This is a genomic window from Novosphingobium sp. TK71 (assembly GCF_055361505.1).
Genome location: NZ_JBSZKA010000001.1, coordinates 62648 through 120318 on the forward strand (window position 1 = coordinate 62648; position 57671 = coordinate 120318).

The 57671-nt window shown below is 61.8% G+C and carries 46 protein-coding genes and 3 pseudogenes (2 of these 49 running past the window's edge); 33 read left to right on the forward strand and 16 right to left on the reverse strand.

What is annotated here, in order from left to right; genetic code table 11:
- From ACXJ16_RS16640 to ACXJ16_RS16665, 6 genes are all read right to left on the reverse strand, one after another.
- Positions 1-909: the 5' portion of a phospholipase A gene (locus ACXJ16_RS16640; RefSeq protein WP_463922647.1), read on the reverse strand. 204 nt of this gene lie to the left of the window's left edge; 909 of the gene's 1113 nt are visible here — the first part of the coding sequence; it begins with the start codon at positions 907-909; its stop codon lies beyond the left edge, outside the window.
- A gap of 88 nt (positions 910-997) precedes the next feature.
- Entirely contained in the window at positions 998-1771 is a 774-nt protein-coding gene (fabI, locus tag ACXJ16_RS16645) for an enoyl-ACP reductase FabI (RefSeq protein ID WP_463922649.1), read from the reverse strand.
- Complete coding sequence (locus ACXJ16_RS16650) at positions 1768-2961, reverse strand: acetate/propionate family kinase (protein WP_463922651.1); 1194 nt, start codon at positions 2959-2961, stop codon at positions 1768-1770. The genes fabI and ACXJ16_RS16650 overlap by 4 nt, the downstream gene beginning before the upstream one ends.
- Positions 2958-4382, reverse strand: a complete 1425-nt coding sequence (locus tag ACXJ16_RS16655; RefSeq protein WP_463922652.1) for a bifunctional enoyl-CoA hydratase/phosphate acetyltransferase — start codon at positions 4380-4382, stop codon at positions 2958-2960. The genes ACXJ16_RS16650 and ACXJ16_RS16655 overlap by 4 nt, the downstream gene beginning before the upstream one ends.
- A 5-nt stretch (positions 4383-4387) precedes the next feature.
- Positions 4388-6145, reverse strand: a complete 1758-nt coding sequence (locus tag ACXJ16_RS16660) for a PHA/PHB synthase family protein (protein WP_463922654.1) — start codon at positions 6143-6145, stop codon at positions 4388-4390.
- Positions 6142-6897, reverse strand: coding sequence for a TetR/AcrR family transcriptional regulator (locus tag ACXJ16_RS16665; protein ID WP_463922655.1), 756 nt, complete (start codon positions 6895-6897; stop codon positions 6142-6144). Before ACXJ16_RS16665 ends, ACXJ16_RS16660 begins: the two co-directional genes overlap by 4 nt.
- A 101-nt stretch (positions 6898-6998) precedes the next feature.
- On the opposite strand from ACXJ16_RS16665, the gene phbB reads away from it, so the two are divergent.
- From phbB to ACXJ16_RS16710, 9 genes are all read left to right on the forward strand, one after another.
- On the forward strand, positions 6999-7727 hold the full coding sequence (phbB, locus tag ACXJ16_RS16670) for an acetoacetyl-CoA reductase (protein ID WP_463922656.1): 729 nt from the start codon (positions 6999-7001) through the stop codon (positions 7725-7727).
- Between the two features lie 171 nt (positions 7728-7898).
- Complete coding sequence (locus tag ACXJ16_RS16675) at positions 7899-8294, forward strand: hypothetical protein (protein ID WP_463922657.1); 396 nt, start codon at positions 7899-7901, stop codon at positions 8292-8294.
- A gap of 53 nt (positions 8295-8347) precedes the next feature.
- Positions 8348-9796: an efflux transporter outer membrane subunit gene (locus tag ACXJ16_RS16680; protein ID WP_463922658.1), complete on the forward strand. Its 1449-nt coding sequence runs from the start codon at positions 8348-8350 to the stop codon at positions 9794-9796.
- Complete coding sequence (locus tag ACXJ16_RS16685) at positions 9796-10890, forward strand: HlyD family secretion protein (RefSeq protein ID WP_463922659.1); 1095 nt, start codon at positions 9796-9798, stop codon at positions 10888-10890. The genes ACXJ16_RS16680 and ACXJ16_RS16685 overlap by 1 nt, the downstream gene beginning before the upstream one ends.
- A gap of 14 nt (positions 10891-10904) precedes the next feature.
- On the forward strand, positions 10905-13661 hold the full coding sequence (gene rbbA / locus ACXJ16_RS16690; protein WP_463922660.1) for a ribosome-associated ATPase/putative transporter RbbA: 2757 nt from the start codon (positions 10905-10907) through the stop codon (positions 13659-13661).
- 2 nt (positions 13662-13663) lie between these two features.
- Positions 13664-14791 (forward strand): ABC transporter permease, encoded by a 1128-nt coding sequence (locus tag ACXJ16_RS16695; protein ID WP_463922661.1) that lies wholly within the window; start codon positions 13664-13666, stop codon positions 14789-14791.
- Between the two features lie 126 nt (positions 14792-14917).
- On the forward strand, positions 14918-15271 hold the full coding sequence (locus ACXJ16_RS16700; RefSeq protein ID WP_463923284.1) for a glycine zipper 2TM domain-containing protein: 354 nt from the start codon (positions 14918-14920) through the stop codon (positions 15269-15271).
- A gap of 320 nt (positions 15272-15591) precedes the next feature.
- Positions 15592-16875: a GGDEF domain-containing protein gene (locus tag ACXJ16_RS16705; RefSeq protein ID WP_463922662.1), complete on the forward strand. Its 1284-nt coding sequence runs from the start codon at positions 15592-15594 to the stop codon at positions 16873-16875.
- 481 nt (positions 16876-17356) lie between these two features.
- Complete coding sequence (locus ACXJ16_RS16710; RefSeq protein ID WP_463922663.1) at positions 17357-17713, forward strand: antibiotic biosynthesis monooxygenase; 357 nt, start codon at positions 17357-17359, stop codon at positions 17711-17713.
- On the opposite strand, the gene ACXJ16_RS16715 is transcribed toward ACXJ16_RS16710, so the two are convergent.
- Entirely contained in the window at positions 17601-17855 is a 255-nt protein-coding gene (locus ACXJ16_RS16715) for a zinc-binding dehydrogenase (RefSeq protein WP_463923285.1), read from the reverse strand. The genes ACXJ16_RS16710 and ACXJ16_RS16715 overlap by 113 nt on opposite strands.
- Before the next feature lie 370 nt (positions 17856-18225).
- Positions 18226-18541, reverse strand: a pseudogene (locus ACXJ16_RS16720) (DUF2218 domain-containing protein).
- A 145-nt stretch (positions 18542-18686) separates the two neighbouring features.
- Between ACXJ16_RS16720 and ACXJ16_RS16725 the strand changes: the two are divergent.
- Positions 18687-20906 (forward strand): TonB-dependent siderophore receptor, encoded by a 2220-nt coding sequence (locus ACXJ16_RS16725; RefSeq protein ID WP_463922664.1) that lies wholly within the window; start codon positions 18687-18689, stop codon positions 20904-20906.
- A 21-nt stretch (positions 20907-20927) separates the two neighbouring features.
- Here the strand turns inward: ACXJ16_RS16725 and ACXJ16_RS16730 are convergent, their stop codons facing one another.
- Positions 20928-21920, reverse strand: coding sequence for a helix-turn-helix transcriptional regulator (locus ACXJ16_RS16730; RefSeq protein ID WP_463922665.1), 993 nt, complete (start codon positions 21918-21920; stop codon positions 20928-20930).
- A 207-nt stretch (positions 21921-22127) separates the two neighbouring features.
- Between ACXJ16_RS16730 and fepB the strand changes: the two genes are divergently transcribed.
- The 7 genes and pseudogenes from fepB to ACXJ16_RS16765 all read left to right on the forward strand — a co-directional run.
- The gene (gene fepB, locus ACXJ16_RS16735) at positions 22128-23093 is read left to right on the forward strand and encodes a Fe2+-enterobactin ABC transporter substrate-binding protein (RefSeq protein ID WP_463922666.1); all 966 of its coding nucleotides are present in this window, start codon (positions 22128-22130) and stop codon (positions 23091-23093) included.
- A complete protein-coding gene (locus ACXJ16_RS16740) occupies positions 23090-24124 on the forward strand; it encodes a FecCD family ABC transporter permease (protein WP_463922667.1) in 1035 nt (344 codons plus the stop codon). Before fepB ends, ACXJ16_RS16740 begins: the two co-directional genes overlap by 4 nt.
- Positions 24121-25176 carry a FecCD family ABC transporter permease gene (locus tag ACXJ16_RS16745; protein WP_463922668.1) on the forward strand — a complete coding sequence of 352 codons (1056 nt, stop codon included), beginning with the start codon at positions 24121-24123 and terminating at the stop codon, positions 25174-25176. The genes ACXJ16_RS16740 and ACXJ16_RS16745 overlap by 4 nt, the downstream gene beginning before the upstream one ends.
- Positions 25176-25994, forward strand: a complete 819-nt coding sequence (locus ACXJ16_RS16750) for an ABC transporter ATP-binding protein (RefSeq protein WP_463922669.1) — start codon at positions 25176-25178, stop codon at positions 25992-25994. The genes ACXJ16_RS16745 and ACXJ16_RS16750 overlap by 1 nt, the downstream gene beginning before the upstream one ends.
- Positions 25991-27265, forward strand: a complete 1275-nt coding sequence (locus ACXJ16_RS16755; RefSeq protein WP_463922670.1) for an NtaA/DmoA family FMN-dependent monooxygenase — start codon at positions 25991-25993, stop codon at positions 27263-27265. The genes ACXJ16_RS16750 and ACXJ16_RS16755 overlap by 4 nt, the downstream gene beginning before the upstream one ends.
- A gap of 449 nt (positions 27266-27714) precedes the next feature.
- A pseudogene (locus tag ACXJ16_RS16760) lies at positions 27715-27902 on the forward strand (IS256 family transposase); the annotation flags it as partial.
- A 3-nt stretch (positions 27903-27905) separates the two neighbouring features.
- A pseudogene (locus ACXJ16_RS16765) lies at positions 27906-28913 on the forward strand (PLP-dependent cysteine synthase family protein); the annotation flags it as partial.
- Between the two features lie 193 nt (positions 28914-29106).
- Here the strand turns inward: ACXJ16_RS16765 and ACXJ16_RS16770 are convergent.
- The gene (locus tag ACXJ16_RS16770; protein WP_463922672.1) at positions 29107-29796 is read right to left on the reverse strand and encodes a DUF3313 domain-containing protein; all 690 of its coding nucleotides are present in this window, start codon (positions 29794-29796) and stop codon (positions 29107-29109) included.
- 212 nt (positions 29797-30008) lie between these two features.
- Here ACXJ16_RS16770 and ACXJ16_RS16775 point away from each other — a divergent pair, with 212 nt between their 5' ends.
- The 3 genes from ACXJ16_RS16775 to ACXJ16_RS16785 are packed head-to-tail and all read left to right on the forward strand — an operon-like array spanning position 30009 to position 35802.
- Entirely contained in the window at positions 30009-31193 is a 1185-nt protein-coding gene (locus tag ACXJ16_RS16775) for an efflux RND transporter periplasmic adaptor subunit (protein ID WP_463922673.1), read from the forward strand.
- 3 nt (positions 31194-31196) lie between these two features.
- Positions 31197-34388, forward strand: coding sequence for a multidrug efflux RND transporter permease subunit (locus tag ACXJ16_RS16780; RefSeq protein WP_463922674.1), 3192 nt, complete (start codon positions 31197-31199; stop codon positions 34386-34388).
- Complete coding sequence (locus ACXJ16_RS16785; protein WP_463922675.1) at positions 34381-35802, forward strand: efflux transporter outer membrane subunit; 1422 nt, start codon at positions 34381-34383, stop codon at positions 35800-35802. The genes ACXJ16_RS16780 and ACXJ16_RS16785 overlap by 8 nt, the downstream gene beginning before the upstream one ends.
- Before the next feature lie 34 nt (positions 35803-35836).
- On the opposite strand, the gene ACXJ16_RS16790 is transcribed toward ACXJ16_RS16785, so the two are convergent.
- Positions 35837-36832 carry an LLM class flavin-dependent oxidoreductase gene (locus ACXJ16_RS16790; protein ID WP_463922676.1) on the reverse strand — a complete coding sequence of 332 codons (996 nt, stop codon included), beginning with the start codon at positions 36830-36832 and terminating at the stop codon, positions 35837-35839.
- Between the two features lie 77 nt (positions 36833-36909).
- A complete protein-coding gene (locus ACXJ16_RS16795; protein WP_463922677.1) occupies positions 36910-37437 on the reverse strand; it encodes a MarR family winged helix-turn-helix transcriptional regulator in 528 nt (175 codons plus the stop codon).
- Between the two features lie 403 nt (positions 37438-37840).
- Here ACXJ16_RS16795 and ACXJ16_RS16800 point away from each other — a divergent pair, with 403 nt between their 5' ends.
- The 3 genes from ACXJ16_RS16800 to ACXJ16_RS16810 all read left to right on the forward strand — a co-directional run bounded on the left by ACXJ16_RS16800 (position 37841) and on the right by ACXJ16_RS16810 (position 39649).
- Positions 37841-38713: a hypothetical protein gene (locus ACXJ16_RS16800; protein ID WP_463922678.1), complete on the forward strand. Its 873-nt coding sequence runs from the start codon at positions 37841-37843 to the stop codon at positions 38711-38713.
- Positions 38714-38804: 91 nt separating this feature from the next.
- Complete coding sequence (locus ACXJ16_RS16805; protein ID WP_463922679.1) at positions 38805-39110, forward strand: hypothetical protein; 306 nt, start codon at positions 38805-38807, stop codon at positions 39108-39110.
- Positions 39111-39145: 35 nt separating this feature from the next.
- Positions 39146-39649, forward strand: coding sequence for a DUF2059 domain-containing protein (locus ACXJ16_RS16810; RefSeq protein WP_463922680.1), 504 nt, complete (start codon positions 39146-39148; stop codon positions 39647-39649).
- A 443-nt stretch (positions 39650-40092) separates the two neighbouring features.
- On the opposite strand, the gene ACXJ16_RS16815 is transcribed toward ACXJ16_RS16810, so the two are convergent.
- On the reverse strand, positions 40093-40536 hold the full coding sequence (locus tag ACXJ16_RS16815) for an Lrp/AsnC family transcriptional regulator (RefSeq protein ID WP_463922681.1): 444 nt from the start codon (positions 40534-40536) through the stop codon (positions 40093-40095).
- A gap of 125 nt (positions 40537-40661) precedes the next feature.
- Here ACXJ16_RS16815 and putA point away from each other — a divergent pair, with 125 nt between their 5' ends.
- Positions 40662-44288, forward strand: a complete 3627-nt coding sequence (putA, locus tag ACXJ16_RS16820; protein WP_463922682.1) for a trifunctional transcriptional regulator/proline dehydrogenase/L-glutamate gamma-semialdehyde dehydrogenase — start codon at positions 40662-40664, stop codon at positions 44286-44288.
- Positions 44289-44315: 27 nt separating this feature from the next.
- Here the strand turns inward: putA and ACXJ16_RS16825 are convergent, their stop codons facing one another.
- Positions 44316-46067, reverse strand: a complete 1752-nt coding sequence (locus ACXJ16_RS16825) for a chloride channel protein (RefSeq protein ID WP_463922683.1) — start codon at positions 46065-46067, stop codon at positions 44316-44318.
- A gap of 151 nt (positions 46068-46218) precedes the next feature.
- Here ACXJ16_RS16825 and ACXJ16_RS16830 point away from each other — a divergent pair, with 151 nt between their 5' ends.
- The 6 genes from ACXJ16_RS16830 (at position 46219) to ACXJ16_RS16855 (ending at position 50891) form a co-directional block, all read left to right on the forward strand.
- Positions 46219-46884, forward strand: a complete 666-nt coding sequence (locus ACXJ16_RS16830) for an amino acid ABC transporter permease (protein ID WP_463922684.1) — start codon at positions 46219-46221, stop codon at positions 46882-46884.
- Positions 46881-47552, forward strand: coding sequence for an amino acid ABC transporter permease (locus tag ACXJ16_RS16835; RefSeq protein WP_463922685.1), 672 nt, complete (start codon positions 46881-46883; stop codon positions 47550-47552). The genes ACXJ16_RS16830 and ACXJ16_RS16835 overlap by 4 nt, the downstream gene beginning before the upstream one ends.
- Entirely contained in the window at positions 47545-48318 is a 774-nt protein-coding gene (locus ACXJ16_RS16840; protein ID WP_463922686.1) for an amino acid ABC transporter ATP-binding protein, read from the forward strand. Before ACXJ16_RS16835 ends, ACXJ16_RS16840 begins: the two co-directional genes overlap by 8 nt.
- Positions 48319-48328: 10 nt before the next feature.
- The gene (locus ACXJ16_RS16845) at positions 48329-49252 is read left to right on the forward strand and encodes an aminotransferase class IV (RefSeq protein ID WP_463922687.1); all 924 of its coding nucleotides are present in this window, start codon (positions 48329-48331) and stop codon (positions 49250-49252) included.
- Positions 49253-49332: 80 nt separating this feature from the next.
- Complete coding sequence (locus ACXJ16_RS16850) at positions 49333-50100, forward strand: transporter substrate-binding domain-containing protein (RefSeq protein WP_463922688.1); 768 nt, start codon at positions 49333-49335, stop codon at positions 50098-50100.
- Complete coding sequence (locus ACXJ16_RS16855; protein ID WP_463922689.1) at positions 50097-50891, forward strand: pyrroline-5-carboxylate reductase family protein; 795 nt, start codon at positions 50097-50099, stop codon at positions 50889-50891. The genes ACXJ16_RS16850 and ACXJ16_RS16855 overlap by 4 nt, the downstream gene beginning before the upstream one ends.
- A 23-nt stretch (positions 50892-50914) precedes the next feature.
- On the opposite strand, the gene ACXJ16_RS16860 is transcribed toward ACXJ16_RS16855, so the two are convergent.
- Together ACXJ16_RS16860 and ACXJ16_RS16865 are read right to left on the reverse strand one after the other, a co-directional pair.
- Positions 50915-51592, reverse strand: coding sequence for a GntR family transcriptional regulator (locus tag ACXJ16_RS16860; protein ID WP_463922690.1), 678 nt, complete (start codon positions 51590-51592; stop codon positions 50915-50917).
- A gap of 123 nt (positions 51593-51715) precedes the next feature.
- Positions 51716-53470 (reverse strand): amidohydrolase family protein, encoded by a 1755-nt coding sequence (locus ACXJ16_RS16865; RefSeq protein WP_463922691.1) that lies wholly within the window; start codon positions 53468-53470, stop codon positions 51716-51718.
- Positions 53471-53506: 36 nt separating this feature from the next.
- Here ACXJ16_RS16865 and ACXJ16_RS16870 point away from each other — a divergent pair, with 36 nt between their 5' ends.
- The 3 genes from ACXJ16_RS16870 to ACXJ16_RS16880 form a co-directional block, all read left to right on the forward strand.
- Positions 53507-54376, forward strand: coding sequence for an alpha/beta fold hydrolase (locus ACXJ16_RS16870; protein ID WP_463922692.1), 870 nt, complete (start codon positions 53507-53509; stop codon positions 54374-54376).
- A gap of 49 nt (positions 54377-54425) precedes the next feature.
- Positions 54426-56654 carry a TonB-dependent receptor gene (locus tag ACXJ16_RS16875; RefSeq protein WP_463922693.1) on the forward strand — a complete coding sequence of 743 codons (2229 nt, stop codon included), beginning with the start codon at positions 54426-54428 and terminating at the stop codon, positions 56652-56654.
- 629 nt (positions 56655-57283) lie between these two features.
- Positions 57284-57671 carry the 5' portion of a TonB-dependent siderophore receptor gene (locus ACXJ16_RS16880; protein WP_463922694.1) on the forward strand. The gene runs 1667 nt beyond the window's last position, so the window shows 388 of its 2055 coding nt (coding positions 1-388); the start codon lies at positions 57284-57286; its stop codon lies off the right edge, out of view.

Below are 57671 nucleotides of genomic sequence, written 5' to 3' on the forward strand. Positions count from 1 at the left end.
CAGTCCGTCTTCCTTCCCCACTTCCATGAACAGGGACGTGGCGCCCCGGTATCGCAGGATATCGGGATTGTCGGATTTTTCGCCGATCAGGAACGAAAGTCGGGGTCCGAGCAGCAGGCGGTAGCCCCCGCCAAGAGCCGCCGATGCCATCGGCGCGACATAGATGGAATTGAGGCTTCGAGACTGCGGACCCGCGCGGCCGTTGGATTCGTGCCGCACGCCAATCTGCCCGCTGACGGCGAGACCGTCTTTTAGCGCGAAGGGCGGCGCAAGATAGAAGAGTTCGGGGAGATAGTCGATATTGCGGAACGGTGATGACTCCGCGCCCACGTCCCAGAACATGCGCTGCGTGAAGGCAAAATGCAGCCCGTCGCGCCACGAAGGCGCGAGGCCATGCCCGCGGCGTGAGCCGAACAGGCGATATTTGAAGCTGATCTGGATGCGGGCCTCCGTGTTGGTGCCCGGGCCGTAGACGGCATAGATCGGCTCATAGGGACCCAGATTGTCGATGAACGCATTACCGACCTTGCGATCACCCGGCGCCGGGTTCGTCACACCAGTCGATAGAGGCGCAGGGGCAGTGGCTGCTTCGGCGAGCGCTTGCGAAGTCGGTTCGTTGGGCGCGCCGACCCGGACTTCCGCCGACTTCCACTCGGGGATGGACAGCGCCATGCCCACCAGCGCGGATGTGCCGGCGAGGAAGTAGCGTGCCTTGACGAATGTATGCGGCGCGACCGTGACGCTCTGCGCCGCTCCCGCCTCATGCGTCAGCACGAGGATCTGCGCAGAATCCCTGTTCTCCGCTCTCGCGGTCAACTTCTCGGGAAACGTAAACGCGGCGGCGTGATCGCCATCGTTCAATATCCGCACATCGACCACCAGCTTTCCGGATCCCGGCTCGGTACTCACCTGACTGATCACGGCCTCAAGCGATGGATCGATGCCTGATGCTGAAGCAGATGCGGCGAGAAGCAGAAGGGCAAAAGCGTTCACCGGATTAGGCCAAAAGGTGCTGCCCGCCATCGACCGGGATCACGGTTCCCGTGATGTGGCGCGCTGCGGGACTTACGAGAAATGCGGCAAGCGCGCCGACATCTTCGATCGTGGCGAGTGTACGCGCCGGCGCTACGGCTGCGGCACGTTCCAGCAGTTCGTCGAAGCGATCAATGCCACTGGCGGCCCGTGTGGCGATGGGCCCCGGCGAAATGGCGTGGGCGCGAATGCCTTTGGGGCCAAGCTCGGCGGCGACATAGCGGGTCGCGCTTTCGAGCGCGGCCTTCACCGGCCCCATCAGATTGTAGTTCTCGACCACGCGCTCGGACCCGTAGAAGGTGACGCAAAGCAGGCAGCCGCCCTCCGTCATCAAAGGCTCGGCAAGGTGGGCCATGCGCAGGAAGCTGTGGCACGATACGTCCATCGCCATAGCGAATCCATCGCCCGAACAGTCCACGACCCGCCCATGCAGGTCCTCGCGCGGCGCGAAGGCGATCGAATGCAGCAGGAAGTCGAGACCGCCCCAGCGCTCGCGCACAGCCTCGAAAAGAGCTTCGAGCTGTCCCGGCTCGCGCACGTCGCAGGGCATGGTCCACTCGATGTCGAGCTCTTTCGTCACCGGCTCGACCCAGCCACGTGCCTTCTCGTTCAGATAGGTGGCGGCGAGCGCTGCACCGCATTGCCGGAAGACCTGGGCGCAGCCTGCCGCGATGCTCTGCTCATTGGCGATGCCTATAATAAGGCCACGTTTTCCGGTGAGATCGACGAGCGGGGTCATGCGTCTCTTTTGCCTCTTATTGTGGAGATCGTGTGGAGGGCGATCATCCTTTCCTCATCAGTGGGAATGACCCGAACCTTTATCCGGCTCTGGCTGCTGCTGATCACACCTGCGTTCATGCTGTTGGCGCTCTCGTCGAGCTCGACCCCAAGCCAGGCCAGCTTGCCGCAGATGCTCGTGCGCATGTCGGCATCATTCTCGCCGATCCCTGCGGTGAAGACTATGCCGTCGAGGCCTTCGAGCGCAGTGACGAGTGCACCTGCTTCCCGTGCGGCACGCCAGGCGAACAGGGTTATCGCCTGGTCGGCTTCGGGGGTTCGGGTTTGCGAAAGCGCGCGCACATCGCTGGAAATGCCCGAGACGCCGAGCAGTCCGGACTTCTTGTAGAGCAAATCTTCCACTTCGGCCGCGCTCATGCCGAGCTGGGTTTGAAGGTAGAGCACCACACCGGGATCCAGCGATCCGCACCGCGTTCCCATCATCAGGCCGTCGAGCGCGGTGAAGCCCATGGTCGTGTCCATGCTCTTGCCTGCCCTCATGGCGCACAGGCTGGCGCCATTGCCAAGATGTGCGGCGATGACCCGGCCTTGCGCCAGAGCAGGGTCGAGTTCCGCGAGTTTGCGTGCGATATATTCGTAGGAGAGCCCGTGAAAGCCGTATCGCCTGATGCCCTTATCATGGAGGGCGCGCGGGAGGGCGAGGCGGGACGCGATCTCGGGCTTGTCGTGATGGAAGGCTGTGTCGAAGCAGGCGACCTGGAGCAGGTCGGGCTGCAGGGCGGAGACCGCGCGGATGGCGGCAAGGTTGTGCGGCTGGTGCAGCGGCGCGAGGGGGCACAGCGTCTCGAGTTCCGCCAACACCGCGTCATCGACAAGACAGGGCGCGGCGAACTCAATGCCGCCATGCACGACCCGGTGGCCAATCCCGATGACCTGGTGACCCTGCAAATGCTCGCCCGCCCAGAAGAACAGATATTCCAGCAGCTCGGCATGGCTGAGCGCTGCCCCCTGCGGCCAGTCTCGTTCGTGAAGTGTATCGCCCTTCGCGGTGCGTATCAGCAGGCTCGGTGCGATCCCGATCTTCTCGATCTTGCCGCCCGCGGACAATTCCGGCCGATCCTTCTCGTCGAGGGTGAACAGCGCGAACTTGATGCTGGAAGAGCCGGAATTGAGCGCGACGACAGCCCTCATGCAGCGCCTCCCGCCGCAACGCCCGGAGCGGCCTTGGTTGCGGCCCGAGCGAGGAGCACGGCGACCGCGCAGGAGGCAAGCCGTGTGCGCAGGCTGTCGGCGCGGCTCGTGAGGATGATCGGCACACGGGCCCCCAGCACTACACCGGCCGCATCCGCGCCGCCCAGGAACGTCAGCTGCTTTGCGAGCATGTTGCCTGCCTCGATGTCTGGGACGACCAGGATTTCCGCCTTGCCGGCCACGGGCGAGACGATGCCCTTCTCTTTTGCCGCCGCCTCGCTGATCGCATTGTCGAAGGCGAGGGGCCCATCAAGCAGCCCGCCCGTGATCTGCCCGCGATCGGCCATCTTGCAAAGCGCGGCCGCGTCGAGCGTCGACTGCATGGCGGGATTGACCGTCTCGACGGCGGAGAGGATCGCGACCTTTGGCTGTTCGATCTCGATCACATGGGCGAGGTCAATGGCGTTGCGGATGATGTCCGCCTTCTCCTCGAGCGTGGGCGCGATGTTTATCGCCGCGTCGGTGATGATCAGCGGCCGGGGATGGCCAGGCACATCCATGAGATAGGCGTGGCTGATGCGACGTTCGGTCCTGAGGCCCGTCGTGCGCGCGACGACGGCCCCCATCAGCTCGTCGGTATGAAGCGAGCCTTTCATCAGCAGCCGGGCCTCGCCAGCCTGGATCAGCGCCACAGCCTTTGCGGCTGCATCATGACTATGGTCGGCGGGGATGATGCGGTAGGCGCTGATATCCTTGCCGGCGTCCTCTGCCGCCTTGCGGATCTTCGCCTCGGGACCCACCAGCAACGCTTCGATCAGCCCGGCGTCCGCGGCCTCGACGGCGGCCGCGAGCGCGGCAGCCGAGCAGGGGTGGGCGACCGCGGTCGGCACGGGTTTGTCCGAGGCCGCCGCCGCGATCAGCCGATGGTAGCCGTCATGATCCGATAGGCGGAAGTCGGGCAGGGCCATGCGGGGTCGGCGAACCTTTTCCTTCGGGGCCTTCACCTCGGCTTCACCCGTGATCACTTCCTCGCCATTCTGGTTGGTGCAGCGGCAGTCGAACAGGACGATGCGCTTTTCGGGCCGTTTCTCGAGCACGGTGACGGTGGCGGTGATGGTGTCGCCCAGACCGACGGGCCGCACGAAGCGCAGCGACTGGCTGAGATAGATGGCGCCGGGGCCTGGCAGTTCGGTGCCAAGGACTGCGGAGATGAGACCGCCGCCCCACAGGCCATGGGCGATCACCCGGCGGAACATGTCGGTCGCCGCATAATCTGCGTCGAGATGCGCCGGATTGACGTCGCCCGACACGAGCGCGAACAGGGCGATGTCCTGACGCGACAATGTGCGCGTCACGCTCGCCGTCTCGCCGATCGCGATTTCGTCGAACGTCCGGTTCTCGATCATCTCGGCTTCGCTCATTGGCTTCATGGCTCCATCACATAGCGGCCCGGTGCGGGCATGATCGGTGAGAATCCTTTGTCCGGGGCACCAATCGTGGGGGGTGAACAGGGTTCGCTCGAGCGGGCGGCAAGCCATTCGCCCCATTCGATCCACCAGGAGCCGTCCTTCAGAGGCGCACGCGCCAGCCATTCGTCCGGATCAAAGGATTGGCCATCCTGCTCCCGCGTCAGCACATGATAGCGGCGGCCCTTGCGGCCCGGCTCCGAGACGATGCCGGCATTGTGGCCGCCGCTTGTCAGAACGAAGGTGATCTCGGCGCCGGTCAGCAGGTGGATCTTATGGACTGAATGCCAGGGCGCGACATGATCGCGCTCGGTGCCGACGACGAACATCGGCGCGCGGATCGCCGACAAAGCGATGGTGCGATCGTCGACCTTGAACTTGCCCTCGGCGAGATCGTCATTGAGAAACAGCCGGGTCAGATATTCGCTATGCATCGCATAGGGCATGCGCGTGCCGTCGGCGTTCCACGCCATGAGGTCGTTCATCGGCTCGCGCTCGCCCATGAGGTAGGTCGAGAGCAGCCGCGACCAGATGAGGTCGTTGGACCGCAGGATCTGGAAGGCGCCGCCCATCTGGTCGCTGTCGAGATAGCCGCGCCCCCACATCATGTTGTCGAGGATGTTGAGCTGCGCCTCGTCGATGAAGAGGCCGAGTTCGCCGGGTTCGCTGAACTCCGTCTGCGCGGCAAACAGCGTGACACTTGCCAGCCGTTCGTCGCCGTCGCGGGCCATGGCGGCGGCCGCGATGGAAAGAAGTGTCCCGCCCAGGCAATAGCCGGCCGCATGGACCTTCTGCCCGCCGGTGATCGCACTGATCGCATCGAGCGCGGCCATCGGACCCATGCGCCGATAGGCGTCCATGTCGAGATTGCGGTCGTCGCTGCCCGGATTGTGCCAGGAGATCATGAAGACCGTGAAGCCCTGGTCCGTCAGCCAGCGAACCAGCGAGTTGTCGGGCGAGAGGTCGAGAATATAGTATTTCATGATCCATGCCGGCACGATCAGAATCGGCTCGGGCCGGACGGTGTCGGTGGTGGGCTCATACTGGATGAGTTCGATGAGGTGATTGCGATAGACGACCTGCCCTTTGGCGGTCGCCACCTTTTCGCCGACCGGATAGGCGTCTGTCCCGACCGCCGGCTCGCCGCGTATTGTGCGCTGCAAGTCCTCGATCAGATGCTGGAAGCCTTCGACGAGGCATTGTCCGCTCGTCTCCGCGATGCGCTGCTGCAGCACGGGATTGGTCGCAAGGAAGTTGGTCGGGGCGAACAGGTCCAGCATCTGCCGTGCGGCGAAAGCGACCTGGGCTTCATGCGCTTTGGAAACGCCCGCGATGCCGGTGGTGGCCGCGTGCCACCATTGCTGGTTGAGCAGGAAGGACTGAGCGATATGGTTGAACGGCGGTTGCTTCCAGGCTGGAGCGGCAAAGCGCCTGTCCTGCGGTAAGGGCTCAATTGCCGGGGCCGCGTCCGCGTCGAGCGCACTGCGTCCCACATAGTCGAACAGGCGCATATATTTGCGCGCGACCTTGGCGCCGAGTTGAAGCTGCTTGCCCGGAGAGGCCAGGAGATGCAGGCCCCAGTCGGCGGCGGCCAACATCATCGTCGCGGGGGACAGGCCATGGGTCGTCTGGGCGATCGCTGCGGCTGCCGCGTGATCGAGGGTCTGCGCGATGCCGTCAAGAGGATCGGGGCCCTGCGGCATGGTGGACCAACTCATGGGTTCAACTCCTTCCCGTTGATCGGCTCGCCTGTCTCGACGCGCGCGAGATAGGGCAGACTTGTGGAGATTAGATGGAGCGTGCGCTCGAGATAGGCCCGCCTATCTTCGACAGTATTCCCGAGTTCCTGCCGATGAAGGATCCGGCTGCGGGGTGCGCGCACCAGTGCATCGAAAAGAAATTCCGTGACAAAGCGCCTATCGCTTTCGGTCAAGCTCGCGAACGAGGGGGCCCGGATCAGGATCTCGTGGAATTGTTCTGCCAGGGGCGCGGTCCCGGGGGTCAGTTCCCTCAGGGAGACATCCGGGTGCGACTTGACGACGTCCCGGATAAGGAACTCCAGACCGATCGCTTCGGGCATAAGCGCGCCTTCGAGCAGTTTCTCCGCCACGAACAGGATCCGCTCGTGCAGAGTGCCCTCAGGAACGGACAGCGGCGCTTCGAGGCCCGATATTGCCCGATGCCGCAAAGCGGCGACCAGCAGAGCCTTCTTCGTTCCGAAACGCAGATAAAGCGTGCGTTTGGAAACCTGCGCTGCCTGGGCGATGCCCTCCATGCTGGCGGCGTCGATACCGAGGCGAACGAACTCCCCAAAGGCGGCATGCAGGATACGGGACTGCAGTAACGCGGCCGCGTCCAGCGTGGGCCGGCCGCCTCGCCGGTCAGGGCATGATGGCCGGATCGGGTGTGCAGAGATTGTCGTGCGCGTTCGCGGCAAAGGGCTGATCCTTCTAAAAGTCAGCCAGGTCATAGCGGCGAGGCAGAACTACACGGATGCGTATATATACTAATGTGCGGCAGCGGTTCGGCTGGCCACGATGATGGCAACCGAAACGAACCAGGACCAGATTCATGCAGACCATCGCCCTCGTCACCGGTGGCACCCGGGGCATCGGCGCGGCCATCGCGCGCGCTCTCGCAGCCGAGGGCCACAAGGTGGCAGCCACCTATCACAATAATGACGAGGCGGCGGAGAGCTTCGCCGCGGATACCGGCGTCTCGATCTTTCGCTGGGATGTCGCCGACGAGGCGTCCTGTCGCGGCGGTGTGGCGCGCGTCGAGCAGGCGCTCGGCCCGGTCTCCATCCTCGTCAACAATGCCGGGATCACCCGCGACACCATGTTCCACAAGATGGGCTGGGATCAGTGGCGAGCGGTCCTCTCGACCAATCTCGACTCGCTCTTCGGCATGACGCGCGCGGTCATCGAGGGCATGCGCGAACGGGGCTTCGGGCGCATCGTCAACATCTCCTCGATCAACGGGCAGAAGGGCCAGATCGGGCAGGTCAACTATTCGGCCGCCAAGGCAGGCGTGATCGGCTTCACCAAGGCGCTCGCGCTGGAAAACGCAGCCAAGGGCATCACCGTCAACGCGGTCTGCCCGGGCTATGTCGACACTGACATGGTCGCGCATGTCCGGGAGGATGTACGAGCCGCCATCATCGCCGGCATCCCGGTCGGCCGGCTTGGGAATCCGGAAGAAATTGCCGAGGCGGTAGCCTGGCTGACCTCATCCCGCGCCGCCTTTTGCACGGGATCGGTGCTCACCATCAATGGCGGCCAATATATCGCCAATGGCTGAGCCTGACGCTGGAGACAGTCTCCCTTGAGGACATGATCTCCATTCAATCTCCATCGAATTGCGTCAAGGCGAACCCGCTTCGGCGCCACGTCAGACGCTGAAGAGGACAGGACAATGAGCTATCCATTCGATCAATTTGCTTCGATCTCGGGGGCCAATCGCCAGCTTTTCATGAAGCTGCTCGATATCGCGCGCAGCGCCAATGAGCGCCAGGCGCAGATCGGCGCCAGGATCGCGGCGGGATTTGCAGAGCAGATCCGGGAACACAAAACAGGCGCCGGCGTGCCGCTGGCCCAGATCGGCGATACGTTCAAGGAACTGGAGCAGAGCCGCCAGACGGTGCTGGCCGAAGCCAAATCGGCGATCGAGGAATGGCGGACCGAGACCGGCGATCTGATATCGCCCGAAACCGGCCAGGAGCAGATGGCCGTCGCGCTGCAGAACTGGTCGAAGCTCGTGCTGGCGCCGTTCGAGCTTCTTTCCAAGGTGTCGGTAACGCCGACTCCAGCAGCCGGCACGCCTGAAACCAAAGCGGCGAAACCCGCCACCACCGACAAGCAAGGCTGAACGCGATGACATGGGGCGGGCGTGGTCGCATGGGGATGATGGGATCGGAAAACTTGTTTGGTCGGATCGGCGTGGTCCTGCCGCTGCTTATCCTCTCCGGTTGCTCCTTTGCCCCCGATCACGTCCGCCCTGCCTTGCCTGTGCCCGGCCAATATGTATCACCGGCAAGCAATGGAACGTCGGTCGGAGCCCTCGCCTGGCGCGACTATTTCCGGGACGCGCCGCTCCAGGCGCTGATCGAGCAGGCGCTCGCCAATAATCGCGACATCCGGATCGCCAGCGCCCGGGTCGCGGAGGCGCGGGCCTCTTGGCGGATCGAAGGCGCGGCGCTCTATCCCGAACTCAATGCCGTCGGGACGGGCACGCGCGGCCGATCCCTGTTCAATCTGCCAAGCGTCGGCGCGACCCCGGTCGATGTCAGGCAGATCAGCGCGCAACTGAGCGCCAGCTGGGAAATCGACTTCTGGGGACGCCTGCGCAACCTGCGCGATGCCGCGCGCTGGCAATATCTCGCGACCGAAGAGGCGCGGCGCGCGGTTGCGACGGACCTTATCGCCCAGGTGGCGAATGGCTATCTGCTCGAGCGCGAATTTGAGGAGCGTACCGCGCTCGCCCGCCAGTCCATATCCACGCGCGAAGAAGCATTGAGGATCCTGCGCCGCCGCTACGAAGTGGGCTCAGGCTCGAAACTCGACATGGCGCAGGCCCAGACCCTGCTTGCCCAGGCCGAGACGGCGCTACAGGCGCTGGAACAGGACCGCGAGGTGAACCGCAATGCCCTGGCGCTACTGGTCGGCGGGCTGGTGGAGATCACGCCGGGGCGGCTCGGCATGGCCGAGCTTGAACCGCATGTCGCCATTCCCGCCGGGCTCCCGTCCGAACTGCTGGTCAACCGTCCCGATATCGTCGCCGCAGAACATCGCCTGCGCGCCGCCAGCGCCAATATCGGCGCCGCGCGCGCGGCCTTCATGCCTAATATCAGCCTGACCGGCGCCTATGGCACGATGAGCGACAAGCTGGATGGCCTGTTCACCGGCGGCAGCGAGGCCTGGAGTTTCTCGCCGACCATCAGCCTGCCGCTGTTCAACGCCGGGCGTCTCAAAGGCAATCTCGATGTCGCCAAGGCACGGCAGGACCTCGCGGTCGCTGAATATGAGCAGACGATACAGCGTGCCTTCCGCGACGTCTCCGACGCCCTGGTGCGCCGCCGCCAGCTGGCCTTACAGATCGATACGACGGCCCGGCTGCTCGATGCGCAGCGCGAACGCGCGCGGCTGGCGCAGCTTCGCTTCGACAACGGACGCTCGGCCTATCTCGAGGTGCTCGATGCTCAGCGCGACCTGTTCGAGGCGGAGCAGGGGCTCGTTCAACTGCGCCGTGCCGAGATGGGGAGCGCGGTCGCGCTCTATTCGGCGCTGGGCGGCGGTTTTCCGGCGGGCAGGAATTTCGACGATGGTACCGCGCAAGCGCGCGCAGTGACGGACAATGGGGGACAGCGCTGATGACGCAGGGCCGTAAGACATGGTTGATCAGGGGCGCCATTGCAGCCTCCGTGCTGGTCGTAGTGGTCCTCCTCTGGAAGCTGCTCCAGCCAGCAGGGCTTCCCGACGGGATCGTCGGCGGTAACGGCCGTCTCGAGGCGGTCGAGATCGACGTCTCGGCCAAGTCCCCGGGACGCATCCGTGACATCCTCGCCGACGAAGGGCAGTTGGTGAAAGCGGGCGATGTCGTCGCCCATATGGATGTCGATGTGCTCAAGGCCCAGCGCCAGGAAGCGCAGGCGCAACTCGCCCAGGCACAGAATGCAATCCTCGTCGCCGAGAGCCAGGTCGCGCAGCGGCAGAGCGAGCGCGCCGCTGCCTTTGCTACCGTTCGCCAGCGCGAAGCCGAGGCGAGCGCTGCACGCAAGCGCCTCGGGCGCTCCGAGACGCTGGCGCGCGAAGGCGCGACCGCGGTGCAGGAGCGCGATGACGATCAGGCACAGGTCGAGGGTGCTTCGGCATCGGTCGAGGCTGCAAAGGCTCAACTCGCCTCGATCGACGCGGCGATCGCGTCGGCGCGCTCGCAGGTGATCGGCGCCAGGTCCAATGTCGATGCGGCTCGCGCCACGATCGAGCGCATCGATGCAGACATCCGCGACAGCGATCTGCGCGCACCGCGTGCCGGCCGCGTCCAGTATCGCGTCGCGCAGCCCGGCGAGGTGGTGGCAGGCGGCGGCCGCGTTCTCAACCTGGTCGACCTGTCCGATGTCTCGATGACCTTCTTCCTTCCCGAGACGGTCGCCGGGCGCGTGGGCATCGGTAGCGAAGTGCGGATCGTCCTCGATGCGGCGCCCGAATATATCGTCCCGGCCAAGGTTAGTTTCGTTGCCGATGTGGCCCAGTTCACGCCCAAGACCGTGGAGACCACGAGCGAGCGGCAGAAGCTGATGTTCCGCGTCAAGGCGCGCATCGATCCCAAATTGCTCGAGCGGCATATAGCCTATGTGAAGACTGGCTTGCCGGGCATGGCCTATGTCCGCGTTGACCCTGCGGCCAAATGGCCCGCCAATCTCAAGGTCAGGCTCTTCGAGCAGGCCGAAGCTCCGGGCAAGTGACCGGAATCGCTGCCATGGACGAGAGTGGGTCCGATGGAGACGCAGTGGTCAGGCTGCAGGCTGTCAGCCTCCATTATGGCAAGACCCAGGCGCTTCGCGGACTGACCCTGGATGTTCCCTCGGGCCGCATGGTCGGTCTGATCGGTCCCGACGGCGTTGGCAAATCGAGCCTGCTCTCGCTGGTCGCCGGCGCGCGGGCCGTGCAGGAGGGGGACGTGACTGTCCTGGGCGGCGACATGCGCGATGCGCGGCACCGTGAAGCCGCCTGTCCACGCATCGCCTATATGCCGCAGGGCCTGGGCAAGAATCTCTATCCCACGCTGTCGGTCGAGGAGAATCTTCAGTTCTTCGCCCGCCTGTTCGGCCATGGCGCGGCCGAACGCCGCCGGCGGATCGACGATCTGACGCGCAGCACCGGGCTCTATTCCTTCCTCTCGCGCCCTGCCGGCAAGCTTTCTGGCGGCATGAAGCAGAAGCTGGGGCTGTGCTGCGCGCTCATCCACGACCCCGATCTCCTGATCCTCGACGAGCCGACCACCGGCGTCGATCCGCTGGCGCGCGCGCAGTTCTGGGACCTGATCGCGCGCATTCGGGGGGATCGCCCGGGCATGAGCGTGATCGTCGCCACCGCATACATGGACGAGGCCCAGCGCTTCGACTGGCTGGTGGCGATGGACGATGGCCTCGTTCTGGCGACGGGTAGTCCTGCGCAGATACTGGAACGGACCGGAAGCGCCGGTCTTGAGGAAGCTTTCGTCGCGCTGCTGCCGGAGGAGCGCAAGCGCGGACACGCGCCCGTTGTCATACCGCCGCTGGAAGCGGACGCCGACGACATCGCCATCGAGGCTGACGGCCTCACCATGCGCTTCGGCGATTTCGTCGCGGTCGATCATGTGAGCTTCCGCATCCGGCGCGGGGAGATCTTCGGGTTTCTCGGCTCCAATGGCTGCGGCAAGTCGACCACGATGAAGATGCTGGCGGGACTGCTGCCCGCCAGCGAGGGGCAGGCCTGGCTGTTCGGGCAGCAGGTCGATCCGCACGATATCGCGACGCGCCGACGCGTCGGCTATATGAGCCAGGCCTTCTCGCTCTACAGCGAGCTGACCGTGCGCCAGAATCTCGACCTCCATGCCCGTCTGTTCCATGTGCCCGGAGACGAGATTCCGGCCCGGACGCAGGAGATGGTGGAGCGCTTCGGACTCGAGGCTGCTCTCGATGACTTGCCAGAAAAGCTTCCCCTCGGCATCCGTCAGCGCCTTAGCCTCGCCGTCGCGATGGTCCACAAGCCCGAACTGCTGATCCTCGACGAGCCGACCTCCGGCGTCGATCCCGTCGCGCGCGACGCCTTCTGGCGTCTGCTCGCCGAGCTTTCGCGGCGCGACCGGGTGACGATCTTCATCTCGACCCATTTCATGAACGAGGCCGAGCGCTGCGACCGCATGTCGATGATGCACGCCGGCAAGGTCCTCGACAGCGACGCGCCCGCTCGCCTCGTGGAGAAGCGCGGCGCTGCCAGCCTTGAGGAGGCCTTCATCGGCTATCTCGTCGAGGCGGGCGGAGAGAGCGAGCAGGGGGAGGCGGTAGGAGTGGCTTCGCCTATCACATCCGAGGCAGAGACAGCGCATTCGGGCAAGGCCGGCCGCTTCTTCAGCGTCCAGCGCATGCTGAGTTATATGTGGCGCGAAACGCTGGAGCTGCAGCGCGATCCGGTGCGTGCGACGCTGGCGCTGGCGGGTTCGGTGATCCTGCTGCTGGTCATGGGGTTCGGCATCAGCACCGATGTCAACGAGCTGCGCTACGCCATTCTCGACCGCGACCAGAGCAGCGTGAGCGAGCGCTATGCGCTCGACATCTCCGGCTCGCCCTATTTTGTCGAGCAACCGGCCATCAGGGACTATGACGATCTCGACCGGCGGATGAAGAATGGCGAACTCGCGCTTGCGCTCGAAATCCCGCAAGGGTTCGGACGCGACCTTATGCGAGGGCGCCATGTGGCAATCGGCGCCTGGTTCGATGGCGCTATGCCCCAGCGCGCCGAGACCGTGCAGGGCTATATACAGGGTCTGCATCAGCATTGGCTGTCCGAGCAGATGCGCATGCAGAGCGGGGCGGCCGCCGCGACCGGCACGGTGTCGGTCGAAAATCGCTATCGCTACAATCCCGACGTCGAGAGCCTGCCGGCGATGGTGCCGACGGTCATTCCGCTCCTCTTGCTGATGCTGCCCGCCATGCTGGCCGCGCTCGCCGTGGTGCGCGAGAAGGAGATCGGCTCGATCACTAACCTCTATGTGACGCCGGTGACTCGCGCCGAATTCCTGCTCGGCAAACAGCTTCCCTATGTCGCGCTCGCCATGGTCAACTTTGTTCTCATGACGCTCATGGCTGTGTTCCTGTTCGGGGTGCCGATCAAAGGGAGCCTGCTGGCGCTTACGCTGGCCGCGCTGCTATTCTGCGTTGTCGCGACTGGCATGGGGCTGCTCGCCTCGGCGATCACCAAAAGCCAGATCGCCGCCCTGTTCCTGGCGATGGTCGGCACGCTCATGCCCGCCACAACCTTCGGCGGCATGACCGATCCAGTGTCGTCGCTCGAAGGGGGAGGACGGATCGTCGGCGAGACCTATCCCGCCACCCATATGTTCACGATCAGCCGCGGCGTGTTCAACAAGGGGCTGAGCTTCGCCGATCTCGCCGGCTCCTTCCTCCCGCTTGCTCTCGCGGTGCCGGTCATCATCGGTCTCGCAATCCTTCTCCTTAAGAAGCAGGAGCGCTAACGATGCGGCGCAAGCTCTCGAATATCTACCGGCTCGGCGTCAAGGAATTGTGGAGCCTGTGGCGCGATCCGATCATGCTGATCCTGATCGTCTTCACCTTCACCTTCGCGATCTACGGTTCGGCCTCCTCCATGCCGGAAACGCTCCACAATGCGCCGATCGCGATCGTCGACGAGGATAACAGCCCGCTCTCGCAGCGCATCGTCTCGGCCTTCTACCCGCCGCAGTTCATGGCGCCAGTCATGATCGCGCCGGCCGAGATCGATCCGGGCATGGATGCGGGCATCTACACTTTCGCGCTCCACATCCCGTCGGGTTTTCAGCGCGACGTCCTCGCTGGGCGCCATGCTGAGGTCCAGCTCAACACCGACGCCACGCGCATGACCCAGGCCTTCTCCGGAAGCGGCTATATCCAGCAGATCGTGCTGGGCGAAGTGAATGGGTTCGTGAACCGCTACCGTGGCTCATCCACACTGTCGGTCGATCTCGAAGTGCGGGCGCGGTTCAATCCCACACTCGACAAGAGCTGGTTCGGCAGCCTGTCGCAGATCATCAACCAGATCACCATGCTTTCGATCATCCTGACGGGCGCGGCCCTCATCCGCGAGCGTGAGCATGGCACGATCGAGCATCTGCTGGTCATGCCGGTCACGCCCGCCGAAATCATGCTCTCCAAGATCTGGGCGATGGGCCTCGTCGTGCTGGTATCGTCCTTCGTTTCCCTCAAGATCGTCGTCCAGGGGCTGTTGCACGTTCCCGTGGCAGGCTCGCTGCCGCTCTTCTTTTTCGGGGCCGCGTTGGTGCTGTTCGCAACGACGTCGCTCGGCATCTTCATGGCGACGTTGTCGCGCAACATGCCGCAGTTCGGCATGCTGGTGGTGCTGGTGCTGCTGCCGCTCCAGATGCTCTCGGGCGGCAACACACCGCGTGAGAGCATGCCGAAGTTCGTTCAGGACATCATGCTGGCAGCACCGACTACCCACTTCGTCGAACTGGGCAACGCCATATTGTTTCGCGGGGCGGGGGTCTCGGTCGTCTGGCCGAACCTGCTGGCGGTCGCGGTCATCGGCGCTGTCTTCTTTGCCATTGCGTTGGCGCGGTTCCGCAAGACGATCTCGGCGATGGCATGACCTCCATCGTATCACGACAAATCGCATGTATCGCCATCGCCGGCTTCCGCGGCCTGCGCAAATGGCGGGACGTCGCACAATTTTTGAAACGTCCGAAGGAGACGAGTCTTGCGTAAATCTCTGATCATGGCCCTGTTCGCGACGGTTTCTCTCGGCGGCTGCATGTCGGATGGCTATGGGGGATATGATCGCCCGGGTCGTTACGGCGATCGCGGGTATGGACGGGGTCATGACCGCCGCGATAGCTATGACCGGCGTGAGCTACGCGATCGCGATCGGATCTACCGTCACCGCGACGGCCACTATTATTGTCGGCGAAGCGATGGAACGACCGGAACGATTGTCGGTGCCCTTGCAGGCGGTGTTCTCGGCAATGTGATCGCGCCCGGAGGCTCCAAGACACTGGGCACCATCCTGGGGGCCGGTGGTGGGGCGCTCGCGGGAAGGGCGATAGACCGTAAAAATGTCCGATGTGAGTGAGACGTGCCTGATGTCTCGCCGCTCGCAGAAGGACATCAGGGCAGTTTGGCGTCGATCATCCACAGGATCATTGCCAGGAGTCCGCCCGTCAGGATGGTCAGCAAGGTGACATCGATCTGTTCGCGTATGCGGTCGAAGAGTTGCATGGGCATGACCTTTAGGTTGTCAGCGCCACGATGCGGCCGAAGCGATGGATCCGGAATGGGGGAATGTACGTAATTCGCCAGCGATTGCGCTTTTAGGCTCCCTTCTTCCCGTGTGACAGCTAGCGCCGCATTCGCTGCCTGTCCCCTCAATCAAAGATGGGTTGTTGTTCGAGAATGCTAGCTGATCTGGTATCCACAAACTCTGCACTGCTTGTCGGCACATTTTATGAGGTGCTTCAAAGAAATGAAGAGGCCGCAGTGTTTCTGCACCACAAGGTTGTCGAGGAGCGCTTGAAGCCTTCCCTGTCAGCCTGGCTGCTCGAGACATTCGTGCGGCCAAGCGAATTTGATCTTGCTGCTTTCGCGGAGCGGCAAAGAGTAATTGGCGAGGTTCACGCACGCATCAAGGTGCCAATGCATCTCGTTCAGAGAGGGGCACTTGAAATATACGCCCAACTGGCGAGTCTCATCCAGCATTCGTCTGCGCTGGGGCAGGACGGCTGGGACGCTATCGTGCTCGCTTCACAGCGAATTCACTTATCGATGATATTCATGAGCCAGGCTTATGAAAATGGCGTGGTCAGCCGCACTCGCCTGGAGGAGGCCTATAGGCTTTTCTCGCTGGATCAGGATGTCCACTATGAACGGGAAGTTCAGCGCGGCGGCCTCATGGAGTGGGCACAAGCGACCTTTTTCCATTTGCTGGAACCTGAAGAGAAGCCAGCGCTCATGCGCATTGCACAAGCGCCCTTCGGCCTTTGGATCAGGCACCGGGCGGGGGTTATGTTCGAGCACTCGCGTGAGCTTGCCGTGATATCTGAACGCCTTCGAGAAATCGACGAGGTTTTCCTGCCTCGTCTGGAAGAGGAGACGATCAGTGGTAAACGCCTGTCGCTCAAGATTCTTCGTTCAGCTGTCAATGAGATCGCTTTCCTTTTGAACGAAATGTTTCAAGGTCTCTCAGGTATGGAAAGTGGCCGCGACGCATTGACACGAGTCCTTAATCGACGCTTCCTTCCTTCTATCCTCACCCGTGAAATCAAGTTCGCCAATCTCCACCGCAAGCCTTTTGCGATCCTGATTTTGGACGTAGATCACTTCAAGCAGATCAACGATCGATATGGCCACCAGATAGGCGATGTCGTTTTGAAGCAGGTGGCAGAGATCATAGGAGAGAATATCCGCCCAAGCGACTTCCTGTTTCGGTATGGCGGAGAAGAGTTTATGATTCTGCTCGTCGAAACCGGCATCGTCGAAGCTGGTCAAATCGCCGACAGATTACGCATAGCCCTTTCCGAGCAGGACATTGCCACAGGCGAAGATCGGCTGAAGGTTACGGCTTCGTTCGGTGTCGCAGAGCATGATGGACACCCTGACCCCGAACGTCTGATCGGCAAAGCTGATGCCGCACTTTATCAGGCTAAACGGGCGGGGCGGAATAGGATTGAGGTTGCCTGACCTCGAAGCGGCTTGTGCGATCGACAACGACACAGAGCTCAAGGCGTTCGTTGTCCAACATTCACGCGCTGTTTGAGCCTTGGCTCGACGACGTGAGCGAGGGTCTCGAACACAGCGATAGGCACTATTGATGGCGGCGAAATGATGGAGCGACCTAACGATTATCTGTGCCTTGCAGGAGGGATTCTCGGCCACAAAATCGCGTCCGAAGGCTTAAAGACGCTGGACACCATCCTGGCAGTCGGTCGCTGGCGGGCATCCTGGCCGGGGTCGCGAGGCGAAAGGAGCCAGGCCTCGCTGATCGATACGCCCATACGGCTTCGCGCAGGCCCGTCTCCGATAGCATGACGTTTCTCAGATCAAACGAGAACGGGTTACATGAACCGACGATGCAGTTCAGTTTTTGTGGGCAAGTGCGAAACAGGTCGCACGGTTGCTGCTGGAGGAGACATAGGCAGTCTAGAGAGCCCTTGGCCAACCGATGCAGCTGATGATGCCGGTAGAACGGACGGAAGTCACGGTGAAGGAAGAACTAGCTGCCGCATTCGAAGCCGCAATGACCGAGCGCGGCGTTCCGCTTCTGAAGGCCGTTCCGGGCGCACCCGCAACCAGCTTCGGTCGCGGTGTGGAAAATCCTTCCAAGTTCATGCTGCTGGTCACTTGGGAAACGATTTCCGACCACCAAGCCTATAATGAGAGGTGCGCCTGCACCGAACTGAGTGAACTCATAGGGCCTTTCGCCATCGCCGCGAGCATGGGAGCATTTCGACCTCGACTGACGGTTCAGCCGACCACAGAAACAAGATGGCGACCTTTCCGAAGAACGCGCCGCTTTTAAGATGCCTCAGAGCCTCCCCGATGCGATCAAGTTCATAGACCGCATCGACGACGGGACGAATGCCATGCCTGGCGCAGAAGGCGAGCTTGCCTTTATGCGCCTCGCGGTTGCCGACGACGATCGGCGCTATCGGTATGCCGATATTCTGACCTTAGCTATGCTCGCCATCGAGCCGCCCGATCGCCGCGATGATTCCGCCCTCAGCCGCCGCGTGCGCGCATGAGTCCGTTTCCGCGCCCCCGGCCTCATTGCAGCATCTGGCTGCTCGCCGTCATGGCCGCACCCACATTTGGTATAATGTGGTCTGCCTGAAGATCAACGGGGCTTAGCTGACTATGGAGCTCCAAGGAACGGGCGTTCGACCTTTTACTATTTGGGATATCGTATCCGCCACCTAATTTTACCGGTCTGCAATCGCGTCAATGGCAAGATTTGCGTGTATCGCAAAGGAAGCAGGACTCTCCCTATGTGGCGTCCTCTACGGCAAAGCCAATTAGGTTTCCACGCGCTTTTCAAGCGTCTGTCCATTGATACTCAAAAGGCGCTTCTCGAAACGCGAAGCGATCAAGGTGCGAAGTCACGACATATTTCATGGCTGCTAACCCATCCGCATCGTTGGCCGGCAATCATTATCAGAATCGCCTGCGGCAGCTTGACGACAGACTGAGTGTCGCTTTCTTCGACTTCGAGCCTGTGCCCCCAGTGTTTGCAAAGCTGCTTTTGGTAGCGACCAGCATTTTTGGTTGCGACGGTAGCCTGACTTTCAACCATTTCGGATTTCCTAAGCATGCGAGCACCGTTGATCGGCGCGGGCAGTTCATCGGCCATGTAGGATTTCAAATTGGGGAACCGCCACAGCCGACCTCATCGGACTGGAGGGCGCAACAAAGATTCTGGATTTCGCGATAGTCGGGGTTATTGCGGCGTCGACAGGCATCGCCCTATTGCAAATTATTCGCAATAGGGGATTCAGATGGCCGGTTCGAGATTATCCGCGACCAAAACGATACACGGCATCGAGCGAGCAGGTTGGCTGGCGCGAGCGGGAATCGCCGGATCCGTCTTTGTCTACGCGCTTCTGGCGGCAGGCCCGTTGCTGGCACAGGAGACCGACGACGCCGTCATAGTCGTAAACGCCTACCGACCTGCGGAAACGATCGATGCATCGACCAAGACAACGACCCCGCCGCGCGAGACGCCCCAGTCAGTGTCGGTCATCACCCGCGATGAGCTTGACGCGCGCGGTGTGCAGACGCTCAATGAAGCCACCCGCTATGTCGCGGGTGTCCTTCCCGAAAGCCAGGGCATGGATAATCGCATCGACGACATGTACATCCGTGGCTTCGATGCGGGCGGATTTGCCAGCAACATCATGCTCGACGGGCTGCGGATGCCTTCCGACAGTTCATCGAGCTGGAACCATGCTGCCTATAATAACTGGAACATGGAGCGGGTCGAGGTCCTGAAAGGTCCATCGAGCGTCCTCTATGGCCAGCTTGCCCCCGGGGGTATGGTCAACCAGATCAGCAAGACGCCGCGAGCGGGAAAGCCGCAGATGCTGCAGCTGCTGACGGACGAATATGGCAAGTATCAGGCGGCGTTCGACCTCGGTCAGGCCAATGAGAGCGGCAGCGTCGCAGCCCGGTTTGTCGGCCTGTTCAAGGATGGTGGTACGCAACTCAAACATGTCGATCACCAGCAATGGTTTCTGGCGCCAAGCGTCACTTTCCGGGTGAGCGAGAAGACGAAGCTCACGCTGCAGGCCTTCTACCAGGAAGACAGCGGCGGCAGCACCTTCCAGTTCCTCCCCTATCAGGGATCGGTGATCCCGGCGGCGGAAGGCTATATTGACAACCGCACCTTCCTCGGCGAACCGGACTGGAACGTCTATGATCGCACGGTCTGGTCGGTTGGATGGCAGTTCGAGCACAAATTCAGCGATGCACTCAAGCTCAGCCAGAACGCGCGCTTCACCCATGTCGACTCGCTCTATCGAGCCACGGTGGTATATGGCGTGCGCGGACAGACCGTCACCAACCCCAACATCCTGACCAACGGCCGCATCATGCCTCGCAGGGCTGTACAGGGAGAAGGCGATTCGAACGGCTACACGCTCGATACGCGGCTGGAAGGACGTTTCACGACTGGGGGAATCGAGCATGTCCTGCTGGGAGGCTTCGACTGGCAACGGACAAAATGGGACTTCCTGCGCAAGCAAGCGGTCGTCTCGCAGACCGTGATCCAGATCGATATCTACGACCCGGTTTACACCGGCTATGATTTCGCGCCCACGCTGGTCAATCAGGTCGGAACGAGCGAGACGGACAGCCAGAGCGGCGCCTATCTCCAGGATCAGATCGCGGCAGGCAACTGGCGACTGACCCTGAGCGGTCGCTACGATTGGGCGAAAATCAATTCACTCAATACCCTGACAAGCGTGCGTACCCAATCGAAGAACGAAGCCTTTTCGGGCCGTGTGGGGCTTCTCTACGCCTTCCCCAATGGGCTCTCCCCCTATGCCAGCTTTTCGCAATCCTTTCAGCCTGCGATCGGAACGGGGCGCGATGGTAGTGCCTTCAAGGCGATTACCGCGGAGCAATGGGAGGTTGGTATCAAATATGAGCCGCGTTCGATCGACGGCATGATTACCTTGTCGGCCTTTGATCTCAGGCAGAAGAATGTTCTGACAGCCGATCCGCTGAACAGCGCTACTGAGAGCTTCCAGGTCCAGACCGGGGAGGTGCGCATCCGAGGCGTCGAGCTCGAGGGCCGGATCACGCCTCTTGCCGGTCTCAGTTTCATCGGCGCGGCGACACTCTTCGACTCCAAGGTCACGCACGACACCACCAATCAGGGCAACAGAATGATCCGGGTTCCTGACTGGATGGGGTCTCTCTGGCTCGACTACAGCTTCCAGCAAGGTGCCCTGGCCGGCCTGAGCCTCGCGGCGGGGGCACGCTATGTCGATGACACCTTTGGCGATCTCGCCAACACGCTGCATATCGATGCCTATCACCTCTTCGACGCGGCCATACGCTATGATCTCGGCCGGATCGGAGGGACAAAGGCGTTGCTCTCCATCAATGGCAGCAACCTTGCGGACAAACGCTATGTCGCCACCTGCTCGGCCCTCACGTCCTGCTACTATGGGTCTGGCCGGACGCTGACCGGCTCTATCAAGTTGAGCTGGTAAGCGTTCAGGAGACGGCGCCGCTCAATTGAGAACGGTGCCGCGCTCCGCTGAAGGCGGGTGGCCGAAATGGCGCCGATAGGCGGCGGTAAAGGCAGCGGGACTGCCGAAGCCGACGCGGTATCCGGCCTCGGCGATACCGAGCCCCTGGTCGAGGATGAGTTCACGGGCGAGCTTCAGCCGTTCGGTGCGAACATAGGCGAACAGCGTCATGCCATAGGCCGCCTTGAAATTCTCCTGCAGCGTAGTGAGGTTCACGCCTACCTGGCGGGAAAGCTCTATGGAGCTGGGCGGATTGGCAAGCCCGGCATCGAGTATCTCGCGCGCCTCCACCACCCGGTCGCGATGCCAGCGCCCCAGGCGGCCCACGATCCGGTCCTCGTCCCGCAGCAGGATCGCGATTTCCAACACGAACTGAAGCGCGCTGCTCTCGAGAAACAGTGTCGCGAGAGGTCCACGATAAGGGTGCTCGAGCAGCCGCGCCGCGATCTGCGCAAGCATGCGCGATGGCGGCAGGACCACCGAGCGCGCGCCCGGACGCAGATAGTCATGCAACATCAGGAGGCCGTCTTCGGCGACATGCTCGCCAAAGCGCTCCAGAAAGGTCGGCGTCAGTGTGATCCCCGCGCCGCGGCTGCGCGTGCCCGCGCGCCAGAACCTGTCGCATTGGGTAGGCTGGCCAAGACCGAAGAGAAACGGGCGTCCGCGCGTCTGTACGACCGGGTCATATCCGCGAATGCCGATCGGAGCCACTTCGCCCGCGAGGAGGAGTCCACAGCTGAGCGAGCGATCCTTGCGCGCATCGAGCGCACAATCGCCGAGATAGAGGATGTCATGCGTGTTGACGAAGAGCCCACCCTGAACCTCGCGCGAGAACAACTGGCCTGAAACGATGGATCGATCCGGTCCAGCCCCATCGCCGGTGACCGCGCTGGCGTTCAGCGAGGGCTGCGCCGCCTGCCTCAACACATCAGCGACGGACAGTGCGGCAGTAGTCGAAACGCCCGAAGACGGCATGGCTTTCTCATCTCATCTGCGGGATGTGAGGCATAGCCATGCGCGGCACCCGCGATTGCGCGATAGCATTTCCGCATCTCGCAATAGGCGACCCACTTGCGTTTTCGGCCTCAAAGCAATTAATGCGACTCATTCGCAATAATAGGGGGCCCTGTGGCGGGCGCAAGAGAAATGATGGGGCCTGACCCCCGGAGCGATGGTTTGGTCATGACGCGCAGACATGCGGTCATGTCGTTGGGGCTGTTTGCATCGTCGCTCATGATGGGCGGTCTGACGGCTTGCGGAGAGACTTCCAAGGATTCAGCGCCTCGAGCCGAGGGGACCATCCGCTTCAACAATGCCGACGGCAGTTTCACCGACATTCCAGCGACACCCCGACGCATCCTGTCCACCTCCGCGTCGGTGACCGGCACATTGCTGGCCATCGATGCCCCGCTGGCCGCCAGCGCCTCGGCCGCCAACGGCCAGTATTTTCCGCAATGGGCGGACGTCGCCAGGGCACGGGGTGTCGAGAATATCTGGCCCGCGGGCGACGTCGACATCGAGGCTGCGATTGCGCTTAAGCCCGACCTCATCGTGGTTTCGACGGGCGGTGCCGACTCCGCGCTTGGACAACTAGGCGAACTGCGGGCCATCGCCCCGACCATCCTCGTCGATTATGGCAGCCAGTCCTGGCAGGATCTGGCTATTCAGCTCGGCAAGGCAACACGGCTGGAGGCGAAAGCGGCCGCGCGGATCGCCGAATTCGACCGCTATGTCGCACAAGCCCGCAACCGGATCGCCGTACCGACGGGGAAGGTCAACATCATCAGCTTCAATGGCGCGGGCACGACCAATCCGATCGCAACCGCCAATGGCGCACATGGCCGTCTCCTTGCCGCGCTTGGCTTTACAGTCGAAGACCCGGATCCGGCCTGGCACGCTGCGACGGAAGCGCGGGGCGACTTTGTCTGGGCGCCCTATGAGATGCTGACCCGTCTGACGGCATCGACCACCTTCCTCCTGCGCGCAAATGAGGAGCGGGTTGCGGCATTTCTGGGCGATCCGGTGCTGGCGAACCTGCCCTCTGTTCGCGCGCGGCAGGTGCAGAGCCTGGGCGCCAACAGCTTCAGGATCGACTATTACAGCGCTACCCAGATCATCGACGGCATCGTCAAGACTCTCGGGAAATGAGCGGGGCGGATGGCGGCCGCCGTGGTCGCTTGCACCCCGGTGGCCAGGGTCTCTGGCTGGTCGCTGGCATTGCGCTCGTCCTCCTGCTGGCCGCCGCGAGCATATGCATAGGCGCGGAAGATTTGCGGCTTCGTGAGACGCGGGATGCGGTTTTTGCGTTCGACCCCTCCGACAGCAAGCATCTGTTGGTCCGGCATCTGCGTATCCCCCGTGCGCTCGCCGCACTCGTCGTCGGCGCAGCGTTGGGCGCCGCCGGCGTGGTGATGCAGGCGTTGACGCGCAATCCGCTGGCGGACCCCGGCCTTTTCGGTGTCAACGCCGGCGCTGCGACCGGCATTGCAATTGCCATCGCCTTCTTCGGGATGACCGAGGCCGGCGCCTATGTCTGGTTCGGCCTTGCCGGCGCAGCGCTGGCCGGTGTGGCTGTCTATCTGCTCGGCGGTGTCCGTCAGGGCATGAATCCGGTACGGGTGGTGCTGGCCGGATCGGCTCTGACGGTCATGTTTCTCGCCGTCACGCATATGGTGACGATTAACAGCGAAGCGGAGATATTCGACCAGTTCCGGCACTGGACCGTCGGCTCGCTCGAAGGACGCGGTTATGCCGTGCTTGGCGCGGTCGCTTTGCCGATCGGCGCTGGGCTGCTTATCGTATTGGGCCTCGCCCGTAGCCTGGACGCGGTCGCGCTCGGCGATGATCTTGCCCGATCGCTCGGCAGTAATCCGGAGCGGATATGGGCGCTGGCAGCTTGCGCGGTCATCCTTCTTTCAGGGGCCGCGACCGCCGCTATGGGACCTGTCGCATTCCTCGGGCTGACCGCCCCACATGCCGCGCGCGCGATCGTGGGAACCGCGCACCGCCGCCTCCTTCCCTGGGCGATGCTGCTGTCGGCCGGTACGATGACGCTGGCGGATATGGCCGGGCGGCTGGTAGCGAGACCGGGCGAAGTCGGCGTCGGCATCATGATCGCGCTGATCGGCGGGCCTTTCTTCATCGCAATGGTGCGCGGCCAAAGGCCCGGTCGTCCATGACCAGCGCCCGGATCTTGGCAAACGGCCGACGCCGGATATGGCGAGCAGCCCGCTTCTCGGTCATCGTCTCCCCCAGGGCACTGGTGGTGGGCGCGGGCCTGCTGGTCGCGCTCCTGATCCTGGCACTTACAGCGCTCACGATGGGACGCATCGACGTACCCTTCGCGCGCGTGATGGGGATACTTGCGGCAGGGACGGGCGACGATGCGGCCCGCAGGATCATAGTCGATATCCGCCTGCCGCGCGTCATCACCGCCTGCGGCGTTGGCGCGGCGCTCGGCGTGTCCGGGGCGATTTTTCAGTCCGTGTCGCGCAATGTGCTGGGATCGCCCGACGTCATCGGTTTTCTCACCGGCGCGGCGACGGGCGCGATCGGCTGGATTGTGCTCCTCGGCCCATCTCCGCTTGCCGTGGCGGCGGCGGCCATCAGCGGCGGCATGCTGACGGCGATCCTGGTCTACCTGCTTGCCCGGCGCGATGGTGCGGTCGCGAGCCATCGGCTGGTGCTGGTCGGCATCGGTGTCGGCTCGGTTCTTTCGGCGTTGAATGGCCTGCTGCTGGTGCGCGGACAACTCGACAATGCGGTGATGGCCAACCTCTGGCTGGCAGGGTCGCTCAATGCCCGCAACTGGAGCCATGCGCTGCCCGTGGCGCTTGGCGCTCTGCTCCTGACGCCGCTGGCGATGCTCTGCGCCCGCCCGCTGCGCCTGATCGAGATGGGCGATGATATGGCACGGCAGCTCGGTGTCCACGTCGAGCGCTGTCGTCTTTTGGCAATGGGCATCGCGGTCGTGCTGGCCGCACTCGCGACCGGCGCGGCAGGGCCGATCGCCTTCATTGCGCTCGCCGCCCCCCAGATCGCGCGAAGCGTGACGAGTTCCGGCGATATGCCGATCCTCACCGCGGCCCTTGTCGGCGCGGTGCTCCTGATGCTCGCCGATGTCCTGACCCAATCGCTGAGCTTGAGCTTGACGCTGCCGATCGGCCGCGTGACCGGCCTCATCGGCGGGCTCTACCTGGCCTGGCTCATCAGCCGTTCGAAGGCGCTGTGATGAACGAAATAGACGAAGACAGCACGATCCTGCGCGGTGAGGGTCTGACCCTGCGCTATGATGCGCGCGAAATCTCCCATAACCTCGACATCGCCATCCCGGCGGGTCGGATCAGCATCATTGTCGGTCCAAACGCATGCGGCAAATCGACCCTCTTGCGTGCGCTGTCGCGGCTGCTCACGCCATCTCTGGGCCGCGTCCTGCTCCAGGGCCGTGACATCCGGGAGTGGAAGGCAAGGGATCTGGCGCGGACGATGGCCTTGCTGCCGCAGTCGTCGATCGCACCCCAGGGCATCAGCGTATCCGATCTGGTGGCGCGGGGCCGATATCCCCATCAGAGCCTGCTGCGCCAATGGTCGGTTGAGGACGAGCGGGCCGTCGCTACCGCTATGGCCGACACGCGGATCGCCGATCTCGCCGACCGTCCGGTCGACGCGCTCTCAGGCGGTCAGCGGCAGCGTGTCTGGCTGGCCATGACGCTCGCGCAGGATACCCCGCTCATGCTGCTGGATGAGCCGACTACCTACCTCGACATCGCCCATCAGCTCGAACTGCTCGACCTGTGCCGGCGTCTCAACCGCACCAGGGGGCGAACGCTCGTGATGGTGCTGCACGATCTCAACCTGGCGGCGCGCTATGGGGACTATATGATCGCGATGAGGGCGGGCGCCATCGAGGCCAGCGGCTCGCCCGCGCATGTGCTCACGCGAGAGAGGATCGCGCACGTGTTCGGTATGGACTCGCTGGTCATGCCCGATCCCGTCACCGGCGCGCCGATGGTCGTGCCCGTCAGTGCTCGGCCCGGAGCTTCGGCATGACAACGACACCGCCCCTGTGCGTCGGCCTCAGCCTCGCGATAACCTGGCTGACGGGCAATGGATGGCGCCGGCCCGAGAGCCGGATCGAGGACATATATTCGAGCGACTTCTACGTCGACATCGCCCGGCGCGCCGAAGCCGCGGGGGTGGATTTCCTGTTCAGGCCGGACTCACTCTTCCTCGATCGCTCCGCGCTCGCGGCTTCTCCGGGGTTCAGCAGCCTTGATCCGACCCTGCTCCTCACGGCGATCGCGCGTGAGACCCAACGGATCGGGCTCGTCACTACCACGTCCACCAGCTTCTACCCGCCCTATATCGTCGCGAGACAGCTGCAGTCGCTCAACTGGCTGAGCAATGGCCGGGCGGGTTGGAACATTGTCACCTCGATAGATGGAAGCGGTAATTTCGCGAGCGAGCCATTACCCTCATCGGCAGAGCGCTACGCCCGTGCGGCCGAATTTACCGATGTCGTTCTCAAACTCTGGTCGAGCTATCCAGCAGAGGCGTTGGCATGCGATCGTGGCAGCGGGTTCTATGGACATATCGATCAGGTCCGGCCGATCGATCACCATGGCGCTCACTTTTCGGTCGAAGGGCCGCTCAACCTCCCGGCATTTTCGGGCGGACGCATTCCGCTGTTCCAAGCGGGTGCGTCGCCCGAGGGGCGCGAATTCGCGGCGCGTGTAGCCGATGGAGTTTTTGCCGCTACGCCTGACATGGCCGCAGCCATAGACTTGCGGCAGGACATTCGTCAGCGTGCCGCAAGCTATGGACGCGATCCCGATGGGGTGCGCATCCTGCCGGGGCTCAGCCTCTATCTCGCGGACAGCGAGGCGGAAGCCCTCGATCTGTTCGCCGAAACACATCGAGGGCTGGGAGATGCGCGCAAATATCGCATGATCGCCGACAATTTGGGACTGGATGTCAGCGTGATGCCCGAGAGCCAGAAGATCACGTTGGACATGCTGCCAGAACAGGAACAGAGGGTGCGCAGCCGCACGCACGCAGCCCTTTTACGACGGCTGATTGCCCGCGATGCGCCGACGGTGTGCGATCTTCTGTCCCGTCCCGAGGTGGCCGGATCGGCCCATTGGCTCTTCGTCGGGCGGCCTGACGATGCGGTTCGTGAAATAGGGCGGTGGGCCGATGCGGGCGCCATGGATGGTTTCATCGCCTTGCCCGGCGGTTCCAATCGGTCGGTGGCACTGCTGCTGGATAAGGTTCTGCCCCACCTTCAGTTACGGGGCATCTTTCAATCCAGTGGAACATGATATGATTGACGAAAGTGCGAAGAGACGAGGCGGCATTACAGTGATCCGATAGCTGAGGAGTGGGATTGCATTGTGCCACCGATGCCCAAGTCGGGAGTGCCCGGGTGAAGCGGACTTCGGCGAACTGATCAATGCGATGCGCTAAATGGTACGGTCGGGGACTGGTTGGCAGATGCTACTGATACATTTGGGGACCTGACTGACAGTCTAAGACTGGTTCCAAGAACTGGCACGCCAGTCCTGTTCCGGACGATCCCCGACATCGAATTGTTGCCTTAGCTTGCAGCGTGAGGGACTGGAAGCAAGCCCCAACGCGGTAGTGATCGACAACCAGTCGGTCAAGACGCCATCACAGCAGCAAAGCGCAGGTTCGACGCGGGCAACAGGGACTGTCAGGAATTTGGTGTGCGGCGAGGCATAATGATTAAGGAGACCTACTATGTCTGCTTATGTCTGCGATACCGAACGACATTCTCGACCAGTTGCTGGCGGGCACTGACGCGTGGCCGCGCTCAGCCAGGGTGGCCTGCTCGATACATTGAAGAAGGTTTTTGCCGAACGCGCGCTCAATGCGGAGATGGATCATCATCTTGGCCAGGAGGATCAGGTGAGCAGCAGCCGGAACAGCTATGGCCGCTAGGATTACAATCGATCTGCTGACACTCATCTGATTCGTGTCGATCTCCCGCGCCATCCCGCCATCAAATTATACTTGAAAGATGAAAGTAGTAATCCGACTGGGAGTCTAAAGCACCGTTTGGCGCAGTCTATTTTACTGTACGCTCTATGAAATGAATGGATAGGGACAAATAGCTGTTTAATTGAAGCGTCTTCGGGGTCAACGGCGGTAAGTGAGGCGTACTTCGCAAAAATGTTGGGTTTGCGTTTCATTGCCGTGGTTCCCGCGAATACCGCCACACCAAAGCTTGAGGCAATACGCTTTCAAGGCGGCGAGATTCATATGGTCGATGATCCTCGATCCATTTATGCAGTGTCTCAAATATTGGCGATTGAAACTGGTGGCCACTACCTAGATCAGTTCACCTACGCTGAGCGTGCGACAGATTGGCGTGGCAACAACAACATAGCCCAAAGTATTTTTTCTCAGCTAGCGCACGAAGAATATCCGATACCGACATGGATTGTTTGCGGAGCAGGCACCGGGGGCACCTCCGCGACAATCGGGCGCTTCATTCGATACCAGAGACATCAGACGAAATTGTGTGTAGCCGACCCTGTTAATTCTGTGTTCCATCGTCATTATGCGGATCGAAAGGTGACATTGCTTCCGGAGGGGTGTCGTTCCCGCATCGAAGGTATTGGTCGACCCCGAGTAGAACCAAGCTTCGTTCCCACAGTCATCGATCGAACGATTGAGGTTGAGGATGCTCAAAGCATTGGCGCGATGCGAGCTCTGAGCGATCGACTAGGAAGCCTGGTTGGCGGATCGACTGGAACAAGTCTATATGCATGTGCAAAAATTATTCTCGAGATGAGCTCGGCAAAAGAGAGTGGTAGCATCGTGACGTTACTATGTGACGGCGGCGAACGATATTCTTATACATATTATAACGACGAATGGCTTTCGGGTGAAAGAGTCGATTGGGGAAACATTTCTCGACAGATATATTCTGACTTATTTTTATAGAACTTGCAGACATAGTGAAATTTTAAATATAGGAAATGATTATGTTTAGTCCAGTCGTGGGATGTGAGGGCAATGGTAACTTATAATTACCTGTACGATCTCCTCAATCTCGATAATTGAGGAGAATTGTTCATGGCAAGATCATTGTAAAATGTAGAGAGCGTCTAAAAAATGCCTGTTTGTGACATTTGGATTATCGCCGCTGGTCCTTGCCGCCAAGTCTCTCATTGAGCTCGACAGCACCTTTTCGTATTCCGGCCATGGGCGCATTGAGCGCACCAAAGCTCGCTCCAATATTCATCGCGTTGGGATATTGCTTGGTGATTTCGGCTAGGAGCAGAGCGCCGTTCGCGCCGTCATAGATTTCGACGGCATAGATGACCGAACCGGTCATCGTCCCCTCCTTCCCGCGGACGCCCTGGAAGGCGTTGTAGGGGCCGCCGGCCAGATCGAAGCGGGACAACGGCCCTAACACCGACTTGGACGGCGTGGCGCCTGTTAAAGTGAGGTGGATCCGAAGGGTAGAGGGGCCAGGACGTTTCACCAGTTCGAATGTCCTGCCCAGCTCCTTTTCAAACTCATCCTGCATATAGTGCGCCAGCTGCTCGCGGTCTTCAGGCGACAGCTTGGGGAACTGTGCGTCGGGGCCATCGTAGATTCCCACGGGGTCGATCACGGCCTTGTAATAGCGCCGCCAATTGACGTCGGTCGTATACTGATAGGGTGTCTTCGAAGAGACCCCTCGGGGGCTTGGCCGTAGTTTGGACGAGGAAGCCAGACCGGAATAGGCGATGGGTCTAGGGCTGGCGCAGGCCGCCAGGCTCAGCGTAGCGACAAGCATCATAGCCAGTCCCAGGCCTTGGGGGCGACGCGTACGAAACATGGACGGAGGCTCCGTTAAGACAAAGGCCAAGGGGTTAGGAAGAATATCCAGGCAAGCATCGCCCATCTTCGTGGAGGTCGCGTTCGGGAATGATGGAGATGCGATGGAGGACCGCTGTCCATAGAGCCTGCACCAGACCTCCATCATATCTCCATCAAAGGTCTTAGGTGTGGTGCCCATCACGTGAACGACCGCGGGATGGAGACAAGATTTTGAGAATTGCCCCCTATGCCGCCCTGGCAGCCGCGCTTGCGACCACCGCCTTGACCGGTTGCGGCGGCGACAAGCCCCAGCAGGCGCCCAGCGCACCCCTTGTCGAGACTATCACGCTTAAAGCCCAGGAAGTCCCGAATGTTCTCGAACTTCCCGGCCGTATCCAGGCCGTGCGCACGGCGGAGGTGAGGGCGCGCACCGACGGCATCGTCCAGCATCGGCTTTTCGAGGAAGGCTCGATCGTCAGCGCCGGCACGCCGCTCTTCCAGATCGATGCCCGCGACTATCGCGCGCAGGTCCAGCAGGCGCAAGGAACGCTGCAACGTGCGCAGGCGCTGCGTGACAATGCCCAGGCTGTTGTCAAACGCTACGAACCCCTCATCTCAGATCGTGCGGTGAGCGGGCAGGAATATGATTCCGCCCGATCTGATCTGGCACAGGCACAAGGTCAGGTGACCGAGGGCAGGGCGGCGCTGGATCGCAGCCGTCTGCAACTGGGCTTCACTACGGTGCGGGCCCCGATCGCGGGCCGCGCAGGCCGCGCTGAAGTCACCGAAGGCGCTCTCGTCAGCGGCGGGCAGGCGACATTGATGACCCGCATCGACCAGATTACGCCGGTCTATGCGGTCTTTTCGCAATCCAATGCAGCCATCCTCGACATCATCCAGAAGGCGCGTTCCGGTGCACTGAAGCTGCCCTCGCCCGATAGCGTCTCCGTTCGCCTGATCATGGAGAACGGCGCGCCTTACCCGATCGCTGGGCGCATAGATTTCACGGGTGCCAGCGTCGACCCAGCGACCGGCAGCCAGACCATCCGGGCGCGCATCGACAATCCTCAGCAACTGCTGAACTCGGGCCAGTTCGTGCGCGGACGGATCGAGGCCGGTACGATCCCCAACGGCATTGTCGTCCCGGCTCGGGCAGTCCAGTTCAAGGGCGAACAGGCCAGTGTCTCGGTCCTGGGCAAGGACGACATAGTCGTTACCCGGCCCATCACGCTGGGAACATTGCTTGGTAATAACTGGGTGGTGCAGTCGGGTCTTAAGGCCGGCGAGCGTGTCATTGTCGAGGGGTGGCAGAAAGCACGCCCTGGTCAGAAGGCGCGCGCCGCGCCGGCCCAGAAGGCGCGCACCGCGCCGGGGCAAGGCGCAGCACTATCATCGCCCGCAGCGCGGGAGCATTGAGCCATGGACCGTTTTTTCGTTTATAAGCCCGTCTTCGGCTGGGTCATCGCTGCATTTATCGCACTGGCCGGCGTCATCGCGCTGTCGACCTTGCCTGTCGAGCAGTATCCCTCGGTTGCGCCGCCCTCGCTCAATCTCAGCTACACCTATACCGGCGCCGATGCCGATACGCTTGACCGCAATGTGACGTCAGTCATCGAGCGAGAACTGAGCGGTATCGACGGCTTCCTCTACATGAACGCGACCAGCAGGGCCAATGGCACCGGCCAGATCTCGCTGACCTTCGAGTCCGGCACCGACCTCGACGTCGCAAGAAGCAATGTGCGCGACCGGCTCAATCGGGCGGAGCCCCGGCTGCCGCAGGCCGTACAACAGATGGGCATCCAGATAACCGACAACAGTTCGGGCTTCCTGATGCTGGTCGGGCTGTCATCGCCCGACAAGTCGATGTCCGCCCTCGAGATCGGCAACTATGCCAGCAACAATGTCGTGAATGAATTGCGACGCGTACCCGGCGTCGGCGACGTGCTGCTGTTCGGCTCGCAATATGCGATGCGCATCTGGCTCGATCCCGCCAAGCTCGCGGGCTATTCGCTTTCGCCGACCGAAGTGCTGGCAGCGGTGCAGGAGCAGAACAGCCAGGTCGCCGGCGGCGGGATCGGCGAACAACCGGTCACGCGGGAGGCGGAATTTACCGCCAAGATCGTGACGCAGAACCGTTTCACCGATCCCGAACAGTTCAAGCAGATCATTATTCGTGCAGGACAGGATGGCTCGGCTATTCGCCTGGGCGACGTCGCCCGCGTTGAACTGGGTGCCGACAACTACGGCTTCAAGGCGCGGCTCAACGGTAACGAGATTGCGGGCATGGGTATCCAGCTCGCCTCTGGCGCCAACGCTGTTGCTACTGCAGAGGCCGTACGTGCCCGGCTGACCGAGCTCCAGGGCAATTTCCCTCCCGGGCTGGAATGGAAGGTCGGTTTCGATACGACGCCCTTCATCGACGCCTCGATCGCGAGCGTCATCCAGACCCTGGTGGAGGCTATGGTCCTGGTGTTCCTCGTCATGTTTATCTTCCTGCAGAACTGGCGCGCGACGCTCATTCCCGCGATCGTCGTTCCCATCGCATTGGCAGGCGCCTGTCTTGGTCTCTTCCTGTTCGGCTTCTCGATCAACACGCTGTCCCTGTTTGCCATGGTGGTGGCGATCGGCATCCTTGTCGACGATGCCATTGTCGTGGTCGAGAATGTCGAGCGGATCATGGCGGAGGAAGGGCTTCCGCCTCGTCTCGCTACGATCAAGGCGATGGGCCAGATCCGCGGCGCGATCATCGGCATAACGCTCGTGCTGGTCGCCGTCTTCGTGCCGATGGCCTTCTTCCCGGGGTCCACCGGCGGCATCTACCGGCAGTTCTCGGTCACCTTGGCCGTCTCTATCTTCTTCTCCGCCGTGTTGGCGCTGACACTCACGCCGGCATTGTGCGCGACGCTCCTGAAGCCGCATCCCCCAACGCATCACGATGCGCCGGCGCCGGGCATCCGCGGCTGGCCCAAGCGCTTCTTCAACTGGTTCAACGGCTTCTTCGATCGCTCCAGCCACCGCTACGGCGGCAGCGTCTCGCGGATGATCCATTCGCCGATCCGGTGGATGACAGTCTTCCTCGCCATGTGCCTGGTGACGGCTCTCCTCTTTACGCGGCTGCCTGGCGGTTTCCTGCCCACCGAGGATCAGGGCTATGTGCTGGTCAATTACGATGCGCCGGTCGGTGCGACCATGCAGCGGACCGAAACGGCCGTCCTCAAGGCGGAGGCTTATCTCAAGCAGCAGCCCCAGGTGCGCAACATCATCACTCTGCAGGGCTATAACTTCTATGGCCAGAGCCAGGGCGCTGCGCTCTCCTACGTCGATCTGAAGCCATGGGACGAGCGCGGTGGCGAGAAGGACAGCGCCCAGGCCCTCATCGGGGGCATCCAGCGCGCCGTCGGCAATGTCACGACAGCGACCATCTTCGCTCTTAATCCGCCTCCAATTTCCGCGCTCGGCAATGCGACAGGCTTTTCTATGAAGATCGAGGACCGGTCCGGGACCGACCGAGCCGGTCTGATCGCTGCTCGCGACGCCATCATCGCCGCCGCGGCGAAGGAACCGCTGCTGTCCGGCGTAAGGCCGGATGGGCAGGGGGATGCGCCCCAGCTTTATGTCGATATCGACAGGGTCAAGGCGCGGGCGCTCGGCCTCTCGATCGGCGACGTCAACCAGACGCTGGCGATCAATTTCGGCTCGGCCTATGCCAACGACTTCACCCGGGACGGCAATACGCTGCGCGTCTATCTCCAGGCCGAAGCGACGGCCCGCATGAAGCCTGACGACATCCTCGCGCTTCAGGTGCGCGGGCAGGACGGGCAGATGGTCCCCTTCAGCGCCTTCACCAGTGTTCGCTGGCAGTCCGGTCCCGCGCAGCTCGAGCGCTACAACGGATACCCCTCGCTCACCATTTCGGGCTCGGCTGCGCCAGGCGAATCCTCGGGCGCCGCGCTGGAGGCCATGGAGCGGATTGCGGGCGATGCGCTGTCCGGCTCGCTGGCCTATGACTGGACCGGTACGGCTTACGAGGAGAAGCAGGCGGGCGGCCAAATCGGCATGCTGCTCGGGCTGAGCCTTGTCGTCGTGTTCCTTCTGCTGGCGGCCTTGTACAACAGCTGGGGCATCCCGCTCTCGGTGCTGCTTGTCGTGCCGTTCGGCATCCTGGGGGCGGTCATCTTCACTATGGGGAGGGGGATGTCGGCCGATGTTTACTTCAACGTCGGCCTGATCACCATCATCGGTCTTGCTGCCAAGAATGCGATCCTGATCGTCGAGTTTGCGCTGGAAGACGAGACGGGTGAGAAATCGGTGTTCGAGGCGACCGTCGAAGCCGCACGGCAGCGCCTGCGCCCGATCCTGATGACCAGCCTCGCCTTCATCCTGGGCATGCTCCCGCTGTTCATCGCCTCGGGCGCAGGCGCTGCGAGCCGGCAGGCAGTGGGCACCGGGGTCGTCGGCGGCATGATCGCGGCGACGGTGCTCGGCATCTTCTTCACTCCCGTATTCTATGTGCTGGCGCGGCGCTTCCTCAGCAAGAGGCGCGATCCCGAAGGGGAGGATGCCTCGTGGCTTGATGCAAACGCGGCCCGGCAGGAGAGCCATAATGCATAAATCCTATCCCTCGCTCCTGCTCGTAACCCTGCTCGCCGGCTGCAATTTCGCGCCCAAATATGTGCAGCCGGACTTGCCTGTCGCCGCGCAGTTCCCGGCGCATGCTCCTACTGCAGGAGTAGCGGGCCAGGATGCCGCATCGCTGGGGTGGCGGGACTTCTTCCGCGACGACCGGCTGCAGGCGCTCATTGCCGGGGCGCTCGAGAATAACCGCGACCTGGCCCAATCGCTCGCGCGGGTCGAGCAGGCTCGCGCGCAGTTCCGCATCCAGGCCACCGACCGCCTTCCCACCCTGGAGACGAATGGTCAGGGCACGCGCAGCAGGCAGCCTCTTGGTGCGATGGGCGTGGGCGCTCCCGCGAATGCGGGCGCGATCGAGTTTACCCAATATACCGCCAATGTCGGTGTGAGCGCCTTCGAACTGGATCTTTGGGGGCGGGTCCGCAATCTCGCGGAAGCCGAACGCCAGCGCTATCTGGCCTCCGAGCAGGGCGCCCGGGCATTTCGCCTCTCGCTCATCGCGCAGGTCGCGGCAGCCTATTACGACATCCGCGCAGGCGAAGAACGGATCGATCTTTCCGAACGAACGCTTGAAGGCCGGCGTGAAGGCGTCCGCATCGCCCAGAAACGCCTCGATGCCGGGGTCACGTCGACCGTCGACTATGATCAATCGGTGCTGCTCCTGACCCAGGCCCAGACCGAGCTTGCCGAGATACAGCGTACGACGGAACAGGCGCGCAATCTGCTCGATGTCCTGGTCGGCGGGCCGTCCGGGGCGGCAGCGCTGCCCACGGGCAAGCCGCTCGATCCCGCGCAGCAGGTTCGGGCGATCGAGGCGGGCGTGCCGTCGGCCGTGCTGGCCAGTCGGCCCGATGTCCTGGAGGCCGAACATAATCTGCGGGCTGCCAATGCGGACATCGGCGCGGCACGCGCACAATTCTTCCCGTCCATTTCGCTCACCGGCAACTATGGCTTCGCCTCTACCGCCCTCGACACCCTGTTCGATGGCGGAAACAAGGCCTGGTCCTTCGGCGGTGCGCTGAACCTGCCCATCTTCGACTGGGGCCGGCGCTCCGCGCAGGTACGCGTGAGCAGGGCGCGCGCCGACGAACTGACCGCGGCTTATCAGCGTGCGGTCCAGGGCGCGTTCCAGGAGGTTGCCGACGCTCTGGTGGCGAGCCGCCGACTGCTGGAACAGATCGAGGCGCAATCGCGGACGGTATCGGCGCAGCGCCGCCTCGCGCGGACCGCGCGTCAGCGCTACGACAATGGCATCGCCATCTATCTCGAGGTCCTCGACGCGGAACGGAACCTGTTCGCGGCCGAGCAGCAACTGCTCCAGTTGCGCGCGACCGACCTTCAGAACAGCGTATCGCTCTATGTCGCGCTCGGCGGGGGGCTGGTCGAAACATGAGCCATGATCAGGTGGCTTCGCGCGGTTTCCCGGTTCAGGACCGGCCTTTCACCAATCCAGCGGAGGAACGGTTGCGCTGGGAGATAAGAGGGAGTGCCTTCTCCACGAACAATTTTAGGCTTTTCCAGCCGATCGGTGGCGGCAATCCCGCTGCAAGAGGGACCAGAGCAATGGGGCCGCGCAAGGATAGATCAGCGCATTGTTCGGGCGTCACGACCTGCACGATGCCCGATGATTTTATCGCTTCGATGGATGTCAGTCCGTGCATCGGAGAATGCGAGTCCTGTGAATCGCCGCTGATCGCGGCATAGGCTTGTATCTGATGCAGGACATATGGGCCGATTTCCTCCCATCCGCGATCAACGTCCTCAGTCACGTGAACACCTGTCGCGGTCGTCATCACGGGTCCCGGAACCCTGCCCAGCTCCCGGCACGCTTCGATATAGACAGGTATCAGCTCATGCTTCATCGGCCAAAATCCAAGGCCAAAGCGCGCCGCCCGGATGGCGGCCGCATGCACACCTCCGCCGACCAGCAGTTTGCTTGACTGCACAGGCAGGGGGCGCACGAAGACCTCCCGGTCCTCGTCGATGAAACGCTCTCCGGCAAGCGCGCGGGTGAGTATGTCCAGCCCATGATCGAGCATCTGGCCACGCTTGTGAAAATCCCGGTTGAACGCCGCGAATTCGTGACGCGCGTAACCTGCTACGAGGACTGTATGAAGCCGGCCCCTGCAGATCAGGTCTGTCACGGCGATCTGCTCGGCGACCTTAACGGGATCATGAAGCGGCAGTACGATAGCGCCCAACGTGATCGCAATGCTCTGTGTCCGCGCGCCGATCGCGGCCGCAAGCAGTGCTGGTGCGGGTATGTAACCATCCTCGGAGGCATGATGCTCGGACAAAATGATATTCTCGATGCCGTTCTCGTCGGCGAAGGCTGCCATCTCGAGGACGGCTTCGTAGAGTTCTTCATGGCGCGCGCCGAATGGCGCGGACCGCATATCGAAGCTGAGTGAGACGTCGAACACATGTCCTCCCGAATATTCATGCGGGATGGAGGTGAACGAAACTATAGCCTGGCTGCAAGTCCGGCTTGTTTAAGGTCTTAACGAGACGCGCCGTGGCCCGGGACGAAGTCGCGATTCATCATATCGTGCAATGTTGAGAGTAGAACTGCGAAGTGGTCGCGATCGGCTTGCTCGAGCCGTCGATAGTGACGGGCGAAATGTCCCTGTTGGCAAATCTGGGCAATAGCCATGTCCGCGCTATCACTGCCCTCCATCGTGAGTGTGAGAGCGAACGCCCTTTTGTCGTCAGGGCATGGTGAACGGATGATCAGCCCGGCTCCAGCCAAACGGGTTATCCGTGCTGTCAGAGCTGCGTTGGACACATGCAACTGGGTGGCGAGATCGGTAGGACGAAGCGGTCGACCCGCTATGCGCAGGGCACCCAGCAGCAATAGATCGGCAATCGACAAACCATGGCGACCGGCAATTCGGTTCAGGTCGGTCGATATAAGATGTGCCAGTCCGATCACATGCCACAGCGGAGCGAAAAAGCTTGGATCCGCCTCTGGCGCGATGCCGGCATAGAGGCCGGCGCCGAAATCATGATCGTCCAGCGTGGTTGTCATATCGACGCATCTCCAAATTCGCGAGAGAGGCATGGCCCGCGCCGCTCCGATGACAATACCCTATCCGCCTGAGCAGCAGCACAAGCACTCTGCGTCCGATCGAAACGGCTATCTGTATGGGAGTATGATGGCTCTGTCGCATCGTACTGCGACGAATAGCAAATATCCTAAGCGATAAGTCGCGGCACGTTTCGCCGAGAAGAGCACACCGGTTATCGTCTGAAGATAGATGCTCCATAGTTTCTTCTCACAAACTCCACTCTGTCGACCGAGCTACCCTCCAGCTATGACAGCAAGGACGGTCGTCATGTTATTCAAGTTTGAACGGTTCTCGCCGAGAAGTTTATTCCCATGCGGGAAGCGAGATGGGGCGGGGCGGCCCTCCCGTGGGGTGGCGTCGGTTGTGTCCTGGCTGGCAATCACCATCGCCACTCCGGCCCTCGCCAATGATGGTGAAGTCTATGTGGGAGCATTTGGTGGCATAGCTATGGCTGAACGACAGCAGGTGCGGCAAAGCGGCATGGCCCATCGGCGCGGCGAATGGCGTCTTGATGGATATCGAGACTTCGATCTGCCGGTGGCCGTCGAGGGCCGATCCAGACGGGATACAGGGCAGGCGTTCGGCGTGCACATTGGCTATATGTTCGCGCCCATAAGCTCAGGCCTTCGCCCCGGAATCGAACTGGAATATGCCCATTATTCGACCAGTGACCGGACGGCCTTAAGCAATCGCAACACCGAGCATGCGGCCAACATAGGTTCAGCCGGTGCCGCGGGACTGGCCGATCCCAGTAGCTACGTGGAAGAGCACTATGCTGCCGGCCAGCACCGTTTCAGCAATCGAACCCGGCTGAACTACGACACGGTGATGGTCAACGGCGTGCTGTTTTTCGACACCGGTAGTCGCCTCACGCCTTATGTCGGCGCGGGCGCGGGAGTGGCGTTCGTTGCCGCCAGAAAGGCGGCGTCCTATCAAACCAATCCCGGAGGGCCCATCGAACTGACCAATGATACGGCCGAACCGGTCAATCATTTCAACTCCCGCGATCATGATGTGACACGGGCCTTTGCCGGTCAGGTGAAGGCGGGTCTGAGAGCGAAGCTGGCGCCGCATCTTGCCGCGTTTGTCGAGTACCGGATGCTGCATGTCAGGTCGTCGACCTTCGAATTCGGAAGTACGCAGTATAGCGGGCATCCGCCAACGGATGATTGGAGCGTGCGGCGTAGTCCTGCAAACCTGCACAGCGGGCTGTTCGGTGTGAGTTGGACCTTTTAAGACACTCGATCGCTCCTCAACCGTCGCTCCATCGGCCGTCCATGCTTCCACGCTAAGCCTGTCTCACCACTTTTTTTCCGATGGAGACGTCATGGAAACCCAACACGATCTGGCGCAGGCACGCCGTACCTCTAAAAGCGCGCCCCGTGCGCAGGCGGCGCTGCCAAATAGGAATGGCTGGAGCTTCTTCGCTCCTTTCGCGGTAGGATTCGGCGTGACGTGCATCTTCATGCTTTCGGGCTGCGCCGTTGCAACTCTACCGATCACGGCGACAAGCAAGGCCGTGGACTGGAGTACGACCAGTCGGGACGAAGCCGACCGCAATCGTGGGCGAAAAATTCGCAAGAGCGAAGAGGAATATGGTCGCTGCGTCCGCAAGGGCTATTCCGACTGCTAGGCCCACGGCGTCACATTCAGTCTCCAAGGTGAAATATGAAACATAAGCTGATTTGCGCGCTGCTCGCTACAAGCGCTGCAGTGCTTTCGGTATCGCCCTCGTTGGCGCAATTCGGGGGGGCGGGACGCTGGCAACAGGACGAGAAGCGGTCCCTCTGCCGTCAATCCATCGCCCTCGCCGGCGTGGAGGAGGACATGGATCGCCGCATCCAGGACATCGTGCGCGATGCTCGCTCGGCAGCGGCGGAGCGCCATTCTCGTCGTAGCAAGTCGGCACGCGTGTTTGAAGACGCGCTCGACGATACGCTCCATGATGCGAAAGAACCTATACTCGACCGTCTGCTCGACAGCTGCGCGTCGACCTTCTCGGTGAGCGAACTGCGCGGCATCAATGATTTCTACAGAAGTCCGGCTGGCAAAGCCTGGCTTCGCAAGGGACGAACCGCGATAGTGCCCGAGATGGAAAGGGCCATTGCGGATATTCAGCCCCGTATCCGTGAGACGGTGGAGCGCCGATACTGCGAGCGCATGGGGTGTTAGATCGTCGATCGCCTAAGCAACTTGCAGGATATCTAGCTGAGAACGTCGTATAACGATCGCCGCGCAAGTTTTTTCTCGTTGATTTACAAATGCTCACCATAAGGATGCCCGCCAGCGCGGGCGTTCCCTTCGCGCTCGCAACCTGGCCGCAGGCCTGTTGTATTACATCGATCGCAAAATTCTGAGTGCGTGACCCGATCGTTTCGAACAATTGGCGCCAGGCAGCGTCCAGATCACAACGAGAGCGGACATTCTTAACGTGCACGTGCGTGCGGTCGCGCCCTGTGCGGCGCGGGGCGAACGGGGCGCTGGCGTCATCGTCCCGGCAACCCTCGACGAGAAGTAGGCGTAGCGCAGGCATCACCCCACGACGCTGCGCGCTTTGCCTCGCTGAACGGGTGGGCACCGTCAATAAACAGCCGACGGAGGGGCGGAGCAAAGGTTCACACTCCACGATCCTTGACCGTTTCCATTGCAACAAAAGTGGATGTGCTTGCAACGTGTGGCAGACTGGAAATGCGTTCCCCTAGGATTGTCCGATAACGCCTTATGTCAGCCGTACGGACTTTCAGAAGATAGTCGAAACTGCTGGCAATCATGTGGCACTCTTCAATTTCTGGAATCCGGCAGATGGCCGCGTTGAACTCTTCCAAGGCCCTCTCCCGGGTGTCGGACAATTTCACCTCCGTAAAGGCAACATGGTCGAGAGCCATCTTCGTAGGGTCCAGGATGGCGCGGAAGCCGCGAATGACGCCATTGTGAATCAGCTTTCGCAGGCGAATCTGGCAGGGCGTCTTGGAAAGGCCGACATGTGCGGCAAGGTCAGTGACGGTCATTCGGCCATCCGCCGAGAGGGCAGCGATGATTTTGCGATCAAAATCATCCATATCGACTGATTCTACTAAATTTTCCATAAAGTACGCCTATTGTATGGTGTGATTAAAGTCGTTTTGATATGCTAAAAGCACAAATATGGTCAAATTGTTTTCTCTGGTTGCATTATGATCTCTCTATGACCTCGAGCCTCCCCTTCGCCGCCTTCGCCCCGCCCCTCCGCGTGCCATCCGCATTGCGCCGGGCGATCACCGCAGCCTATCGCCGGGACGAGGCGACGTGCATTGCGCCATTGCTTGAAGCGGCCGCGCTCGATGCCCCGACGCGCGAAGCGGTGCGGGAGACGGCGCGGCAACTCGTCATGGCCCTGCGTGCCGGGCACAAGGGCAGCGGCGTCGAGGGGCTGGTGCAGGAATATTCGCTGTCGAGCGAGGAGGGCGTGGCGCTGATGTGCCTGGCCGAAGCGCTGCTGCGTATTCCCGATGCGGCGACGCGCGACGCGCTGATCCGCGACAAGATCGCCGATGGCGACTGGAGCGCGCATCTCGGGCAGGGCAAGTCGCTGTTCGTCAATGCGGCGACATGGGGCCTTGTAGTCACCGGCAAGCTGGTCGGCAGTGTGGATGATCGCGGGCTGGGCGCGGCGCTGACGCGACTGGTGGCGCGCGCCGGTGAACCCGTGATCCGGCGTGGTGTGGATCTCGCAATGCGCATGATGGGCGAGCAGTTCGTGACCGGCCAGAATATCTCAGAAGCGCTCAAGCGCACCCGCCCGCTGGAGGCCAGGGGCTTTTGCTACAGCTATGACATGCTGGGCGAGGCAGCGACCACGGCGGCGGATGCGGCGCGCTACTATCGCGACTATGAAGTCGCTATCCATGCCATCGGCAAGGCGTCGGATCAGCGCGGAGTCTACGATGGGCCGGGAATTTCCATCAAGCTGTCCGCTTTGCATCCCCGCTACGTCCGCGCGCAGGCTGGCCGGGTGAAGGACGAGTTGCTCCCCTGCGTCCGCGCGCTCGCGCTGCTGGCCAAACGTTATGACATCGGCCTCAACATCGACGCGGAGGAGGCGGACCGGCTCGAACTGTCACTGGATTTGCTAGAGAGCCTCGCGCTTGACCCCGGCCTTGCCGGATGGGACGGGCTCGGTTTCGTCGTGCAGGCCTATGGCAAGCGTTGCCCCTTCGTCATCGACTGGATCGTGGACCTTGCCCGGCGTGCCGGGAGGCGGATGATGGTGCGCCTCGTCAAGGGTGCCTATTGGGATGCTGAGATCAAGCGCGCGCAGGTCGAAGGCCTGGCCGACTTTCCTGTCTACACGCGCAAGGTCCATACGGACGTGGCCTATATCGCTTGCGCGAAAAAGCTGCTGGCCGCGCCCGACGCGGTGTTTCCGCAGTTCGCGACTCATAATGCGCAGACGCTCAGCGCCATCTATCATCTGGCTGGACCAAACTTCACGGTCGGTGACTATGAGTTCCAGTGCCTGCACGGCATGGGCGAGGCTTTGTATGAGCAGGTCGTGGGCAGCGACAGGCTCGACCGGCCCTGCCGGATCTATGCGCCTGTGGGAACGTACGAGACACTGCTGGCGTACCTGGTGCGGCGGCTGCTGGAAAATGGCGCCAATTCCTCCTTCGTCAATCGCATCGCCGATCCTGCCGTTTCGGTCGAGGCGATGATCGGGGATCCGGTCGAGACAGTGCGTGCGATGCCGCATCCGGGGGCGCGGCATGACGCGATCGCGCTGCCGTCCGCTCTCTATCCTGACAGGCCCAACTCGGCGGGAATTGACCTCAGCGACGAAGAGGCTCTGACCATGCTCGCCGCGGCGCTTCAGCGCAGCGTCGCCATGCACTGGCAAGCCGCGCCTATGGTTGCGGGACTTCAGATCCAGCGCAGCGCTCGGCCTGCTGTGAACCCGGCCGATCATCGCGACCAGGTCGGCGCGGTCGCCTTCGCGCTCGAGCGCGATGCCGTTCACGCCGCCAAGGTCGCCGCGCTCGCTGCCGCCCGATGGGCTGCGACGCCTGTGGAGCAGCGCGCAGTCTGTCTGCAAAAGGCAGCCGACGCCATGCAGTCGCGGATGCCGATCCTCCTCGGCCTGATTGTCCGCGAAGCAGGCAAGTCGTTGCCCAACGCCATTGCGGAGGTGCGCGAGGCGATCGACTTCCTGCGCTATTATGCCGCTCAGGCTCGGGCTACATTTGGTGATGCACAGACCCCGCTTGGGCCAGTCACCTGCATCAGCCCGTGGAATTTCCCGCTCGCAATTTTCACCGGACAGGTCGCGGCAGCGCTTGTCGCGGGTAACCCGGTTCTTGCAAAGCCAGCCGAGGAAACGCCCCTAATTGCGGCCGAGGCGGTGAGGCTGCTTCATACTGCGGGCATTCCGGAAGATGTGTTGCAACTGCTCCCCGGCGATGGTGCCATCGGCGCCGCGCTGGTCGCAGCGCCCGAGACGTCGGGGGTGATGTTCACTGGATCGACGGAAGTTGCGCGCCTGATCCAGCGCCAGCTCGCCATGCGGCTCTCGCCCGGCGGCAGGCCCATCCCGCTCATCGCGGAGACGGGCGGACAGAATGCAATGCTGGTCGACAGCTCCGCGCTGGCCGAGCAAGTGGTGGCGGACGTCATTGCCTCCGCCTTCGACAGTGCGGGACAGCGCTGTTCCGCGCTGCGCCTGCTGTGCATTCAGGAGGAGGTTGCCGATCGGACGCTCGCCATGCTGAAAGGCGCGCTGAAGGAGTTGAGGATCGGGCGCACCGACCGGCTGGCGGTCGACATCGGTCCCGTCATCACCATCGATGCGCGTGAGACGATCCTGAAGCATGTCGAGGCCATGGAAGCGCTTGGCCGATCCGTCGAGCACCAGGCGCTGCCGGACGAGGCGGGGGCGGGCAGCTTCGTGCCGCCCGTGATCATTGAGATCCAAAGTTTAGCGGACATAGGACGCGAAGTCTTTGGTCCCGTGCTTCACGTCCTGCGCTACCGCCGGGAGACGATGACGGATCTGGTGGATGCGATCAACGCCATGGGTTACGGCCTGACCTTCGGCCTGCATACGCGCCTCGACGCAACGGTCGCGGCGGTGACCGCCCGGATCAAGGCGGGCAATCTCTACATCAACCGCAATGTCATCGGAGCGGTTGTTGGCGTCCAACCCTTCGGCGGGCGTGGCCTTTCCGGTACCGGGCCGAAAGCAGGAGGGCCGCTGTATCTCGGGCGTCTGGTAACGCAAGCACCGCGCGTCTTGGCGTCTGCGGCGATGGGCGACGAAGCGCTGGACGTTTTTGCCGCCTGGCTGGAGGCGCAGGGCGAACCATCGGCTGCGGCTAAGGCGAAGGCCTATGGCGCTGCCTCGGCACTCGGCCATGCGCAGACGCTGCCGGGGCCCGTGGGCGAGCTTAATCATTATGCCCTGCACCCACGCGGCTGTATCCTGATGCGTCCCAGGACCCGGGCAGGGTTGTTCGAGCAGATGGCCGCGGTGCTCGCCACGGGTAACCGGGGACGGATCGAGGGCATGCCATTGCCTGACGGCCTGCCCACGCTCGTGACTGCCGTCTTTGCCATCGAGCGCGAGGCGGCGGTGGCCGCCGCACTGATCGAGGGATCGGCGGAACAGCTGTCGGCCCTCCTGCGCGAGATGGCGGACCGGCCGGGGAGCATCGTACCCGTGTATCCTGCCGATCCGCGCGCCGCGCTGGCCTACGCGCCGGACTGCCTGCTGGAGGAGGTGTCGATCTCGGTCAACACAACCGCTGCGGGCGGCAATGCCAGCCTGATGATGATTGGCTGATCGGCGCCAGAAGGGTCTGCCCACCGGTCAATGGGCAAGCGCGCGTTCGACCTCTGCGGCATAGCGCCGGACTACAGATGCTTCCCGCAAAAGCCCCGCCAGCTTCCCCGTGGCACTGTCGGTGACGGCGATGGTCTCCAGCCCGAACTGGCGGAACAGCCGCATCGCTTCCAGAATGGAGGCATGACGGTCGATCCGGTATTCGGCCTGTGTTGCAATTTCTCCGATAGTACGTGAGGCAGCCTCTTGGTCATGGCGCGTTTCGTGAGCTACAGGCACATATACCAGGCCCTTGTAGTAACCGTAGACATCGGTCAGCACGATGGTATTCACGCTGGAGCCTAGCGGGTGACGCGCCCGAAAATCCGCGATGGAGATATCAGCGAACGTGGAGCGCGGCTCGACAAGCATGAGGTCTCCGGCGTGTATTTCCCTTTGCCACCCGATGTCCATCGCACTGTCGATGGCTTCACCGCGCAGATGCAGGCGCCATGTCGAATAGCTGAAACCGAAAAACTGGCGGACGATGACGTTGGAGGCGGCTGAGACGACAAGCACCGGGCCGATCAGGCTGAACGTGCCGGTTGCCTCGAGCACCAGAAAGGCAATGGCAAGCGGGGTGCCCAGGACACCGCTGGCGAAGCCCGCCATCCCGATCAGCATCAGGAATGTTGGGTCTATCGGGCCAAAAGGCGCGCAGGCTGCCCAGATTGCCGCTCCCGTGAGGGCGCCGAGGTAGAGTGACGCGAAAAACAGGCCCCCGCGAAATCCGGTCGCTAGCGTGATAGTGGAGGCCAGTACCTTGGCCGCCAACAGCGACATCACGATCCATGAAGCCGGGACCGTGACAAATAGGGCGTGGAGAGCCTCATGACCAGACCCCATGGCGGTGGGCGTTAAGGCGATAAGGAAGCCGAGCGCTACGCCGCCGCACAATAGCCGGTGACTTGCGCGTACGTGCAGTACGGCAAGTGCTTCAGCTTTCACCACCAGCCACATAAGCGCAATCGCCGCTATGCTACAGACAAGTGCCATACCGACCGCTGCGCCATATTCGATAAGGTCGTCCATGCGTTCGACCGGGGGGAGGATACGATAGGCTTCCATTCCCATCAGACGGGCAGTGATCGCCCCGCTGATGGATGCGCTGAGAACCGCTCCGGCAATGGGTACCGAGTAAGCGCCAAGGACCAGTTCACAGGCATAGAACATGCCCGCTATGGGGGCCCCGAACGCAGCCGAGATGGCTGCGGCGGTCCCGCTTGCGACCAATATGCGGATGTCCGACCGTCGCAGTCGAAGGGCAGTCGCGCATTTCGAACCAAAGGTTGCGCCGCATTGAGCGTAGGCTGCCTCCAGCCCGACCGAGGCGCCGGTCCCATTGGATAATATGGTCTGAGCCGCAATTACCCCAGCGTCACGCCATGACATTTTCCCACCATGCAACGCATTGGCTTCCAACGGGTCAACCATCGGTCTGCGTCGGACATAGGGGCTAAGGGCCAGAATGGCTATTGCGCCAATGACTGGCCCCGCAAAGAAGAACATATCCTTGCCATGAGAATAGTGGAGGCTGATCGTGCCAGCACTGGTCGTCAGCAAATGTGACAAAACCGTCATGAGCACGACGCACGCCCCGGCTGCGACTCCTATGGCGCTTGCAAAAGCCACAATAAGGACTTCACGATACTCCGTCCGCGCCCAACGAGCGCGGCTGATCAAAGTGGTGGCAAGTCCGGTTCGTGCCGGCTGCAGTGAGCGAGATTTATGAATGGTCATGAGAAAGCACTTGCACCCTCAGAGGAATTATGCTCGATTGTCAACAATCAATCATCGAGGAAATTGACGGGCTTGGAGGGTGTTTCGCCGTTTCTTCCGATCGTTTTCCTCTTGCGTCCGGGCAGCGCCACAGAACCATGAAGAGCTGGAAATGACGTACGATTGGGATTTCGATCCCGTTTTTGCAGGGATGGGGCTGTTGCTCCGGGGGCTCGGCGGCACGGCAGTGCTTGCAGCCTGTTCCATCGCATGTGGAATCGTAACGGGCGGGGTGCTGGCGACCGCCCGAATGCGTGGGGGTCCCCTCGGCGCAATGGCCCGACTGGTGATCGAATTTTATCGCAATACACCGCCAATCGTACATTTCTTCTGGTTCTTCTATGCACTCCCGCTGATCAGCTCTGTCAGGCTTGATCCCTTTGTCGCAGCATGGCTGGCGCTAAGCACGCAGTCTGGCGCTTTCTACGCAGAGGTTTTCCGGGGCGGCGTTGCGGCCGTGCCCAGGGGGCAATGGGAAGCGGCCCGAGGGCTGGGCATGCGGGATATGGCCTTGCTCTGCCACGTCATCCTCCCACAGGCGATGCGCCGGATGATCGCGCCCTTCGTCGAGCGCTCCTTCGAACTCATCAAAACGACGGCGCTGGCGGCTACGCTGGCCTATGGCGACCTTCTGTACAATGCGATGCAGCTCAACGCACAGACCTTTCGCCCGCTGGAGGTCTTCACCTGCGTCGCTCTGATCTACTTCGTGGTTCTCTTCATGCTCAGTCAGCTGGCGCGGATGTGGGAGCGGCGGGTGATGAGGAGTGCGGCATGAACGACGCGCACCTCTCTTCACTGTCCTTCATGATGGACGTCTGGCCTGTCCTGTGGCGCGGATTGGGCGCCACGCTTCTCCTTTGGCTGGTGTGCGCTGTCCTCGGCTTCGGCTTGGGCCTGCTGTTGGCCTTGGGCCGATTGACCCGGTCGGTTCCGGTCCGGCTGACACTGGACTTCCTGTTCGAAGTCTTTCGAGACACGCCAGTCCTCGTCCAGCTCATATGGTTTTATTATGTCTTTCCGATCGTTGCGGGCATCCATGTATCAGCGTTTGCGGCAGCGGTTCTAGGACTTGGCCTCAATACGGCGGCCTATAGCTCGGAGATATTCCGGACCGGTATCGCCAATGTTCCTCGCGGCCTGACAGAGGCAGGTGCCGCGCTGGGGATGAAGCCATCTGTCGTTTTCCGTGCGATCGTTCTGCCCAGTGCTGTCATGCGGATGATCCCGGCGATCACAAACCGTGCCGTAGAACTGGCCAAGGTCACCTCACTTGCCTCGGTGCTGTCCGTCCATGAGCTGATGTATCAAGGACGGTTGCTGAACGCCGTTTATTACCGCCCGCTCGAAACCTTCACCGCTGTCGCCCTGATCTATCTGGCCGTCATCACGCCGGGCACGATGCTGTCAGCCCACCTCGAACGAAAGGTAGCGCGCTATGGATAACACAATAGCCGCCGGGGCCATGCCGCACCTGCGGGTCGCGGGCCTGCATAAATCCTTCGGTGCGCTGGAGGTCATCAAGGGTATCGACCTCGATGTGCAGGCGGGCGAACGCATCGCGATCATCGGCGGCAGCGGTTCAGGCAAGAGTACCTTCCTACGCTGCATCAATCATATGGAGACGCCTAGCGCAGGGCGCGTAGTGGTGGATGGCGTGCCCTATGCGCATCCCGTCTCCAGGCGCGACCTGCTTCAGTTGCGCCAGCGCGTCGGGATGGTGTTTCAGCAGTTCAATCTGTTTCCGCACATGACCGTCGTCCGCAACGTGGCGGAGGCGCTGGTACGCGTGCACGGACTGACGCGCAGCGAGGCCGACTCTTTAGCTATGGCCGAACTGGAGAAGGTCGGCATGGAGGGTAAGGCACATAACTATCCCGCGCGTCTCTCCGGCGGCCAGCAGCAGCGCGTGGCGATTGCGCGGGCATTGGCCATGAAACCCGAGATCATGCTGTTCGACGAGCCAACCTCGGCGCTCGACCCCGAACTGGTATCTGAGGTTCTCACCGTCATCCGGGGACTGGCAGAGGAAAAGCGCACCATGCTGCTCGTCACGCATGAGCTGGGCTTTGCCTATCATTTCGCCACCCGAATCCTCTTCATCGCCGATGGCCGTATCCATGAGCAGGGCACCCCTGAGGAGATTCTTAAATCACCCAAATTGCCGAGGACACAGGCTTTCCTCGAACGCTTCACCGAATTCAAATTTTAAGGACTGGAGAATGACATTGCTGACACTGGCCGATAGCGAGCGGAGTGCACAGGGCTATCAGGCCGATCCGCGCAACGATGCGGTGAAGGTCTATCTAAATGGTGCCTTCGTGCCGCGCTCCGAGGCAACGGTCTCCATCTTCGACAGCGGCTTCGTCCTGGGCGACGGAGTTTGGGAAGGCCTGCGCCTGGTCAATGGCCGCATCATCGCGATCGACGATCATATGACCCGCCTGTTCGAGGGTGCGAATGCGCTGATGATCGACATCGGTATGACCCCGGCGGCAATGGTCGCGGCGATCATGGCCACCTTGGCCGCGAATGATATGACCGACGGCGTGCACATTCGCCTGATGGTTTCTCGCGGCCGGAAGGCTACGCCGAATCAGGATCCGCGGTTCGTCGTGGGGGGCGCGACCATCATCATCGTACCCGAATACAAACAGCCCCGGTCGGAGGTGCTGGAAAAAGGAATCGCGCTGTTCACATCCACCTTCCGGTGCAGCCCGCCCGACATCTTCAACCTCCACCTCAACACCCACAGTCGCCTGAACTTCATTCAGGCGTTGATACAGGCGATCGCCGCGGGCGCGGACGAGGCGCTGATGCTCGACCCAAGCGGCTTCGTCGCAAGTTGCAACTCCACCAATTTCTTCATCGTGCGCAAGGGGGAACTGTGGACCTCCACCGGCCGCTTCAACTTCAAGGGCATCACCCGGTCCAAAATTATCGCACTGGCTGAGAAGAACGGTATTGTGGTGCAGGAAAAGGATTTCACGCTGGCCGAGGTCTATTCGGCGGACGAAGCCTTTGTCACCGGCACGCTCGCCAGCCTGATGCCGGTCAGCAGGATCGATGGCCGGACTATCGGCAAGGAAATCGGCATGGGTCCGGTCTCGGCAGCGCTGCGCGACATCTACATGCAATCGCTGTGACCGTACCAGCGACTTCCATCGGAAGAAGGCGGTTCCTGGCCGGGGCGGCCGCCACAGCGTTGACCGGCGTTGCGGGCTGCATGCCCCGTTATGCCTCGACGCTGGCGCAGATCCGCAGCAGCGGCATCCTGCGCGTAGGGCTGGCCAATGGCGCGCCCTGGTTCGAACTCGACCCTATTTCCGGCGAGTGGCAGGGCATCGGCGTCGAAGTCGGCCGTAGGCTGGCTGTGGACCTCGAGGCGCGTTTCGTGCCGGTGGAAACGAGTTGGAGCCAGGCGGTCGCCGGGCTTCAGGCCAATCAATATGATGTGCTGCCCATCCTCGACCCCACGCCGCAACGGCGCAACGCGGTAGATTTCCCGAATGTGCCGCTGTTCCACTATGCCATGGGCGCTATCGTGGCGGGCAGCGGCTTCCAGCATTGGTCACGCTTTGATAATCCGGCTATGCGGATCGCGGTGGCGATGGGCACGGCGGGGGATGGCTTCGCCGCCGCCATGGCGCCCCGCGCCCAGATACTGCGCTTCACTGCCATAGAGGAAGCGATCTCTGCCTTCGCCGCGGGGCGGGCCGATGCCGTGGTCTTCTACTTCCCCGCGCTCGTGTCCCAACATGCCAAGATCGGTCTCGGCAGGCTCGTCCTGCCTGAGCCCGTGCACCCCGTCTCCACCAGCGCCGGTATCCGGAGGGAGGCGGACGGTGCATGGTCGCGCTGGCTGAGCGCACGCTTCGCTGCCTATGAAGCTGAAGGCGTCAGTCTTTCGCTATTTGAGGATTATGCGCGACAGTTTGCGCACAGCCCTGCCGAGGCACGCGAACTCGCCGCTAAGATGATGGGATCAACATGACCACAACCAAGCCCGCCATAATCTTCGTCGGCGCCGGCCGCATGGGCGGTGCGCTCATCGCGGCGATGGTAGGCGACGTGCGGGTCCATTATGTCGACCCGGCGATAGCCGACATAGCGGGTGCCGTCCGCCTGCAGAGCTTGGCCGAAGCCGCGCATGTGCCGGGCATCATGGGCATGGTCGTGGCCACCAAGCCTGCCATGGTTCGCGAGACTATCCGTCAGGCGCGGGCCCATCTGCCTGCCGATGCTTTCATCTTGTCCATCGCGGCAGGCGTGATGCTGGCGGACATGCGTGCCAGCGCGGGTGACGATCGCCCGCTGATCCGCCTCATGCCCAACCTTCCGGCGCTGGTGGGACAGGGGGCGCTGCTGTTCGCGAGCGACCAAGCGACGACGAACGCCCTGCGCACCACGATCGACACGTTGTTCGCGCCTGCTGGACGATGCTTCTGGCTCGATGGCGACCCGCTCTTCGATGCGGTCACGGCCCTGTCGGGCAGCGGCCCAGCTTATTTCTTCCGCCTGGCCGAGGCGATGGCGCGTAGCGGAGCTGCCCTCGGTCTGCCGCTGGAGCTTGCGATGCAGATGGCCGGGGCGACGCTGGCGGGCGCTGGGGCGCTGTGTTCGCAGGGGAGTCTCTCGCTGTCGGACCTGCGCGAGAATGTAACCAGCCCGGGTGGAACCACCGCGGCGGCGCTGGCGACATTCGCGGACGGCGGCATTGACATATTAGTCGATAGAGCAATGCAGGCCGCGGCACGGCGGTCCGTCGAACTATCGCAGGTATAGCCGCGCGAGTCCGCCGGGTGGGTTCAGTTCGCCTTAGCCAGAGCCGCCGCGAGATAGCTTTGTGTTGCCTTGCTGCCACGCTGCATATGGTCCAGGATCTCATCCTTCAGCGCCACGATACTGTCCCCGCAGGCCACCAAGATATAGGAATCGTGCGCCTCCCGCTTGGGACCGCGACGGCCATGCGCGCGATGGTTAGCCGCCCAGTAAAGCTGCAGACGTCCGCGCAGTCCGCTCCATATCTGTTGAAGCAACGCATGGTCGCTAGCCTCAAAGACAAGAGAGTGCAGGTGCAACTCGGCCAGGATGCTGGCCATCTCATCTCCGCCGTCTATTGCCTCGTTCAAAAGATTCTGCCGCTTCAATATCTCGCTACGGAACGCATCATCGCGCCGATCCCAGATCAATTCAAACGCAAAGGTCTCCAATACGGTGCGCATTGAGTAGATTTCGCGTACATCCTGGACGGACAGGTCGATGACACGGGTACCGGTGAAGGGCACCTGCACCAGCAATCCCTCATCGACCAGCTGCCGAATCGCTTCGCGCAATGGGCCACGACTGACACCGAACTGTTCAGCTAGCGCTGATTCTACTATGGGCGCTCCCGGTTCTATGTCTCCCTCAAGTATTGCCTTGCGCAATTCGACGGCGATGCGCGTGCCGAAAGTCTGTTTGGGGAGGCGCGTGGCTAACACCATATGTCTGCAGGATCTCCGTGGTTCCACGTTATTATCGATGAGCGCACTCCATTTGAGCGCACGCAGAACCACTGGGCGATGGGACGAAGATTGTCAACATTCGACAATCGTTGTCGGTCGACCTTACCAGAGATTATAGTGCAGTTCCCCCGCGCGGTCCTGCTGGACGATGGCTTCAACGTCACGCAGCATTTGTTCTGGATCGACGAGCCGGCCATTCACCGCGACGTAGCGGATGGCGCTATGGCGCGGCGCACCGTCTTTGTCGGCCCTTGCCGTGGCACGCGGCATCAGCACCTTGAAATTCTCCAGTGGATTCTCGTCCACCAGCAGGAAATCGGCTGCATATCCAGGGCGAATCGTCCCGGTGTTCGGTTGCTGTATAGCGCGAGCCCCTTCCTGCGTTGCTGCCCGCACGACCTCCAGCGGTGTTAACCCGGCCTCCAACAGCAATTCCATCTCGCGGATTGTCTGGAACCCGAAGACCTGGAAAGGACCACCGGAATCGGCTCCAACTGCCAGATGACCGCCCGCCGCGACATAGCTGCGAATGAACTCCATCCAGCGGCGATACGAAATCGCTGCCGATGCCTCGTCATTGCTGGTCCATTTGTCGAAGATGGCGCCGTGACGCGTGGGGTCCGGGGTGCTCCAAAGCTTGAGGGCGCTGGGCAGCGCGTAGGCTGCCAGCCAGGGCACGTTGGAGGCGCGGGTATAATCGCGCTGCTTCTCATAGACTACCATCGTGGGCACCATGGTGAAGCGCCCCTTGACGCTTTCGGTCACCAGTTCGGGAAGGGTCTTCTCTTTCAGCCTCGCAATGTCCGCCTGCTGCCAGATGCCCAGAGTCTCGCGAAAACGAGCCCGTTCGTCGCCGTAATTATAGCCAGAGGGAAGGCGCGGAATCGTCAGATCGTCTACCAGCGCGGTTTCAGCATAGCCATAATGATGCTCGATGCTGCTCGCCCCGTCCCGCGCGACAGTGAGCGCGTTGATCGCCGGCGTCGCGGTCTCGGTTATATGAACTGCCAGACCCATACCGTAGCGTTGCGTCTCCTTGCCGAGAGCAGCAACCATTTCTGGATACTCTGCCTGGGCGTAGACGAGTTTGATCCCGTCGACCCCCATGGCGTGCCAACGCTTGACCAGGGAAGGCACCTGGTTTGCATCCTGGATGTCGGGCGGCAGAAAGGGATAGACCTTCAAGCGCGGCGCAATCTCCCGCCCCGCCTCAATCGCGTGCTTTTCAGTCATGATCGCTTCGGGGACATCTTTGCCGGCATCGGTTAGCGATCCGTCGAGATTGCGTATGCTGGTGACACCATTGGCAAGAAACAAGCGATAGACATATTCCTTTGGCATGCCTCGGAAATGCGTGTGAGCGTCGATCAGGCCCGGCATCATGAACTTGCCTGTACCGTCGATAAGCCGCATGCCGGGTTGTGTCGGCGCGGCAGCGGCAGCGGGCTTTCCATGCGCGTTGGTTATGGAAGCGATTTTCGCGCCGGAGATCGTCACATCGACAGGCCCCTGCATCGGCGCACCGCTTCCATCGATCAGCATAACATTGGCGATCACCAGTCGATCGTAGGCGGGCGAGAGTTCGCTATCGACTGGAGGCACTTTCACGCCGTTTGCGGCATCGGCCCTGGCTGGGTGATGGTAGAGGACGGCGAGGGCGAGGCTTGCGGTCGCCAGATGGAGTCGGGCTGATTTCACAGGATAGCCTTCGAAGATGAATGAAGATGCGCCAGAGTGTAAGGCGACGCCGGTTATTGTCAACAATCGAGCATCATCCATTTTTCCCTTGCCAAGCCTGCAGATCAATGGTTGATTGTTGACAATCGAGCATGTCGGGGGTTTGCCACTGTGAGTCATCCTGATCCCACGTATCACCGGCCACCCAGATGGGCATTGCTGCGTCTGACGATCGCAAGTTTCTGCTGCGCCGGCCTGTCTTGTTCTTCTGTGGAAGCGCAGCCCGCCGCAGCGCCCGTCAGCGCGACAACCTCTGAAATCTACCTGCTACGGACGCCAGAGACCCTCATAGAGGTCAAGACGTGGGGCATGGCTGGTCCGCTGGTTATCCTGTTGCCCTCCATGGGGCGTGGTGCCGAGGATTTCCAGGAAGTAGCGATGCGTCTCGCCAGCCAGGGGATGCGTGTCGTCGCGCCGCAGCCGCGCGGCGTGGGCGGTTCGATCGGGGCGCTCGATCATCTCTCGCTTTCGTTGCTCGCCGCTGATGTAGCTAGCGTGATCACGCACGAAAATCGGGGGCCTGCTGTCATTGTTGCCCACGCCTTTGGTGGTTTCGTGGGGCGCCAGTTGGGTGTGATGCATCCAGACATGATAAAGGCGTTCGTGATTGTGGGGGCAGGCTCCAAATCTTATCCACGCTCGCTTCTGCTCGGCTCCATAAACCTTTCCGACCCCAATTTTCCTGCTGATCAGCGTGACGAGATCTTGCGCCACCAGATGTTCGCGCCTGGCCGGCCGGTCGATGTGTGGCGCAGCGGGTGGTATCGTGAGGCGCACCTTGCTCAACATGGGTTGACGACAGGTCCCTGGGCTCCGCCGCCTTACCCTCCCAGCGTACCAATCCTCGATCTTCAAGGCGAGTTCGATGCTTATCGACCAGCCACATCCCGCAATGAGTTGCGCGACGCTCTCGGCCCCCAGGTTAGCGTGCGGGTGGTCAAGGGAGCCGGGCACGTTCTGTTTCAGGAGGAACCGGCCCAGGTCGCAGACGCGATCAGCGCCTGGATCAAAAGCAACAAGTTATGACCGCGCGGAGCCAACCTGCGGCACAACAAACAATGTTAGGGGCCCTTTCATGATTGAATCCAGACTAATACTTGCTTCCGCATCGCTGCTGTCGTTGTTGACCGCGAACGCCGCATTCGCGCAGGAGGCGGCGCCAGACCGAACAGACGACACCGGGCTTGCCGAGATTGTCGTTACCGGCACCAAAAAGGCCCGAGCGGAATCGCTGCAGCGCGTCCCGATCGCCGTTACTGCTTTCAATCGTGAGCAGATCGAAACAACCTTTGCGCGGGACATCACGGATTTCGGGCTCGTCACGCCTGGCGTGCGGTTCCAGACTGTCGGCACCATACCCGGTGTCGTCAACTTTTCAATTCGCGGCATGGGCATCAACTCCAGCATAGCGTCCGACGAGCCGACCGTCGGCGTCGCCATTGACGGCGTCTATCTCGCTTCGATTATCGGTGGGGCGGTGGACAACTTCGATCTTGAGTCGATCGAGATCCTGCGCGGTCCGCAGGGCACTCTGTTCGGCCGTAACGTGACCGGCGGTGCCGTTGTCATCACTACGCGCCGGCCCAAGGGCGAGTTCGGGCTAGACGTGCTAAGCAACATCGGTTCAGGCGGGCGGCAGGAAATTTCCGTTGCCGTGGAGGATGCCATCACCAGTTCCCTGGCAGGCCGGGTATCGGTCTCCTACAAGCATCTCGACGGCTTTTTCAAGAACCGCGCCATCCCCGGTCGCCGCGTGGACACGAGGGATGCGTGGACGATCCGCCCCTCATTCAAATGGGAGCCAGATGCGGAAACCACCGTGTCCTTGATCGGCGAGTATACCCATGACAACGGAGGCGGCGCGACCGTGCGCCTCGTTGAGACCGACCCCGCCATCGGCCTTCAGCGTCCGGTCAGTGCGGGTGGTAGGGGCTATATCCCACCATCGGACCCGCTCACTCTCGACCAGAATACACCGTCCTTTACCAACCAGCGCATCGCTAACGCCACGCTGGAGATTAAGCGAAGGGTTGGAAATGGCGAGCTGACTTCCGTCACCGGCTATCGCAACATCAAGGTGGACAGCGTACTGGACCAGGACGCCACCTCTTACGCCATTCAGGAATATTATTTCCGCTTCAAGCAGGAGCAGCTCAGTCAGGAGCTGCGCTATGCTGGCACGACGTTGAACGACAGTCTTGACTACACGCTGGGCGTTTACCTCTTCGGCCAGACCTTCCGGTCCCAAAGCCTCGTTCTCTCGCCGAGCAATCCGGCCGCATCCAACATCGCCGATGGCGAACTAAGCGAGCGGACATATGCGGGGTTCGGGCAGGTCGAATGGCGCTTCGCCCCTACATTGGCGGTCACAGCCGGTGCGCGCGTCAGTTATGACAGAAAGACCGCGGACATCGGCGCAGGCATGACAGGACGAGTGGCGCGCGGGGCGTGCGATCCTACCGTCCTGCCAAACATCAGCTGCGTGCATAATTTCCATGGCAGTACCGACGCGACAGATTTTAGCCCGAAACTGGGCCTCAGCTGGAAGCCCGACGTTTCCACGATGGTCTTCGGCAGCGCTTCGCGCGCCTACCGCAGTGGCGGTTTCAATGTTCGCAATTACAACGCTGCCGCTTCGCCGGGGCCGTATATGCCGGAGCGGGTTACAGCATTCGAGGCAGGTGTGAAGCGCGACTGGTTCGACCGACGCCTACGTACGAACCTCACCGCCTATTACAACAAGTTCAAGGACCTGCAGGAGACGGTACTTGACACCTCGGGCATTTCCACGGTGCTGAACGCGGCCAGTGCAACGATCTGGGGCGCGGAGTTCGAGGGGACGGTGATCCCAGTCCGCGGCCTGACGCTAAGCGGCAATGTGGGCTATATCAATGCTTCCTATGATGCCTTTAATGGGCTCGACCTGACCGGCGACGGCATTCCCGATCCGGCGCTGGCGAAGAACCTGATGCTGGTGCGCGCGCCGAAGTGGACCTGGTCAGTGACAGGTAACTATCGTACGCAGGTTGGGCAACTGGGCGAGCTGATGTTCAACGCGTCCTACAGCTATACGGGGCGCCAACCGCTGGGTGTACCTAATTATGCGATCTTTGATCCATATAAACTGCTTGACGCCAGTATCCGCTATACCACACCGGACAAGGTCATGACGGTATCCATCTATGGCAAGAACCTGACTGACGAATATTACGGGACCACCGGCTTCTACCAGAGCGCGACGGGAAGGGGCCTCTATCTTTCGCCCCCCCGCAGCTATGGCGTGGAATTCGCTTTTCATTTCTGACACCATACTTCGTCGAGCGGGCCGGATTGGCGATCCGGCCCAGATAATATCACGCGCTACGGGAAATCTAAACCATCCAGTTTTGATATTTAATTTATATGGTGCTGATGAACGCCAGGCCTAAGATCGGACAATCATGGCCTTCGCCTTCTGGAAACTTCTCGTGGTTCGAGGACGGTCTTTCCCTCAGAACTAAAATCGGACTGCTGTCGGCCCTTGGACATCGAGTTTTCCGGCAGCCTGTCAATCGTCACATCACTCTCGCGGATGACCGATCCGACACCGTCATCTGGACTGCCTGGAATTAAAAATTTCCCGACTATTGCTTCATGGCGGGATGGATGCGTCACCGGAATTACCCATATAGCCGCGACCTTTCGGCCAAATTTTGTTCAGGTAAATCCATTTCAGCATATTTCTCGATATCGGTCCTTAGGGAGATCGGGGACCGCTCCGCTTTCGCAATGGTCCGGGCACATTCAGCAATCAAATATCACGAAGCAGATAGCAGGTGAAACTTGATACTGCGTCCTATTATCTCTTAACGCTGCCGGAGGAGAGTAAGCGACGCCGTAACGATCTGCCCGTCGAAAAGGGAAGCCGGCCACCATTCGATAGGGGATCCATAAGTGAAATTTTTGTTGTTCCGAGCGTCTGCGGCTGCGTTGCTGGCTGCGGCCCCGGCGGTCGCTCAAGAAGGGACCCTACTTGATGAGATCCTGGTTACCGGCAAGCGTCATAGCTTCCGCCCGGAACAAGCTGCTGGCGCTACCCGAACTCAGACTGCGATCGAGGATATACCGCAAGCCATTCAGGTAGTGCCTCGTGCAGTACTCGACGAGCAGCAGGTTACCCGCCTTGGCGATGCGGTTGCGAACGTCTCGAATGTTCAGCAAGGAGGCACGCAAGGCAACCGATCCGAACAATTCGTTATCCGTGGGTTCGAGCTTTCTTCGTACGCGATCGATGGAATATTGCTGTCGCCCGCGCAAAATTTCACCGAGACCATTCGTGATC

Bases quoted from the DNA above. Each gene is read 5' to 3' on its own strand.
- fabI (WP_463922649.1), bottom strand. From the start codon at position 1,771: ATGACCCCGCTCGTCGATCTCACCGGAAAACGTGGCCTTATTATAGGC.
- ACXJ16_RS16650 (WP_463922651.1), bottom strand. From the start codon at position 2,961: ATGAGGGCTGTCGTCGCGCTCAATTCCGGCTCTTCCAGCATCAAGTTC.
- ACXJ16_RS16655 (WP_463922652.1), bottom strand. From the start codon at position 4,382: ATGAGCGAAGCCGAGATGATCGAGAACCGGACGTTCGACGAAATCGCG.
- ACXJ16_RS16660 (WP_463922654.1), bottom strand. From the start codon at position 6,145: ATGAGTTGGTCCACCATGCCGCAGGGCCCCGATCCTCTTGACGGCATC.
- ACXJ16_RS16665 (WP_463922655.1), bottom strand. From the start codon at position 6,897: ATGACCTGGCTGACTTTTAGAAGGATCAGCCCTTTGCCGCGAACGCGC.
- phbB (WP_463922656.1), top strand. From the start codon at position 6,999: ATGCAGACCATCGCCCTCGTCACCGGTGGCACCCGGGGCATCGGCGCG.
- ACXJ16_RS16675 (WP_463922657.1), top strand. From the start codon at position 7,899: ATGAAGCTGCTCGATATCGCGCGCAGCGCCAATGAGCGCCAGGCGCAG.
- ACXJ16_RS16685 (WP_463922659.1), top strand. From the start codon at position 9,796: ATGACGCAGGGCCGTAAGACATGGTTGATCAGGGGCGCCATTGCAGCC.
- rbbA (WP_463922660.1), top strand. From the start codon at position 10,905: ATGGACGAGAGTGGGTCCGATGGAGACGCAGTGGTCAGGCTGCAGGCT.
- ACXJ16_RS16695 (WP_463922661.1), top strand. From the start codon at position 13,664: ATGCGGCGCAAGCTCTCGAATATCTACCGGCTCGGCGTCAAGGAATTG.
- ACXJ16_RS16700 (WP_463923284.1), top strand. From the start codon at position 14,918: ATGGCCCTGTTCGCGACGGTTTCTCTCGGCGGCTGCATGTCGGATGGC.
- ACXJ16_RS16705 (WP_463922662.1), top strand. From the start codon at position 15,592: ATGCTAGCTGATCTGGTATCCACAAACTCTGCACTGCTTGTCGGCACA.
- ACXJ16_RS16710 (WP_463922663.1), top strand. From the start codon at position 17,357: ATGCAGCTGATGATGCCGGTAGAACGGACGGAAGTCACGGTGAAGGAA.
- ACXJ16_RS16725 (WP_463922664.1), top strand. From the start codon at position 18,687: ATGGCCGGTTCGAGATTATCCGCGACCAAAACGATACACGGCATCGAG.
- ACXJ16_RS16730 (WP_463922665.1), bottom strand. From the start codon at position 21,920: ATGCCGTCTTCGGGCGTTTCGACTACTGCCGCACTGTCCGTCGCTGAT.
- fepB (WP_463922666.1), top strand. From the start codon at position 22,128: ATGACGCGCAGACATGCGGTCATGTCGTTGGGGCTGTTTGCATCGTCG.
- ACXJ16_RS16740 (WP_463922667.1), top strand. From the start codon at position 23,090: ATGAGCGGGGCGGATGGCGGCCGCCGTGGTCGCTTGCACCCCGGTGGC.
- ACXJ16_RS16745 (WP_463922668.1), top strand. From the start codon at position 24,121: ATGACCAGCGCCCGGATCTTGGCAAACGGCCGACGCCGGATATGGCGA.
- ACXJ16_RS16750 (WP_463922669.1), top strand. From the start codon at position 25,176: ATGAACGAAATAGACGAAGACAGCACGATCCTGCGCGGTGAGGGTCTG.
- ACXJ16_RS16755 (WP_463922670.1), top strand. From the start codon at position 25,991: ATGACAACGACACCGCCCCTGTGCGTCGGCCTCAGCCTCGCGATAACC.
- ACXJ16_RS16770 (WP_463922672.1), bottom strand. From the start codon at position 29,796: ATGTTTCGTACGCGTCGCCCCCAAGGCCTGGGACTGGCTATGATGCTT.
- ACXJ16_RS16780 (WP_463922674.1), top strand. From the start codon at position 31,197: ATGGACCGTTTTTTCGTTTATAAGCCCGTCTTCGGCTGGGTCATCGCT.
- ACXJ16_RS16785 (WP_463922675.1), top strand. From the start codon at position 34,381: ATGCATAAATCCTATCCCTCGCTCCTGCTCGTAACCCTGCTCGCCGGC.
- ACXJ16_RS16795 (WP_463922677.1), bottom strand. From the start codon at position 37,437: ATGACAACCACGCTGGACGATCATGATTTCGGCGCCGGCCTCTATGCC.
- ACXJ16_RS16805 (WP_463922679.1), top strand. From the start codon at position 38,805: ATGGAAACCCAACACGATCTGGCGCAGGCACGCCGTACCTCTAAAAGC.
- ACXJ16_RS16810 (WP_463922680.1), top strand. From the start codon at position 39,146: ATGAAACATAAGCTGATTTGCGCGCTGCTCGCTACAAGCGCTGCAGTG.
- ACXJ16_RS16815 (WP_463922681.1), bottom strand. From the start codon at position 40,536: ATGGATGATTTTGATCGCAAAATCATCGCTGCCCTCTCGGCGGATGGC.
- putA (WP_463922682.1), top strand. From the start codon at position 40,662: ATGACCTCGAGCCTCCCCTTCGCCGCCTTCGCCCCGCCCCTCCGCGTG.
- ACXJ16_RS16825 (WP_463922683.1), bottom strand. From the start codon at position 46,067: ATGACCATTCATAAATCTCGCTCACTGCAGCCGGCACGAACCGGACTT.
- ACXJ16_RS16830 (WP_463922684.1), top strand. From the start codon at position 46,219: ATGACGTACGATTGGGATTTCGATCCCGTTTTTGCAGGGATGGGGCTG.
- ACXJ16_RS16835 (WP_463922685.1), top strand. From the start codon at position 46,881: ATGAACGACGCGCACCTCTCTTCACTGTCCTTCATGATGGACGTCTGG.
- ACXJ16_RS16840 (WP_463922686.1), top strand. From the start codon at position 47,545: ATGGATAACACAATAGCCGCCGGGGCCATGCCGCACCTGCGGGTCGCG.
- ACXJ16_RS16845 (WP_463922687.1), top strand. From the start codon at position 48,329: ATGACATTGCTGACACTGGCCGATAGCGAGCGGAGTGCACAGGGCTAT.
- ACXJ16_RS16850 (WP_463922688.1), top strand. From the start codon at position 49,333: ATGCCCCGTTATGCCTCGACGCTGGCGCAGATCCGCAGCAGCGGCATC.
- ACXJ16_RS16855 (WP_463922689.1), top strand. From the start codon at position 50,097: ATGACCACAACCAAGCCCGCCATAATCTTCGTCGGCGCCGGCCGCATG.
- ACXJ16_RS16860 (WP_463922690.1), bottom strand. From the start codon at position 51,592: ATGGTGTTAGCCACGCGCCTCCCCAAACAGACTTTCGGCACGCGCATC.
- ACXJ16_RS16865 (WP_463922691.1), bottom strand. From the start codon at position 53,470: ATGACTCACAGTGGCAAACCCCCGACATGCTCGATTGTCAACAATCAA.
- ACXJ16_RS16875 (WP_463922693.1), top strand. From the start codon at position 54,426: ATGATTGAATCCAGACTAATACTTGCTTCCGCATCGCTGCTGTCGTTG.